Origin of the sequence: Duganella sp. CF458 (assembly GCF_900113115.1) — a bacterium.
In the GTDB taxonomy this organism is placed as follows: Bacteria; Pseudomonadota; Gammaproteobacteria; order Burkholderiales; family Burkholderiaceae_D; genus Rugamonas.
The window spans coordinates 284,447-339,987 of the sequence record NZ_FOOF01000004.1 but is presented as its reverse complement, the minus strand read 5'-3'; the positions used below and the strand labels follow the sequence as shown (position 1 = coordinate 339,987).

Below are 55,541 nucleotides of genomic sequence, written 5' to 3'. Positions count from 1 at the left end.
ACGAACGGGCTGCCGCCGGTGACGACTTTCTGCCATGGGTACAGCGACAGCAGTACGCCCAGCGCGCCGACATAAAAGATCAGGATGCGGTAGATGGCCTGGTTGGTCGCCTTGGGGATAGTCTCGGACGGGTTGCTCGCTTCCGCGGCGGTGATGCCTACCAGTTCCAGGCCGCCGTAGGAGAACATGATGACGGCCATCGCCATCACCAGTCCCGACACGCCGTTCGGGAAGAAGCCGCCATGCTGCCAGAGGTTGGCCACGGCCGCTTCCGGGCCGGCATTACCGGAGACCAGCAGGTAGCCGCCGTACACGATCATGCCCACCACCGCTACCACCTTGATGATCGCGAACCAGAACTCCATCTCGCCGTAAGCGCGCACATTGGCCAGGCTGATGGTGTTGATGACCAGGAAAAAGACGAGGGCGCTGACCCAGGTCGGCATGCCGGGCCACCAGTATTGAACGTAAATGCCGACTGCCGTCAGTTCGGCCATGCTGACCAGTACGTACAGCACCCAGTAATTCCAACCCGACATGAAGCCCGCCATATGGCCGCAGTATTTGTCGGCAAAATAGCTGAAGGAGCCTGCCACCGGTTCGTCGACCACCATTTCGCCCAACTGGCGCATGATGAGGAAGGCAATGAAGCCGGCCACCGCGTAGCCAAGCAGCACGGAAGGCCCGGCCAGCTTGATGGTGTCCGCAATGCCCATGAAAAGGCCCGTGCCGATGGCGCCGCCCAGCGCAATCAGCTGGATATGGCGGCTCTTCAGGCCCCGTTTCAGTTCTGTCATGTATGGCGTCCTGGTGTCGAAATGGTCAAAGGCCCTGATTCTACATCGTCGCAAGGCAACAATGTCTTTTTCGCACTGCCGCATTTTGAGAGGACGCTCCTTGACCTAAATCAAATATTTAGTGCGCGGTCTTGGATATGCTGCAAAGATGCTCACACTTAAATTCCTGGGTGCGACCGGCACCGTCACCGGCTCCAAATACCTGTTGCGCAATGACGACGAACAGGTATTGGTCGATTGCGGCCTGTTCCAGGGCTATAAGCAGCTTCGCCTGCGTAACTGGGAGACCTTCCCTGTGCCGCCGGATGCGATCCGCAGCGTGATGCTGACCCATGCCCACCTCGATCACAGCGGCTTCCTGCCGGTGCTGGTCAGCGCCGGGTTCCGCGGCAAGGTGTACTGCACGGAGGCGACGCGCGACTTGTGCCATATCCTGCTGCCAGATAGCGGCCGGCTGCTGGAGGAGGAAGCGTTGTATGCGAACCGCCACAACTTCTCCAAGCATCAGCCGGCCTTGCCCTTGTATTCGGAAGCGGATGCGCTGCGCGCGCTGGAACACCTGGAAGTGCTACCGGTCGGTCACGAATTTTCGCCCGCACCGGGGATGACGGCGCGCTTCCAGCTTGCCGGGCATATCCTCGGCGCCGCTTCGGTTTCGGTGCGCTGCGCTGGCCGCACGGTGATGTTTTCCGGCGACGTGGGGCGGCCGAACGACCCGATCATGCGACCGCCGACCGTCCTCGGCAAATGCGATTACCTGGTAGTGGAGTCGACCTATGGCGACCGGCGCCACGACGCCTCCCACCCGAGCGGCAAGCTGGCGGACGTCATCAGCAAGACCGCGGCACGTGGCGGGGTAACGGTGATTCCTTCGTTTGCCGTGGGCCGGGCGCAGGAACTGCTGTATGAAATCTGCAAGCTCAAGGAGGCCGGTGCGATCCCCGCCGCCTTGCCGGTTTACCTGAATAGCCCGATGGCAGTGGATGCGACGCGGCTCTACATCAAGCACCAGGGCCAGCACCGCCTGGATGAGCGCAGCTGCCATGCCCTGGGCCATGTGGCCCACATCGTCAACAGCGTGGAGGAATCGATGGCGCTGAACCGGCGCCAGGCACCGATGGTGATCATTGCCGCCAGCGGCATGGCCACCGGTGGCCGCGTGCTGCATCACCTGAAGGCCTTTGCCGGCGATTCGCGCAATACCATCCTGTTCGCCGGCTTCCAGGCATCCGGGACACGCGGGGCGCGCATGCTGGCTGGGGAGTCCTCGGTCAAGATCCACGGCGAGTACTACCCGGTGCGGGCACGCGTGGAGTTGATCGGCAACCTGTCGGCCCATGCGGATGCGGACGAAATCATGGGCTGGCTGTCGCATTCCTCCGCCACGCCGCGGCAGGTGTTCGTCACGCATGGTGAACCGGCGGCGGCCGATGCGTTGCGGCTTCGCATCGCGGAACAGCTGCAATGGCCGTGCCGGGTGCCCGATTACCTGGAAGAGGTGGTGCTCGGGTAAGGGCCGCCGTGGCGGCCTATTGAAACCTACAGGCTTTCCTGCACGGTACGGCCGTTCAGTGGTTGCACCGGGCGGGCGTTATGCTTGTAGACGTGGGCAAAACGCTTCAATTGCGCGTCCGACATGTCGACCGGCGTTTTCAGGACGAACCAGTTGACCTCTTCGCTGCATGGTGGCGTGGTCAGCGAACCGGCGAAGTTGTAATAGCCCTGGGTCGCCGGCAGCAGCTTGCCGATATCGATGTTCACGCCGGCTATTTCCTGGGCTTCGCCTTTTTCCTTCGGCAGGGCGTCCCACAGGGTCTGCACCAGCGGGTTCTCGGCGCCTTTCTGGAACAGCACCGCTACCACGGCCAGCTTGCCTTCCGCGTTCTTGTGCACCAGGTGCGCGACCATCGGGTAGCTGCGGCCATTGATCTTTTCCTCACTTGGCTTGTGGAAGTGGAATTGCAGCAGGTCGTAGCGTTTGCCGTCGATGGTGACGCTGCTGCCCGCGGCGTAGTTCACCTGGATGGTGTGGCCGTTGTCGAGGATCTTCAGCGGCGACGGGCTGTAGGCGAATTCCAGTGCGGGCAGCTTGGCCTTGCTGGTCTTGCGGATGTCGATCGGCGACTGGTTGTGGCCCAGCTTGCAGGTGCTGAAGTCCTGTTCCAGCCTGGCCCAGTTCTGCGGGCCGGTGGCGCCTTCATAGCTCCAATGGGCCGGCTTGTTTTCGGCGAGAGCGGCCGCTGGCAACAGGGCAGCGCAGAGCAGGAAGGAAAGAGTGCGTTTCACTGAGTGGTCCTTTCAGGGTTGTTAGCCGCCAGTTCCAGGCGGCGCAGGAATTTTTCGGGTGGCTGGTAGCCGATTATTCGCGCTTGACGTACTTCATTGCCGCCGGCGTCGAACATGACGATGCCGGGCGGGCCAAAAAGGCTGAAGCGTTTCATCAGGGCGCGGTCTTCGTCGCTGTTGGCTGTGACATCGGCCTGCAGCAGATGCATGTCTTGCAGGGCGGCTTGCACGCGGGTGTCGGTGAAGGTAAGGCGTTCCATCTCCTTGCATGAGACGCACCAATCGGCGTAAAAGTCCAGCATGACGGGTTTCTTCGCACTGGCCAGCGCCTGGTCAAGGTCGGCGACATTGCGTACGCGGGTGAAGCGGGGTTTGGCATCATGTGCCTGGCCCTCGCCCGCGGCGGCAATAGTAGCACCGTTCCCAACGCCGCGCAGGTGGGCCAGCGGCTGCAGCACGTCGCGACCCGAACTCGCTGCGCCGACCATCTCGAACAGGCCGCCAAGCAGCATGATCAGGCCGAGCGCCTTCGTTGCGTAGGCGCCCGCGCCAGCTCCTTGCCGGACAGCTTCGCCCACGCGCAGGAAGACTGCGCACAGGATGGCGAAGGCGCCCCACAGTGCCATGCTGGCGGTCACCGGCAGTACCGGGTTGACCATCCAGATCGCCACGGCGATCAGCAGCAGGCCGAAGACTTTCTTCACATGATTCATCCAGGCCCCGGCGCGCGGCAGCAGGCTGCCGGCGGAAAGGCCGGTCAGCAGCAGGGGCACGCTCATGCCGCAAGCCATGGCGAACAGGGCGCCGGCGCCGACCAGGGCATTACCGGTCTGGCTGATGTACAGCAGCGCGCCGGCCAACGGGCCCGCCACGCAGGGGCCAACGATCAATGCCGAGACGGCCCCCATGGTGAATACCGCGGCCAGCCGGCCGCCGGACAAGTTGCCGCTGGCGTTGCTGAGGCGGCTCTGCAGGGCGCTTGGCAACTGCAGTTGGTAGACGTCGAACATCGACAGTGCCAGTGCGACCAGCAGCGCACCGAAGGTCATCAAGACCCAAGGTTTCTGCAGCGCTCCCGCCAGGCCTTCACCAGCCAGCCCCGCTGCGACGCCCAGCGAGGTATAGACCAGGGCCATGCCGAGGCTGTAGGCCGCCGCCAGCAGCAGCCCGCGCTTGCGTGTCACCTGCGCCTCGCCCACGATGATGGAGGAGAGGATCGGCACCATCGGCAGCACGCAAGGCGTAAACGAGAGCAGCAGCCCGAACGCCAGGAACGCCGCGCCGATCCGCCAGGCACTGCCGCTTTGCAGGGTGCGCTGCGCCAGGGAGTTGTCATCGTCGGCCGCCAACGCTTGCGCGGCGCTGGCGCCAAGCGCGCTGGTCACCTCAGCGGACGACGTCTCCGGCAGCGCTTCCAGCACTCCCTGGCGCGCCGGATCGATGCGATAGCGGCGCTCAACCGGCGGATAGCACAAGCCGGCATCCGCGCACCCCTGGTAGCCGACGGTCAACGTAGCGCCAGGATGCCCTTGCCAGGGCAACTGCAAGGCCAAAGCGTTCGCGTAAGTCTCCATCTCCTTGCCAAAATTCTCGTCATACTTGCGCTTGCCGGGTGGCAGCAGGACCGGCAATACGGCGCCGTCGCTGCGCAGGGTGATGCGATCGCGATACAGGTGGTACTCCGGCGCGATGGTCCAGTGCAGGGCAAGCTGCCCATCCGCGCGCAACTCCGTACGCAAGTCAAACGCGCGTTCCGGCGCCAGGAAATCATCCGCCAGGGCGGGGCCACCCAGCGTGGAAGCCAACAGAACCGCCGCCAGCCATTGAATCAGGAATTTCATTATTTACCTCCGAAAAATTCGCCCATCCTGGTCGATGGCCAGGAAGGACAAGCCGGACTGCTCCAGGAAATCCAGTCCATCGCGCTCCAGCAACATGGCCGTGGTGCTGCAACTGCCGGCAGCAATGGCCATTGGCGACACCACGCTCACCGAGCGCCAGTACGACACCGGCAGGCCACTGCGCGGATCGAGGATGTGGCAGTAGCGCCGCCCATCCGCCTCGAAATACCTTTCATAATCGCCGCTGGTGGCCAGCGCGCCCCGGCTGAAAGGCACGCTGGCAACCGTGGCCTGGGTATCGCGCGGATGCTGGATGCCGATGCTCCATTGCTCCCCATCCGGCCGGGGCCCCAGGAAACGCATATCGCCGCCCAGGTTCACATAACCGTGCCGCACGCCTTGCGCGGCGAGGATATCGGCCGCGCGGTCGACCGCATACTCCTTGCCAAATCCGCCGAAATCGAGCTCCATGCCAGCCTGGGAAAGCATCACGCCAACGCCGTCGCGCCGCACATGCTGCCAGCCGACCAGCAGCAAGCAGCGCTCCAGCGATTGCCGCGAAGGGACGCTACCCAGGCGGAAGTCCCACACCTTGCGCAGCACGCCCGAGGTGATGTCGAAACGGCCGCCGCTGCTGCGATACACGGCGTCGGCATAATCGAGCAACGCCAGGGTTTCTTCATCGCAGGCGACGGCCGACACGCCGGCGGACGCATTGATGCGGCTCACGATACTGTCGTCGCGATAGCGCGAGTACTTGGCTTCGATCCGGCGCACTTCTTCCAGCGCCGGTTCGGCCAGCGCCCGCGCCTCCGCCCCGGAGGCGGCCGCCAGCCGGATTTCGCAGCGGCTGGCCATCGCCTGGAAGTCGATCGTGAAAATCGGGTTCACCACTGCCGTGTCACTCCAATTTGCAGGCTGACTGCGCTCATTGGCGCCAGCCCCGGACTGCCGCTGCCGAACAGGCGCCACGCCCCGCGCTGTTCGTAGCGCTCAACCTTGAAGTCGACAGCCCAATCCCGGTCGAGCTGCTTGGCCAGCTTTACGCCCAGCGTCACCGCGCCAAAGCCGGACAAGCGCTGGTCGGCGGAACTGGCTTGCGCGCCGCCGAACACGTAGCCGGGCGGGAATGGCGCGCCCAGCTGGTTGTCATACACCGGATCGAAATAGAAATCGGCCGCGCGCTGGGTGTACAGCCGCACGGCAGGCGTGACAGTCCAGCCATCGCCCAGGCCCTGTACCCATTCGGCCCCCACCGTATGCGCGCTGATGCCGTAGCTGTCGCGGTAATAGCGGTAGCTCAGCCTGCTGGTTGCCCCCTGTGCGACGAAACGGTGGTTCCACTGCAGCAGGGCGGTGTCCTGTCGCCGCGTATCGGGCCGGTTGTCGGCCAGCTTGTACGGGTCGGAGTAATAGCCATGCCCTTGGGTGTGGGTCAGCGTGAATTGGCCGATGTCGACCGGCGTCAGTACGCGCGTCACGCCGGCCAGCACGCTCACGGTCTGCCGCCCCGCATCCTGCACGATATGGTTGACCGGATTGATGCTGTCATCCGAACCGCCAAGGCCGAAGTTCCAGCTGGTGTTCTTATCCTCGCTGGCAAGCGATGCCTGTAGCGACAGCGCGCGCGACACATAGTCATGCTCGGTCGAAAAGGCCGCCGACACGCTGACGGTGCCGCGCGGCAGGTAGCGTGTGACGGTGACATCGCCGGCCTTGCGCAAGTCGTTCATGCGCGAAGCGCCCGAGATGGTCGTATGGTAGCGCGGCGAAGCGCCCGAAACGTCATCCACGGTGGCGCTGGCTGCCAGCGACCATTCGCCGGCGATCGGCGCCAGCACCGACACCGCCGGGGCATGCACGCGTACCCGGTCCAGTCCCGGCTGGTCTTCCTTGTAATACAGGTATTTCACACCGATGCTGCCCCGTTCCGGCGGCGTCTCGGCATGCACGGTGCCGACCCCGGGCAGCAGCATGGCCGCCGCCAGCAAGGCCCGACCGACCGGCACGCCGTTCTGTTGTCTGTTATCCATGGTGATCCTTGTCAGTTGCAGCCGCATCCGCCGCCGCCCACGGCGCTGCCGCCGGAAGCGGCTTCCTTGCTGGCGTAAATATGTTCATTGAAGCGTGTCTCCAGGCTGTCGCCTTGCAGCAGCATGTCGGAGCGCGCCAGTTCGCCTTTCTCCCAAGGCTGCACAGGCTTCAGTGCGCAGCCGGACAGGCCGGCCAGCAGCGCGCAAATGACCATTGGGCGCGCCTTCATTGCCGTACTCCCAGCGCGGTCTTGATGCGCGCTTCCAGAACGGTGCGGTCGGCGGGACGGAAGCCGCTGTGCTCATACAGCACTTTCCCGTCGGGCCCGATCAGCACGCTGCTGGGCATGCCTTTCACGCCGTAGTTGCGCGGTGCGGTGCCGTTCGGGTCGAAGGCGATCACGAAGCTGGCAGGCGTCGCGTTCAGGAAGCTGCGTGCGTCGTCCGTCTTGGCGTCGACATTGATGCCGACCACCTGCAGGCCCTGGCCGCCGTAGCGGGCCTGCATCTCATTCATCCATGGGAAGGACTGGCGGCACGGACCGCACCAGGATGCCCAGAAATCGATATAAACCAGCTTGCCCTGGTAGTGCTCCAGCTTGACCGTTCCGCCCGGGCCATTCAGCACAAAGCCTGGCGCGGCCTGGCCCGGTTCCAGCGCCATGGCCTGGCCGGCCACCGCCAGTGCGGCGGCCGCTGCCAGCACGCGCGCCTGGCGGCGGCGCCACAGCAGCACGCCGGCAGCCAGTGCCGCCAGCACCGCCAGCATCGGGTCATTGCCGCCGCCGATCGACGAGCAACCGCCCCCGCCATGGTTTTGCGTCGAGCCGGCAGGCGTGGCGTTGTTCGAACCCTGGCCGTTCAGGGCGATCTGCCAGCTTGCGCCGCTTGCCTGCAGGGTCGCGGTGCCGCTTGCGCTGCCGGCCGCGGTCGGGGCAAAACGCACCGGCAGTTCGCAGGAAGCGCCGGCTTGCAACGTCAGGGGGAAGGCGCCGCAGGCATTGGCTTCGCCGCTCGCGACGGCAAATGGGCCGCTGAAACTGACGCTGTTCAGCACCAGCGCGGCGGAACCGGTGTTCGACAAGGCAAAGCGCTTGACCAGGCCGGCGCCGCCGGCGGCAGTGCTGCCGTAGTCGAAAGCTTGCGGTGCCAGGCCAAGTGTTGGCGCAGGCGCCGGGACCGCGCTGGCGTTGCCGTTCAACCGAACGGAGAACTGGGCGCCGCCATCGGTCACCAGCAGCATGTCGGCAATGCGCAGGCCGGCTGCCGTCGGCTTGAAGGTGGCGTCGATGACGCAGCTGGCGCCGGGGCTCAGCGTGGCGTCGGTGGTACAAGTGCCGGCCAGCGCGAAGTCGCCGGTATGGCTGCCTCCAAGTACCAGCGAAGCGATCTTCAAGGGTCCGGTGCCGCTGTTGGAAAGCGTATTGCGCTGTACGGACGATTGTTGCCCCACCTGGGTGTCGGCGAAGCCGATCGGCCCGCTGTTGCTCAACGCGGGGCGCGCCACTGGCGAAGTAGTGCCCGAGCCGGTGACCGCCACCGACAGGTCGGCGGCGTTGGAGCGCACCAGTAAAGTGCCCGCCACGTCGCCTGTCGCTGCCGGAGCGAACGCCAGGGGAACGGTGCAGCTTGCGCCTACAGCCAGGCTGCTGCCGCAGGTGCCGCCACTGGCGATCGAGATGGCGGGTGCGCCGCCGACGGCAATGCTGCTGAAGGCTAACGCAACGTTGCCGTTGTTATTCAGCGTGACTTGTTGCGCGAGCGGTGCCGCGCCGATGGTCCAGAGGCCAAAGGCGACGGCGCTCGGCGTGGCGCCGATGGCTGGCGCAGGGGTAGCGGCGCTTCCTGAAATGCCGACCGTAACGTTTGCATTGCTGGCGTTCGAGGCGAGGTTCAGGCTGGCCGCGAAGGCACCGGCCGAAACCGGCAAGGCCTGCAATATCACAGTGCAGTTGGCGCCGACTGCCAGCGGCGTGCCCGTCGCGCACGTGCCTCCCAACGTAAGGTAGCCGGCTTGGGCGCCGCTGACGCCTATCGAAGCGAAGGTCATGGCTGCCTGGCCGCTGTTGGTCAGCGTCAGCGTGCGCTGGGATGGCGCATTGACCAGGAGCGCGCCGAAATCAAGCGCGGTGGCCGAGAGCGACAGCGTCGCTTGTGCCACGGCATTGCCGGTGCCGGACAGGGCGACGTTGCTGGAACCGCCGGTCGCGTTATGGTTGATGGTCAGCGATCCGCTGCGGCCGCCGCTTGCGCTTGGCCGGAATACCAGCTGCACGGTGCAGTTGGCGCCGGCCGCCAGCGATATACCCGAGGCGCAGCTACCGCCTGTGACCCGGAAGTCGCCGCCATTGCTGCCGCCAAGGGCGATGCTGGATAGATTGAGTGCCGCCGAGCCGGTGTTGGACAGCGTGGTGGCCAGTGCGCCGCTATCCTGGCCCACGGTGGCGCCGCCAAATGACAGGGTGGCCGGCGCCACGGATGCCGCCGGAGCCGCAGTCACGCTCGGATTGCCGATGAAGGCTGCCAGGTCGGCGATTTCCGCCGCGCTGAATTTTCCGTTATACAGGGATCCCATGCCGCCCTTGTTGGCGGCGAATGCGGAGCTGATCACTGATGGATTGTTGGCTGCCGCCAGGATGTTGCTGACGTTATTCGTTGGCGATGCGCTGTGGCAGGCGGCGCAGTTGGTGCCGCCGGAAGTGGGACCATTCAGGTAAAGGCTTTTGCCGTTCAGGGCGTCGGCGGCCTGCGCGTATTGCGCAGCCTGCACCAGGCTCAATGCCAGCCAAGCCCAAAGTCGGTGATATGTCATCTGCTGCTCCCGTGGTTGGTGAGTTGTTCAAGCACACATCGACAGGGCCCAGGCATTGCATGCACTGTGCAGCAAGGCGCACAGCCGCCAGTCGCGCCAGCGCTGGTAAGCCAGGCCAAACGCCAGGCCCGGCCCGAATACCAGGGCCGACGCCAGCGGCCCGGAGCCCAGGTGCAGCGCGCTGAAAGCCGCCGCACTGGCCAGCACCGCTAGCGCCCCGCTGCATCGCGGCAGCAGCCAGGCATGCAGCCCGGCGCGCACCACCCATTCCTCCAGCAACGGCGCCAGTACCAGCAGGCGCAGCACGGCGGCCAGGTCGGGCGAGAGCAGGGTGGGGCCGCAGACGGCAGTATTAGCGAACACAGGTACTGAACATTCTGTCAATGTTGTTACGGTCAATACCGGCGCACGCAAAAATGGTTCAAAATCGGGTGGGGAAATATTTTTGAAAATTCTTTGAACCTTTGTGCTGCGGCTGTGTATTCACAGGCGTAAAGAGGAGACAGTGCATGCGTTTTGGCAGGAGGGCGGGAGTGACAGGGGACACGGATGAAGGTGAGCTGGTTCGACTGGTGGGCGGCGGCGATCGCCTGGCCTTCCAGGCGCTGTACCGCGCCTACTTCCCGCGCCTGGCCCGTTTCCTCGACCGCATGACGCGCAACGTGCCGCTCCTGGAAGAAATCGTCAACGACACCATGCTGGTGGTGTGGCAGAAAGCCGCCAGCTATGACGGCAGCAGCAAGGTCTCGACATGGATCTTCGGCATCGCCTACCGGCAGGCCCTGAAAGCCTTGCGTGGCTTCGACGAGCCGCTGGAAGAGGCGCCGGATGTCGCCGGCGAGGAATGGCATGAGCCGGAGCACGCGCTGGCTGCGCTCCAGTTGCAGCGCGGAGTCGGCCGCGCCCTGGACGCCTTGCCCCTGGAGCAGCGCGCCGTGGTCGCCCTGACCTATTACCACGGCATGGCCTACCAGGAGATCGCTGACACCATAGGCTGCCCGGTCAATACGGTGAAGACGCGCATGTTCCATGCACGCCTGCGCTTGAAGGACATGTTGTCCGATCATTTGGAAGAAGTGAGATGAATATGCAAGACCCGTCGAACGTTGCGGAGCACCAGGACATGCAGGCACTGCTGCCCTGGTATGCCGCCGGCTCGCTGGCCGACAACGAGGCAGAACGCGTGCAGCGGCATTTGCGCGACTGCCCCGAGTGCCGCGCCGAGCTGGCCTGGCAGCGCCGCCTGATCGAAACGGCAGCCCCGTTGCCGGCCGCACTGGACCAGGAACGCGCGCTGGCGCGCCTGATGTCGCGGCTCGACGAGGCGCCGGTCTCCGCGGCCAAACCATCCCGCTTGGCTGCGGCCTTGCTGGACTGGTTGCGCGGTCCTGGCGACTGGAAGGGCTGGGCCATTGCGGCACAGGCGCTGGTGATCGTCGTGCTGGCCGCCAATTTGTTGCCGGCTGATGCGCCGCCCGAATACAAAGCGCTCGGCAGTGCGCCCACCCCGCTGGCTGTCACGCCCGATGTGCTGGTGGTGTTCAAGCCGGATGCCAGCGTGCAAGATGTGCAGCGCCTTCTGAAAGCATCCGGCGCGCGCCTGGTGGGCGGACCGACTGCCACCGGTGCCTGGCTGCTGGATGTCGAAGCGGCGCAGCGCCCGGTGGTGTTGGCGGCGCTGCGTGCCGATGCCGCAGTTGAACTGGCCGAGGCATTGGCAGCGGAGGACAGGCAGTGATCCGCTGGGCCGCAATGATGCTGTGCTTGCTGTTCGCCTTGGCCGGTCCGGCGTGCGCGCAAGCGGCGCCGCCCGCCGCCCCTTCCCACGACATCCTGCTCATGCTGCACCTGCCTGCGCCGCACTTCCGGGCCGACGGCTACAGCGGCGCCAGCTATCGCGACGATGCCGGCCGCCAGGCGCGCCAGCGCATCGCTGCCGCGCTGGCGCGCGAGCATGGCTTGCAGATGATGGAAGACTGGCCGATGCCGGCACTCAACGTGGACTGCTACCGCATGCGCCCGGCCGCCGGCCAGGACCCGGCCGCGGTGCTGGCCGCGCTCAATCGCGACAACCGCGTCGCGTGGGCGCAGGCGATCCAGGAGTTCAGCGCACAAGGCGGCACCGGCGCCCCAGGCGCCTCAGGCACGCCAGGCACGTCAGGCACGTCAGGCGATCCGCTGTACCGCGTGCAGCCGGCTGCGGCGCCTTGGCAACTGGAGCAGCTGCGCAAGTCCGCCACCGGCCGCAAGGTGCTGGTGGCCGTGGTCGACAGCGGTGTCGAAACCACGCATCCGGACCTGGCGGGGCAGGTCACGGTGCAGGAAAATTTCGTTGACGGCCAATCCTATGTGGCCGAAGCACATGGCACGGCGGTAGCCGGCGTCATCGCAGCGCGGGCCGATAACGGCATCGGCATCGCCGGTATCGCGCCGGAAGCGCGCCTGATGGCCTTGCGCGCTTGCTGGCAAGCGGACAGCGGCACGCGCTGCAACAGCTTCACCCTGGCCAAGGCCATCAACTACGCCTTGCTGCACAACGCCCAGGTCATCAATCTCAGCCTGTCCGGCCCGCCGGACCGCCTGCTGCAGCAACTTGTCGGCGTGGCGCAGGCGCGCGGCATTCGCGTCGTGGGGGCAATCGACCCGGCCCGCAGCGATGGCGGCTTTCCGGCCAACAGTCCCGGTGTATTTGCCGTCGCCGCCGACGATGCCCCGCGCCATGGCGGCCAGTGCCTGCTGGCACCGGGACGCGACGTGCCGACCACCATGCCTGGCGCCCGCTGGGGCATGGTTTCGGGCTCGTCCTATGCGGCCGCGCATGTCAGCGGCATGCTAGCCCTGATCGGCGAACTCAAGCCGCAGCTAAGCGGAGAGCGCCTGCATGAAGGCATCGTACGCAGCAGCGGCCCCGCACCGTTGACGGGGATAGATCTTTGCGCCACCATCATGCGCATTACCGGTAAATGTTCCTGCGCATGCCCCAACCCTTCCTCCGACAAGCTGGCACGCTCGCCCTGACCGGGTTGGCCTGCATCCTTGCAGCGAGTGCCCAGGCGCAGGTGAGCGGCAGTGCCGGCGTCGTATCGGACTATATGTATCGCGGCATCTCCCTCAGCTCCGGCAAGCCGGCGGCGCGGCTGTCGATCGATGTCGATGGCGCCCAAGGCTGGTTCGCGGGCGGCCAGGTAGTCAGCGGCCAATTGGCGCCGCAATCGCACCGGAATGCACAGTGGCTGGGGTACGCTGGTTATGCCGAACGCCTGCAATCGGGCTGGTCCTGGGAAGCGGGCCTGTCCGCGTATGCCTTCCATGCTGCGCCGGACTGGAATTTCCGTGAAGTGTTTGTCGGCATGGCCTTTGAAAACTACTCTGCGCGCCTGCATTATTCGCCCGACTATCTGGGCTTTCGCGAACGCACGCTGTATGCCGAATTGAATGGCGGGGCGGCACTGGCGGCCGGTTGGCGCTACTTCTGGCGTGGCGGCTACCTCGCCGCACCCGGTAATGCGGACAGCAGCCGCGCCGAAGGCCGCGTCGGCATCGGCACAGGCTTCGAAGGCTGGCAAATGCAGCTTTCCCTGGATGCGGTGCGCCGGCGCGGGCGGGTTGCCGGCACCGGCACCGGCTACGGCAGCAGCGCCAGTGAAACGTCCAGCAAGGTGCACAGCAAACTGGTTCTGGGCCTGGCGCGCAGCTTCTGATTGATCCAGGTCATTCCGGGCGCCGGCGCTATCGCTTAGGCTGGACCAAAGGAGTGATCATGGGATATGCACTACGTGCCAGGCGGCTTGGCATCGATACCTACCAGCAGCCGGTGGCCTATATGCGGCGCGATTGCAAGGTATGCCGCGCCGAAGGCTTTGAAGCGCAATCGCGCATCGAGCTGCAATGCGGTGCGCAAAACGTCGCCGCCACGCTGAACGTGGTCGATGGCGACCTGCTGGACGAGCACGATATCGGCCTGTCTGAGGCGGCCTGGGAAGCACTGGGGGCGGCACCGGGCGTGGCGATCAGCGTGCGTCATCCGGTGCCGCTGGCATCGTTCGCCGCCGTGCGCGGCAAGATCCATGGCCGGCCGCTGGACGATGCGGCGGCGCGGGCCATCGTTGCCGATATCGCCGGGGGCCGCTATCCGGACATCCATCTCTCCAGCTTCATTACAGCCTGCGCCGGTAATCGCCTCGACCTGGCGGAAACCATTGCCTTGACGCGTGCCATGGCGGCCGTCGGCCAAAGCATGCACTGGCCTTCGCAAGTGGTGGTCGACAAGCACTGCGTCGGCGGCCTGCCAGGCAACCGTACCACGCTGCTGGTGGTGCCGATCATTGCCGCCTGCGGCATGACCATGCCAAAAACTTCCTCGCGCGCCATCACTTCGCCGGCCGGCACGGCCGATACCATGGAAACCCTGGCACCGGTGGCGATCGGCATTGATGCCATGCGCCGGGTGGTGCAGCAGGAAGGGGCTTGCATCGTGTGGGGCGGCAGTGTGACGCTGAGCCCCGCGGACGATGTGTTGATTCGCGTCGAGCGCCCGCTGGAACTCGATGGCGATGGCTTGCTGGTTGCGTCGGTGCTGTCGAAGAAGCTGGCAGCGGGTGCCAGCCATGTACTGATCGACATTCCGGTCGGGCGCACCGCCAAGGTGCGTTCCGGGCAGGCCGCACAGCTGCTGGCTACGCGACTGGAAGCTGCCGGCCTTGCACTGGGGCTGGCGGTCAGGTGCGTCCTCAGCGACGGCAGCCAGCCGGTCGGTGTCGGCATCGGCCCCGCGCTGGAAGCGATGGATGTGTTGGCAGTGCTGCAAGGTGCGCCGCACTCGCCGCAGGACTTGCGCCAGCGCGCACTGGCCCTGGCCGCCGGGGTGCTGGAACTGGGTGGGCGTGCCGGCCCCGGCGACGGCATGGCGCTGGCCGCGCAGACCCTGGATTCCGGCGCCGCCTGGGCCAAGTTCCAGGCCATCTGCGCAGCCCAGGGTGGCCTGCGCCAGCCGCCGCTTGCGGCCTGCACCCATGTGCTGGAAGCGCGCCATGCCGGCCGCGTGGTCGCCATCGACAACCGCAAGCTGGCTACGTTGGCCAAGCTGGCCGGCGCACCGCGCGCCGCGGCAGCCGGGGTACGCTTCTTCGCGCCGCTGGACAGCAGGCTCGAAGTGGGCCAGCCTATCCTGGCGATCCATGCCGATACGCCGGGCGAACTGGCCTATGCGCTGGAATACGCCGAAGCCCAGGGCAACCTGGTCACTGTGGAAGACGCATGAGCGCTAGCGGCGCGGGGTGTCGTTGCGGGCCTGGATGGCGCGGTTCAGGCGTTCCATTGTTTCCGCCGATACGTCGCGGCTGCAAACAATGTGGCGCTTCAGACCGGGCGGCATGTCCGCAAAATCGATCAGCACCAGTGACTGCAATTCCGGGAACTTGAGGCGCAGGTAGTTCCAGTCTTCGCGGTCCACGAACAGGTAGTCGGCGCGGCCAACGGCAACCATGCGGAACATGGCCGCGGTTTCCACCGTGCGGCGCATGACGCGGTTCGTGCTGGCGGCAATCAGGGCGTCCAGTTCCGGTCCATAGGAAACGCCATCGATCACGCCCAGCGTCAGCGATTTATCGGCAAGCAGGGACTTCAGGTTCTGGTGGGACCTGATGCGCGCCGCCACCGCCGGCACTGCCAGTACGGCATGCGGCAAGTCCGCATGCACCGGAACCGAATACTGCGCCACTGATTCGCGCTCGGGCAGGCGGTACCAGCTGATGGAGCAGTAATTCGGCGTGCCGTGGCTGAAATTGGCCCAGATGCGCTTTTGCGGCTCATTGACGAATACTGCGGGCACGCCGGCAGCGGCAAATACCTGCCTGGCGCGATCCAGCATGAAGCCTTTCGCGACCTTGTTCTCATCAAAATAGTAGTAGGGCGGTTTCTCGCGCCAGGCCACAGTTAACGGCGCTTGCGCCAGCGCGCTTGCCGTGCTTCCCGCCGCAATCACTCCGATGAAATATTTCTGCCACATGCAGCCATTATAATAGGACGAAGCCCGCCGAAAGGAGTAGCACGATGTTCAGCCGTCCCCACGTAGCACCCAGCATGTTTGACGATCCTTCCGCAGCACTGGCCCAGGTCCGGGCAATCTACGACGACAGTATCCGCTTCCTGCGCGAATCGCTGCAGCGCTTTGTCGAAGGCGAAACGCCCGCCGAGCGCGTGCGCGCCTGCTACCCGTACGTGCGGGTGCAGACCGAAACCGTTGCGCGCGCCGATTCGCGCCTGTCGTACGGTTTTGTCGCCGGCCCCGGCGCCTTCGAGACCACGCTGACGCGCCCCGACCTGTTCGAGGGTTATTACACCGAACAATTCCGCCTGCTGCTGAAAAACCATGGCCAGCAGCAGATGCAGATCGAAGTGGGATTGAGCTCCCAGCCGATCCCGATCCACTTTTCCTTCGCCGAGCACGATCATATCGAGGGCAGCCTGAGCGCCGAGCGCCGCCAGCTGATGCGCGATGTATTCGACTTGCCCAACCTGGCCGCCATGGATGATGGCATTGCCAACGGCACGTTCGAGGCCGCGCCGGGCGAGGCGCAGCCGCTGTCGCTGTTCACCGCGCCGCGCGTCGATTATTCGCTGCAGCGCCTGCGCCACTACACCGGTACCTCGCCCGAGCATTTCCAGAACTTCGTGATGTTCACGAACTACCAGTTCTACATCGACGAATTCGTACGCCTGGGCCATGAGCTGATGGCCAGTCCGGACAACGACGGCTACGTGGCTTTCGTCGAACCGGGCAATATCGTCACGCGCCGCGTCGGCCACGCCATGCAACCGGGCGACGACCTGGGCGCCGCGCCGCCACGCCTGCCGCAGATGCCGGGCTACCACCTGGTACGCGCCGACGGCAGCGGCATCAGCATGGTCAATATCGGCGTCGGCCCGGCCAATGCCAAGACGGCCACCGACCATATCGCGGTGCTGCGCCCGCACGCCTGGCTGATGCTGGGCCATTGCGCCGGCTTGCGCAACACGCAGCAGTTGGGCGACTACGTGCTGGCCCACGGCTATGTGCGCGAAGACCATGTGCTTGACGAGGACTTGCCGCTGTGGGTGCCGATTCCGGCCCTGGCCGAAGTGCAGGTGGCGATCGAATCGGCGGTGGCCGAGGTCACGCAGTTGGGCGGCCATGACCTGAAGCGCGTGCTGCGTACCGGCACCGTGGCCAGCACCGATAACCGCAATTGGGAACTGCTGCCGCAGCGTACGCCGGAGCGCCGTTTCAGCCAGAGCCGCGCAGTGGCATTGGATATGGAGAGCGCCACCATCGCGGCCAACGGCTTCCGCTTCCGTGTCCCATATGGCACCCTGCTATGCGTCAGCGACAAGCCGATGCATGGCGAAATCAAGCTGCCCGGCATGGCCAACCAGTTCTACCGTGACCGCGTCGACCAGCACCTGCGTATCGGGATCCGCGCGCTGGAACTGCTGCGCGGCCTCGGCTCGGACAAGCTGCACAGCCGTAAGCTGCGCAGCTTCGCCGAGGTAGCCTTCCAGTAAGGCTTGGAAGAAGGCCTGACAGTGCGGCTTACTGCTGTCGCAGCCAGGCGTCGTAGCTGATGGCGCCGAGGCGCGGCCTGGCATCGGCGGCCGGCACCAGGCTGCCATGCTCCAGCACCGAGCCGAAGTAGGGCGCATGCGGATCGGTCGTGATCGGCCGCGTCTCGCCGGCCGCCGCCAGCGCACGGCGCACGATCTGTTCCAGCGGGTAAGCCTGCGGGCCTGCCAGTTCGGTGGTGCCGTTCAGCGGCGCGGCCAGCGCCACGTCGGCCAGGGCCTGCGCCACGTCGTCGGCGGCCACCGGCTGGATCAGGGCTGGCGACAGCCGGATGGTGCCGTCCACCGCCGATGACTGGCCGATGGCGGCCAGGAATTCCATGAACTGGGTGGCGCGCAGGATGGTGTAAGGGACGCCGTTCTGCTTGATCAATTCCTCCTGCGCCACCTTGGCGGCGAAATAACCGTTCTGCGGCAAGCGCTCGGTGCCGACGATCGACAGCGCCACGTGGTGGCGGACGCCGGCCTCTTGCTCCGCCTTGCCCAGGTTGCGGCTCGATTTCTGGAAGAACTCCAGCACGTCTGCCGGTGCGAACGATGGCGAGTTGGCCACGTCGACCACCACTTCGGTCCCCGCCAGCGCGGCGGCCAGGCCGTCGCCGGTCACCGCATTGACGCCGGTGCCAGGCGATGCCGCCAGCGCTTCATGGCCGTTCGCCTGCAACAGTTTGACCAGTTTGCCGCCAATCAGGCCGGTGCCTCCAATGACTACGATCTTCACGGTGTTCTCCTAAGGGTTGCTGTCACGTTGACAGTACATCTTAGGACGCCCACAATCGGCAGGAATGACGAATACCCCTTATTTCCTGCCAAATATGCATGGCCAGCGTCTGGTGCTGTTCCTGGCTTACGAAGACGTGGGCTTGTTGGACCTGAGCGGCCCGCAGACAGTGTTCTGGGCCGCCGATAAACGCATGCGCGAACGCGGCCTGCCGGGGTACGCGCTGCGGGTGGCCAGCCTGGCCGGCGGCATGGTGCGCAGTGCCGAAGGCATGGCGCTGGCGACCGAGCCGCTGTCGGCCTTCCTGCTGCGGGATATCGACACCATCATGGTTCCCGGTTCGCCGGACATGCCGCGCGTGCAGGCATTGTTGAGGGAACTGAGCGACTGGATCGCCGTTGCCGCCAGCCGCGCGCGGCGCACCGCATCGGTTTGCAGCGGCACCTTCCTGCTGGCGCAGGCCGGCCTGCTGAACGGCAGGCGCGCCGCTACCCATTGGGCCATGTGCGACCTGTTGCAGGAACGCTTCCCGGCGGTTGACATCGACCGGGACGCGCTGTTCGTGAAGCAGGAGGCGGTATGGACGTCGGCTGGCGTGACGGCCGGCATTGACCTGGCCCTGGCCCTGGTCGAAGGCGATTGCGGGCATGAGGTGGCGATGCAGGTGGCGCGTGAGCTGGTGGTCTTCCTCAAGCGCCCGGGCGGGCAAGCGCAATTCAGCGAGTTGCTGTTGGCGCAGGAAGCCGGCGGGGATACTTTCGAGCGGCTGCACCTGTGGATCATGGAAAACCTGTCCCTCTCGATGCCGATCGAGGTGCTGGCCGGCCAGGTGAACATGAGCCCGCGCAACTTCGCGCGGGTGTACAAGGAAAAAACCGGCCGTACGCCGGCCAAGGGTGTCGAGGCGCTGAGGCTCGAAGCCGCGCGGCGCATGCTGGAGGCTTCGCAACGCAGTGTCGAACAGGTGGCGCGCCTGTGCGGGTTCGGCAACGAGGAACGCCTGCGCACCAGCTTTCAGCGAACGCTGGGCGTTTCTCCCAGCGATTACCGCAAGAGGTTTGCGCCTTCCGAAATGCGGCGCACCAGGTAAAGGCCGATGATGTCGACGATGGCGTGGGCGATCATCACTGCCAGCAAGCCGATATGGTCGAACGCGAAGCCGAGCACCACGCCCATGCCGAACACGCCGCCGGCTTGCCATAGGGCGGCGCGGTCGAGGCGGCGGAAGTCGTAGGCGCCGATGTGCACCAGCAGGAACAGCAGGCTGGCGCCCCAGACGCCCACCAGCGGCTGCAGCGCGGCGCGGAACAGCAATTCTTCCGACATGCCGGCGGCAAGCGAAATCCATAATGGGTTCCAGCCGCTGAGGTCGAGCCGCGCATAGCTGGCGGCCGTGCGCCGCACCGCTTCGGAGTCGGGCTTGCGCAGGGTGGTCAGGGCCGAGATGCCGCCGGCGGCCAGTCCCAGTGCCATGCCGGCCAGCACTTGCTGCCACCATGGCAAGCCTGCCTGCAGCAGGCCCGCAAGCGGCACCTGCCGGATCAGGAGGATGGCAATGGCGATCGCCGCCAGTACGGCGCAGCTCACGAGCTGGGTGCGCAGGGGGATCTTCAGATCATGCTTTCGAATATGATTTTCCACTCGCTGCCTTCACGCGCCCAGTACTGGCGCTTGCGCTGGGTGGAACGGCTCTTGCCGATCTTCGACTCGAGGGTGAATGTGCTGACCAGCATGTCATCGCGGCTCGGGTAGCGGAAAATGGTCACTTCGCTGAGCGACACGCTGAGCCCACTCACGCTGGCCAGCGCACGCATGTCCTTTTCATACCAGGTCTTCAGGTCTTCGCCGTTGGCGGACTTGAATTTGCCGGAATAGTTTTTCAACAAGCGCTTGCTGTCGGCGCTGACCAGGTCCGCGCGCCAGGATTCGACCAGGCGGTTCGCGGTGAAGCGCTCGTTTTCCCACTTGGCCTTGCTGATGAATTGCTGGTGGTCGGCGATCACGACCGGGGTTTTGCCGATATCCACCGTGCCTTCCAGCTTGCGCAAGTCGTCATTGGTCAGCACCACGCATCCGTCGGAAGCCAGGGGCGCCCGGCTGTAGTTGTCGGCTGGCGTGCCATGCAGGAAGATGCCGCTGCCGCTGCGGCCATTCAGGCGGTCCCATTCGTTCGGGTAGTTGATGCGCAGCGCGCTGGCGCCGTAAAAGTCCGGCAGCTTGGCGCCGGAAACGCGGCCGGTGATGTAGTACACGCCGAGCGGGGTTTTCTGGTCGCCTTCACGGAACTTGTCGACGCCCAGCTTGCCTTGGCTGACATAGTAGTCGGTCACCAGTTTCAGTTCGCCGTTGTTGTTCTGGTAGACGTACAGGCGCGATTGCGTGGCATCGACCACCAGCACATGGCGCATGTCGGCGCGCAGCTGCAGCACCGAACGCGGCGCCAGTTCGGGACCAGGACGTGCCACCAGGGTTTGCAAACGCACGCGCGCTTCGTCGCGCAAGTCTTTCAGCTTGTCGGCCGGACCGCTGGCGCCGGCGCCGAGCTGGCCGACCGGCTTGGTGTGCATCAACAGCAGGTCGCCGCGGATCAGGTGTCCAACGCGGAAATTCGGGTAGGCCTGCACCAGCGCATCGGCCTTGGCCATCGCCCCTTGCAACTGGCCGGCGCGCAGGTCCTTGTAGATCCCGAGCAGCATGATCTCGGCGTCTGGTTTGGCGCGCGGGGATTCGGCAGGATGAATCGATTTGGCCATGCCGATGCCGGCCGGCGTCAGCAGGGCGCATGCCGCCAGCAGCGCGGTGGCCGCGCTGACGCCTGCTCGCTTCGACATCTCCATCACGCCCCCGACTGCTCTTGCTTGATCAGCCAATGCTTGCCTTGCTTCTCCAGCACCAGGGTCTTGCGTCCAGTGGTGCTGAGGCGGTCCGATACATACTTCTGGCGGAATTTCACGGTCGCGGTCTTGCCCTTGATCGTGACTTGCGGCGACTCGACGTTTACCTTGATATGGCCTTTGCCCTCGATGCGGGCGGTGCGGTCAGCTTCCCACGCCTTGCGGTTCTGGCCCTTCGGCGTCTGGAAATTGCTGCCGTAAGCGTTCAGGTAGCCTTTCATGTCTTGCGCGCTCCAGGCCTTGGCCCAGCTTTCGACCGCCTTGACGACATCCGCGCCATCGGCATCCTCCTGCTGGACCTGCTCAGCTTTCGGAGCGGCCTTTGCCAATTGTAGCGCCGGGGCCGGAAGCGGTGCCGCCGCCATGGTTGGCGCGCTGGCCGGGATCGGCTTGGCCTGGGCCACGACCGGTGCAGCAGCGGAAGCAGAAGCAGGTGCAGGAGCAACTGCAGCTGCAGAAGCGGCCTTGACCACTGGCGGCGGCAACTTGACCGGGGCTTGCACGGCGGCTGGCGCCGGCGCCGCAGCCAGGGCGGGTGCGGCGGCAATCGCAGCCAGCGGCGAAGCGGCCTCGCCACCCTTCGGCGTCAAGGTGCGCACCATCGCCAGTTTGGCTTTCTGCGGTGGCTGCTGGCTTGGATCCGCCAATTGCATGGCCTTGTCATAAGACTGGCTGGCCAGCTTGGCATACACATCGCCGAGGTTTTCATGGGCGGTGGCATAGGCCGGGTTGGTGCGGATCGCGCGTTCCAGCGCAACGCGGGCCTTGTCGTAATTGCCGGCCGCCGCATGCAGCACCGCCAGATTGTTATAAGGCTCCGGTAATTCCGGATAATCTTCCGTCAGCTTTTGGAAAACATTAATTGCATCGGCTGTTTTGCCCTGTTCGGACAAAATCATTCCTTTAATAAAACGCAATTGTGCATCCTTTGGCCGTTGTGATAATGCAACATCAACCTTGGCTAGGGCGGCCGGTAGTTGCCCGCCACGTATCATTTTATTGATTTCTGCGACCTCATCGGCCTTTGCGGAAAAGCACGCGATTAATAGCGCGGCCCCTAGTGCAAGGGCTGTACGAGAGGAAATTTGCGATGCCTGCATTTATTTATTTTGCCGACGGGAAATAAAGGACCATTTTATCAAAACTCAGGGGGCTGAATATACTTAGAAGATGGAACTAAGTATTACGCAAGAGGACGCGGGACATACGGCCGAGGGTTTGCCGCTGTTCATATTTGCGCTTTGTAACCGCCATGGCATGGAGGTGCGGATCAGTACCCTGGGTGGTGCAATTGCCAGGATCCAGGTTCCTGACCGGAATGGACGGCTCGCCAACGTCGTGCATGGCGCGGCGCCGGATTGCGGCATCCATCTGCAGCCGGCGCCCGGGCGAGCCTTGCATCGCTTGCCCTGGCACGCGGTGCCCCTGGTGGAAGACGCCAGCGTCGGCCTGCGCCTGGTCAGTCCCGGTCCGCAGGCCGTGGTGGCGACCTATGTCCTGGATGAAGCGAGCGGGTTGTCGCTGCACTGCCAGGCGCCGGCGGCGGCACCGGCCACGCTTTGCCTGCGGACTGTATTCAATATGGCGGGCGAGGGCGACGTGTTCGGCCAATTGCTGACGGTGGGCGCGGCGCGCATCGTGCCGGCCGGCGAACATGAGCAGGACGTGGCCGGCACGCGCTGGGATTTCCTCGCGCCACGGCCGCTGGCCGAATTGCCGGGGCAGGGGCGCTACTTGCAGGGCAAGGACCAGCGCGCCGGCCTGTCGCTGCAGCTGCTGGACCCGGCCAGCGGCCGCTTGCTGGCAGTCGCCACCGATGCCGCCAGCCTGCGCCTGGGGCTTGGCGATCCGGCCACCGGTTTGTGCTGCGAACCGGTCCTGGCGGCGGCAGGCGGCAGTATCAGCCTGCGCTTCAGTGCCCAGGGTTAGGCGGCCTGCGGGCTTAAGGTAAATACAATGTTAGTATTTGGGCTCCGCCATTATCGAACCCGCCCTCATGAGTATTGTGTTTTCCAGCCTGAACCACGCGCAGCGCGTGCCCCTCGCTGCCGAAATCCACTCGCGCCCTTTCCTGAAACTGGATGCGCCGACCCTGCTGACCCACTTCGCCATCATGGGCGAACAGGAGCAGCAAGAGTTGCTGGCAGGCCTGTGTGCTCATTTCGGGGTGGCGGCGCCGGCGGCGGGCGGAAAATACTTCAGCCATGATTTCGGCCGCTTCCGGCTGAAGTGGGAGCTGCACACCGAATTCGCCACCTTCACCTTCGCCGAGACCGTGGCCAGCATGCCGCTGCCGGAAGAAGCTTTCAGCAATATGCCTTCGCGCCACCTGCCGGAACAATGGCTGTTGCATTTGCAGGGTAGGGTGCTGGTGGCGGCACATGTGCTGCTTGGGCGGCCGGGCGGCATGCAGCATGCCTTTGCGGCGAGCCTGCAGCGCCTGTTCCAGGGAGCCCCGCTGGCGGGCAGCCAGGTGATGAACGGCGGGGAGATGTGGACCGACTTCGCCATCCACGCCGATGGCTTCAGCCGCTTCGTGATCTGCGACGCCGGTATGCACGAACAGCAGTCGGGCCGCCTGGTGCAGCGCGTGCTGGAAATCGAAACCTACCGCATGATGGCCTTGCTCGGCCTGCCGGCCGCGCAGGACGCCACGCCGGAGCTGAACCAGGTGGAGGCCGAACTGGCCACCCTGGCCGGCGCCCTGGTGGCGGCCGACGGCAAGGTCGACGACGGCTCCACCGAGCAGGCGCTGCTCGACCGCATTACCCACCTGGCGGCGCGCATCGAAAAGGTTTCGGCCGACACCAGCTACCGCTTCGCCGCATCCAAGGCCTATTTCGGCCTGGTCAACGCCCGCATCGACGAGTTGCGCGAGCTGCGCATCGAAGGCACGCCCACGGTGGAGGAGTTCATGGAGCGCCGGCTGGCGCCCGCCATGAAGACGTGCGAGGCCGTGGCCGCACGCCAGCAGGCCCTGGCCGGCCGCATCGCCAACAGCAACGATTTGCTGCGCACGCGTGTCGGCATCGTGCAGGAAGCGCAGAACCGCAAGATCCTGCAGTCGATGAATGCGCGCGCTGCACAGCAGCTGCGTTTGCAGCAGGCCGTGGAAGGCTTGTCGGTGGCGGCGATCTCTTATTATGTGGTGGGATTGATCGGCTATACGGCCAAGGGCGCCAAGGTGCTGGGCGTCGGCGTCAACCCCGAATTGCTGATGGGCGCCATGGTACCTGTGGTGGCGGCCGGCATGTGGATCGGCCTGCGTTGCATGCACCATCGCCTGCATCGCGCATGATGAGGTCCGCTTCCCGTGTTGCCGCGCTGGCGGCGGCGTTGGCCGCCTGCGCACCGGCCACGCGCCATGCTCCCCCTTCCACCGCATCTTCGGTCAGCGCACTGCGGTTCATCGGCGAGCAGCGGATAGCGCACCAGGCCATTTTCATGGACACCACGCTGGGCGGTTTCTCGGGGCTCGATTACGACCCAGCGCGCGGCCGCTGGGTGGTTGAGAGCGATGACCGCTGCACCCGCAATCCCGCGCGCTATTACGAGGCCGAATTCGATGTCGACGCCAGCGCGTTGCACGCAGTGCGTTTCACCGGCCTGCATTACTTCCTGAACGCCGACGGCAAGGACTTTGCCGCAACCGCCGCCGGCTGCACCCGCGCCGACGTGGAGTCGATCCGCATCGATCCGCTGGACGGCAGCATCTGGTATGCGAGCGAAGGCGACCGCCGCTACAACCTGGATCCTTTCATCCGCCATGCCACGCGCGACGGCGCGCTGCTGGCCGAATTGCCGTTGCCGGAAAATTTCAAGGTGCATCAGGACGAAGAGCGCGGCTCGCGCTACAACGCCACCTTCGAAGGGCTGGCTTTCGCGCCGGACGGCCGCAGCCTGTGGGCTTCGACCGAATGGCCGCTGTACCAAGATGGTCCTGTCGCGACCCCGCAGCAGGGTGCGCTGGTGCGCATGACCCAGTTCCGGCGCGACGGCCGGGTGCTGCGCCAGTTCGCCTATCCGCTCGATGCGATCCCCGCCGAACCGGGACCCGGCAAGGATGCCGAGAACGGCGTCTCCGAAATCCTCGCGCTGCCGGACGGGGAACTGCTGGTGCTGGAGCGCGCCACGGTGCAAAGCGCCGACGGCGTGCACACCAACTATGTCCGGCTGTACGCCGCCGATGCGCGCGCGGCGAGCGATGTGAAGTCGGTGCCGGCCCTGGCCGGTGCGCGCTTCACGCCGGCACGCAAACGCCTGGTGCAGGACTTCCGCAAGCTTGGCCTGCCGCGCGTCGACAACCTGGAAGCCATGGCATTCGGCCCGCGCCTGCCGAATGGCCACGCCACCCTGCTGTTCGCCAGCGACGACAATTTTGGCAAGGGCCAGGTGACGCAGTTCCTGCTGTTCGAAGTGCTGCCCTGAACATTATTCCAATACTATTCCAGTAAGTGGAATAGTGAATTGCTGCTGGCGGTGATTCTCATCGTCGCCAACATCGATCAGACTTTCACCATCACTTGAAAGGAGATCCGATGAAACTGTACTACCACCCAATTTCGGGCCACGCCCACCGCGCCCACCTGTTCCTGTCCCTGCTGGGCCTTGATGTCGAGCTGGTCGAAGTCGACCTGCTGAAGGCCGAACAGAAAACCGATGCTTTCCTCCAGCTGAATCCCTTTGGCCAGGTGCCGGTGCTGGAAGACGACGGTGTCGTGATCGCCGATTCCAACGCCATCCTGGTCTACCTGGCCAGGCGGTATGGCGACGCCAGCTGGCTGCCGCAGGATCCGGTCGGCGCCGCCACGGTGCAGCGTTGGCTGTCGGTCGCTGCGGGAGAAATTGCCAGCGGCCCGGCCACTGCCCGCATCATCAACCTGTTCAAGAAGCCGGTCGATCCCGCCGACGCCATCGTCCGCGCCCATCGCATCCTCGGCTTGGTGGACGGCAGCCTGGCCGGCCAGGCATGGATCGCTGCCGCCTGGCCGACCATTGCCGATATCGCGCTGTACAGCTATATCGCCCGCGCGCCGGAAGGCAATGTGGACCTGTCCTCCTACGCCAATGTGACGTCGTGGCTGGCCCGGCTTGAAGCCCTGCCGCGTTTCCAGCCCTTCATCAAGTCGGCGGTCGGGCTGGCGGCATGAACGCGCCCTGGCACGCCGGCGAAATCGCGCTGCAGGCCACGCTTGGCGCGGTGGAGCGCATGGACGAAATCGGCCGCAAGGTGATCCGCGACTACATGCCGGACCAGCACCGCGACTTTTTCGCCCAGCTGCCTTTCGCCGTGTTCGGCAGCGTCGACGCCGATGGACGGCCATGGGCCACGCTGCGTGCCGGGGAAGCGGGCTTCATGCATTCGCCCGATCCGCAGCGCCTGCAGCTCTGGCTGCCGGCGCAGCAGGACGATCCGGCCCAGGCCGGCCTGCGCGACGGCGCGCCAGTCGGCATGCTGGGCATCGAACTGCACACGCGCCGCCGCAACCGCCTGAACGGCAGGCTGCGCGCGCTGGACGGCGAGCGCTACGAGCTGGCGGTTGCCGAATCGTTCGGCAACTGCCCGAAGTATATCCATGAGCGCGACTATCGCTTCGAGCGGATGCCGGGCGAGCCATCGGGCTTGCCGCCGCGCCGGCTGTCCCGGCTCGATGCACTGGCGCGCGATCTGATAGCGCGTTCCGGCACTTTCTTTGTCGCGACCTATTCCGGCGACGGTCAGGACATGCGGGTGGACGTGTCGCATCGCGGCGGCCCGCCGGGTTTTGTCCAGGTCAGCAGCAGCGGCAGCCTGCTGGTGCCGGACTACGAAGGCAATCGCTTCTTTGCGACTCTCGGTAACATACTGCTGAATGGCAGGGCCGGGCTGGTCTTCCCGGACTTTGAGAGCGGCGGTTTGTTGCAGATGAGCGGGACTGCGCGGGTTGTCGTGGACGGCGCGGAACGGCACTGGGAATTCGAACCGCAGCAACTTGTGTGGCGGGAAGATGCATTGCCGCTCAGATGGGCGCTGCTAGCAAAATAGTTCTGCTACCATCGGTCGCATGGATAGGGCTTCTCTCGCTTCGCCGGGAAGGACCAGGCTGGATGCATTCAATGCGGTATACGAACACAGCCCCAACCTGGCTTTTATGATGGATGCCGAAGGCACGGTGCTTGCCGCGAACGCCCATGCGCGACGGTTGGCAGATGAGCTCGGCGCCGGGGGGAAGGCATTCGGCCTGTTCCGCAGCTGGGCTGCCGCCGAACTGCGCGACGATGCCATGCCCGAGGCCAGGCTGCGCGGCGTATGGCGCGGCGAACTGGCATTGTGCGAGGCCGATGGCGAGGGGGCGCCGGTGTCGCTGGCGCTGGAATACTACGCCGGCCATGGCGCCCAGCCCGAATGCTTCCGCTGCATCGTCACACCGCTGCCGGAAGCCGATTCCTATGGTTCGCGGCTGCGCTTCAAGCGCCTGTTCGACCACCATCCGCATGCGATGTGGGTGTATGACGTGGCGACGCTGCGCTTCCTGGTGGTCAACCGCGCAGCGGTGGCGATCTACGGCTTCAGCGAAGAAGAATTCCTCGAGATGACGATCGAGGATATCCGCCCCGACCACGAACTGGCACGCCTGCATGACGACCTGGCATCTTCACCGCAGGCGGTGGCGCAGCAGTCCGGGGCCTGGACCCACCGCTGCAAGGACGGCCGCCTGATCCAGGTCGAGATTTCTTCCCACCCCTTGTTGATGGCGGGGCACAAGGCGCGCTTTGTATTCGCCCACGATGTGACCAACCGCCTGCGCATCGAAAAAGCCTTGCACGCATCGCAGGAGATGACGCAACTGGTGGTCGACCACATCCCGCACCAGATCTTCTGGAAGGACATGGACCTGCACTATCGCGGCTGCAACGACGTGTTCCTGCGCGCGGCCGGCCTGTCGTCGCAGGAAGAAGTGGTGGGCAAGAGCGATTTCGACTTTCCATGGTCGCACAACGCGGAGCGTATCCGTGCCGACGACGCGAAGATTATGCGCAGCGGGGTGCCGCACCTGAACCGGGAAGACCACCTGCTGTTCGCCGACGGCAGCGTGCATTGGTTCCTGATCAACAAGCTGCCGCTGCACGACCAGGCCGGCAAGACCATCGGCCTGCTTGGCACCATCGAGGATGTATCCGAGCGCAAGCAGGTGGAACTGATGCTGCAGCTGCGTAACCGCGCGCTGGAGTCGAGCGTCAACGCCATCGCCATCACCGCCATCCGGGAAGGCAGCGATGCGATCGACTATGCCAACCGCGCGCTGGCCGAGCTGACCGGCCACGCGGCCGCCGAGCTGGCCGGCCGCAGCCTGGAACAGTTACTGGCCAGCGACGACGATGCCGCCGCCCGCACCGCCCTGCATGAAGCGGTGCATGGACAAAGCGACGTGCAGCTCATGCTGCGCGGGCGCCATCGCGACGGCCGCAACTGGTGGGCCCAGCTCCATGTCGCGCCGGTTGGCGGCAGCGAGGGGCAGCACACGCACCGGGTCTGCGTGCTGACCGACATGACGGCCACCATGGATTACCAGGCGCAGCTCGAACACCAGGCCAATCATGACGCGCTGACCGGCCTGCCCAACCGCAACCTGTGCGGCGACCGCCTGGCGCAGGCGATCAGTTATGCGCAGCGCTACGGCCACACGGTGTGGGTGGCCTTCCTTGACCTGGATAATTTCAAGCTGGTCAACGACAACCTGGGCCACGAGGCCGGCGATGAGTTGCTGCGCACCGTGGCGGGCCGTTTGCGTGCCAGCGTGCGCGACACCGACACCGTGGCGCGCATGGGCGGCGACGAGTTCGTGCTGGTGTTGCTGGATGGCCTCGATGCGACGCCGTCGCAAGCCATGCTGAGCAAGATCATCGCCAGCGTGTCGGCGCCGATGCAGTTGGCGGGGCAGGAGCATATGGTCACCTGCAGCATGGGCGTTTCGCTGTATCCGGCCGACAGTACCGAGCCGCAGCTGCTGATGCGCTATGCCGATATCGCGATGTACCGCGCCAAGGAGAGCGGCCGCAACCAGGTGCAGTTCTACGAGCCCGCCATGCATGCCCGCATCGTGGAGCGCGCCGCCATCGAAAATGAGTTGCGCGGCGCCCTGGCGCGCGGCGAGATGTTCCTGGTGTACCAGCCGAAGATGAACGTGGCCAGCGGCGAGATCTCCGGCGTCGAGGCCTTGCTGCGCTGGCGCCATCCGACCATGGGCCTGATTCCGCCGGGCCGCTTCATTGGCGTGGCGGAGGAAACAGGCCTGATCGTGGCGCTGGGGCGCTGGGTGATCCACACTGCCTGCGCCCAGAACAAGGCCTGGCAGGACGCCGGCATGCGGCCGCTGCGGGTGGCGGTCAATGTCTCGGCGCGCCAGTTCCGCGACAAGAACCTGGCCGACGAGGTGGTGGAAGCGCTGCGCAGCACCGGCCTGCAGGCGCAGTACCTCGAACTGGAACTGACCGAGAGCATGATGATGCAGAATGCCGACGAGGCGGTGGTCACGGTGCAGCGCCTGAAGAAAGTCGGGGTGGGCATCTCGATCGACGATTTCGGCACCGGCTATTCCAGCCTGGCCTACCTCAAGCTGTTCCCCATCGATTACCTGAAAATCGACCAATCCTTCGTGCGCGACATGCTGGGCGATCCCACGGTTGCCGCCATCGTGCGTTCGGTGATTTCGCTGGGCCACAGCCTGGACTTCCGCATCATCGCCGAAGGCGTGGAATCGGAAGGGCAGCTGGCCTACCTGCGGCGCTACAACTGCGACGAGGCCCAGGGTTACCACCTCAGCCGGCCGATCATGCCGGAAGCTTTCGCCGCCTTGCTGAAAGAGGAGCGCTCGCGCCAACCGGCGCTGCACCCGGGGCAACAGCGCAAAGGCACCTTGCTGCTGCTCGATGACGAACCGAACGTGCTGTCGTCGCTGATGCGCCTGCTGCGCCGCGACGGCTACCAGATCCTGGCGGCGCACAATGCGCAGGAAGCGTTTTCCATGCTGGCCACCCACGAGGTGCAGGTGGTGGTGAGCGACCAGCGCATGCCGGACATGAACGGCACCGAGTTCCTGAGCCGGGTGCGCAAGCTGTACCCGGGCACGGTGCGCATCATCCTGTCCGGCTACGCAGAACTGGAATCGGTGTTGAGCGCGATCAACCGCGGCGAGATCTACCGTTTTTACACCAAGCCCTGGGATGACCAGGCGTTGCGCGACAATATCCGCGAAGCCTTCCGCTACCATGCGATGATGCATGGCGGCGACGGCAATGCCCCGACCGGAACCTAGGTGCCCGACAGCGCGGCGAAGGCGTCCAGCAGGGCGCGGGCGCGGAACGGTTTCAGCACGATGCGGTTGATGCCGCGCTCGCGCAGGGCGGCCAGCAGTGTGTCGTCGCAGCGCGATGCCAGCACGGCCAGCGGAATGCGCGGGCGGCTGGCGCTGTGCCCCTGGCGCACCAGGTCCAGCAGGGATAAATCAAAGGCATCGCCGGCATCGATGGAAATCAGGGCGCCATGGAAAGGGTGCTGGGCCAGCATCTGGCGCGCCGCGGCGGCGCTGGACGCTTCCTGCACCTCGGCCAGCCCCATCGAGCGCGCCGTCAGGGCCGCGGTGCGGCGCAGGATGTTCTCCGGTTCCACCAGCAGCATCTGTTTGAGTTCAGGCATGGCTGGCCTCCAGTTCCTGCACCACCAGGCTGCGCAAGGTCGAGAGGATGGCCAGCTCGATCGGGTCGAGCCGGCGCGGCCGCGTATCGATGATGCACAGGGTGCCCAGGGCATAGCCGTTGGACAGGATCAGCGGTGCGCCGGCGTAGAAGCGGATGTGCGGCGCGCCGGTGACCAGCGGGTTGTCGGCGAAACGCTGGTCGAGCAGGGCGTCTTCCACCACCAGGATTTCGGCTCGCATGATGGCGTGGCCGCAGAACGAAATATCGCGGCCCGTTTCGCAAGTTGCCCCCAGGCCGATGGCGGCCTTGAACCACTGGCGGTCGGTATCGAGCAGGGAGATCAGGGCGATCGGAACCTCGAATTCCTCGGCCGCGAATGCCACGATCTTGTCGAAGCGTTCTTCGGGTGGGGTATCGAGCAGCAGCAGGGCATACAGAGCCGCCAGCCGCTCGGCTTCGTTCGAAGGTGTGGGCGCAGGGATCATGTGAACTACTGTAGCACGGTTAAACAATTTCGCTGCCGTTCCTTTTGGATTTCTGGCAAGATTTGAAGCAACAGAATAACCATGGGGTAGTCGATGGCGAAGTTATGGCTGAAACGTCTGGTCCTGGCCGTCCTGGCGCTGCTGCTGGTGACGGTGCTGGGCCTGTGGTTCTTCCTGCGCGGCAGCCTGGCCCAGATCGATGGCAGGCGTACTGTTGCCGGCCTGTCCGGCAACGTGACGGTGAGCCGCGACGACCGGGGCGTTCCTTCCATTTCCGGCGGCGACCGTAATGACGTGGCGTATGCGACGGGCTTCGTGCATGCCCAGGACCGCTTCTTCCAGATGGACCTGCTGCGCCGCATGCCGGCCGGCGAACTGTCCGAATTGTTTGGCGAGAAGGCGCTGGAGACGGACCGCATCAACCGGCTGCACCGCTTCCGCGCCCGTGCCACGCAAGCCATCGATGCCATGCCGGTGGCCGACCGCCAACTGCTGGAGCGCTATACCGCAGGCGTCAACGACGGCCTGAACGCGCTTGGCAACCGGCCGTTCGAATATGGCCTGGTCGGCGTCGCTCCGCGCGCGTGGGCGCTGGAAGATTCGTTCCTGGTGGCCTGGGCGATGTATATCGACCTGCAAGTGACAGGCATTGGCCGCGAACTGGCCCGCGGCTGGCTGAAGGAACATGCGAGCGCCGAGCAATTGGCCTTCCTGCTGCCGTCCAGCACCCAGTGGGATGCGCCGCTGGATGCCGCCAGTGCGCCGGCGCCGGATGCGCCGATCCCGGCCCGCGCGCCCGATTGGTGGGGCAAGGGCGTGGCCAAGGAGCCGGCCACCCTGGCCGCCGCCGCCTTCGTCGACGGGGTTGGCAGCAATAACTGGGCGGTGTCGGGCAAGCGCAGCAACAGCGGCGGCGCCATCGTGTCCGACGACATGCACCTGGGGATCAAGCTGGCGAACACCTGGTATCGCCTGTTGCTGCAGGTGCCGGCCCAGCATGGCAGCACGCGCCGCGTGGTCGGCGTCAGCATCCCCGGCGTGCCGGCCGTGGTGGCAGGCAGCAACGGCAACGTGGCGTGGGGCTTTACCAACAGCTATGGCGACTACGTCGACCTGGTGGAAGCGGGTTCGGCCAAGGATCGCCCCGGCCAGGTCAAGTTGCCCGGCGGTTGGGAAACGCCGCTCGAGCATGCCGAAAGCATCCGCGTCAAAGGCCAGCCGGCCGTCACGCTGAAAGTGCGCGAGACGTCGCTGGGTCCGATCATGCAGTCGGGCGGCCGCGACTATGCGGTGCACTGGGTGGCGCACGAGATGAAAGCCGTGAACCTGGCAATCCGCCATATGGAGGAGGTCGATAGCGTGGCCGAAGCGCTGGCGCTGGCGCCGAAGGTCGGCATGCCGGCACAGAACCTGGTGGCTGGCGACAGCGACGGCAACATCGGCTGGACCATCGTCGGCCCGCTGCCGCAACGTCCCGCAACGCCGGTCGATGCCAGTTATCCGTTGTCGGCCAATGGCAGCACGCGCGGCTGGCAAGGCTTGCTGCCGGCCGCCGCCTATCCTTCGCTGCGCAATCCGGCCGAGGGCCAGCTGGTCACCGCCAACAGCCGCCAGTTGCTGGGCGCCGATTCGGTCAAGCTGGGCGACGGCGGCTTCGACATGGGCGCGCGCGCCAGGCAGGCGCGCGACGCCCTGGCGGCCCTGGGCGAGAAGACCGACGAGAAGGGCGTCTACAGCGTGATGCTGGATGACCGGGCGCTGTTCATCTCCCAATGGCGTGACCGGGCCCTGGCCGTGCTCGATGCGGAAGCGGTGAAAGGCCGCCCCCAACGCGCGGAACTGGCGCGCCTGTTGAAGGACAACTGGAATGGCCATGCCAGCGTGGATTCGGTGGCGTATCGCGCCAGCCGTTCCTTCATGTGGTCCTTGTATGAACTGCTGTATGGCGGCGCCAATATCGAACTGGCCAAATTGAACAAGGATGCCAATATGCGTGCCGCCTCCAGCCGTTGGCCGGTGGTGCTGGGGCGCCTGCTCGATGAACAGCCGGGCGGCTGGCTGCCGCAGGGTTATGCGGACTGGCAGGCCTTGCAGTTGGCGGCACTGGACCGCACCATCGCGCACCTGACGGCAGGCGGCCAGCCGCTGGCATCGGCCACCTGGGGCGCGCGCAACACGGCCTCGATTGCGCACCCGATTGCGGGCGCGGTGCCGATGTTGAAGAAGTGGTTGAGCGTGCCGCCCGACCAGCTTCCGGGCGACAGCAATATGCCGCGCGTGGCCGGTCCGGCCTTCGGCCAGTCCGAGCGCATGACGGTCTCGCCCGGGCGCGAGGAGCAGGGCCTGTTCAATATGCCCGGTGGCCAGAGCGGCCACCCCTTGTCGCCGTTCTTCCTGGCGGGCCATGCCGACTGGGTGGCCGGCAAGGCCGCGCCGCTGCTGCCCGGCCCGGCGGCCCACACGCTGACGTTTACGAAGTAGTTACGAAGTAGCGACGTGCTGGCGCAGGAAGTCCAGCGTGCGCTGCCAGGCCAGCCTGGCGGCGGCTTCGTCGTAGCGCGGCGTGGTGTCATTGTTGAAGCCGTGCTCGACGCCAGGGTAGACGAAGTGGCTGAAATGCGCCCCGGCGGCCTTCAGCGCGGCCTCGTAGGCCGGCCAGCCGGCCAGGATGCGCGCATCGTTGCCTGCGTCGTGGACCAGCAACGGCGCCTTGATCTTCGGCACGTCGGCGGCAGGCGGCTGGGCGCCATAGAATGGCACGGCCGCAGCCAGCTCCGGCACCATGGTGGCAAGGTAGTTGGCCATGCCGCCGCCGTAGCAGAAGCCGACCACGCCAACCTTGCCATTGGCGCCGGCGTGCGACTTGAGGATGTGCACGGCGGCCAGGAAATCGGCACGGGTCTTGGCCTGGTCCAGCTTGGAGAACAGTTCGCGCGCCTTGTCTTCGTCGCCGGGGTAGCCGCCCAGCGGGAACAATGCATCCGGCGCAAAGGCCAGGAAGCCATCGAGCGCCAGGCGGCGCGTGATGTCCTCGATATGCGGATTCAGGCCGCGGTTCTCATGCACCACCAGCACCGCAGGCAGCTTGCCCTTGGCCGCGGCCGGCTGCACCAGGTAGCCGCGCAGCTTGCCATAACCCTGCGGCGACGGATACTCCACGTAGCCGGCCTTGAGGCGCTGGTCGTCGGCCGCCACCAGCGGCGCGGCAAAACTGGGTGCCAGGGTCGCCAGCAGGCTGGCGCCGGTGGCGCCGGCGACCGCATGACGCGTGGCGGAGGCGATGAAATCGCGGCGGCTCAACTGGCCGTGCACGTATTGGTCGAACAGCTCGAGTACTTCCGGTTCAAAGTCCTTGGCGGTCAGGCGTGTCATCGTGTCGGTCTCCAGGTAAATTAGCGCTGTCAAGTCTACTCCGGCCGGTGCATAATGACACTTCGATTCCGAGCCGGAACCAGCTATTGATGAGGCAAGCAATGATGAACGATTTTGCGGCCGCTTCCAAGGCCACCATGCAATTCCTTCGGCAGCGCCTGGGCTTCAAATTGTGGATGGTCACTCGTACTGACGGGAAAGACTGGATTGTGCTGTTCGCCGACGACCACGGCTACGACGTGAAGGCAGGACAGGTTTATAGTTGGGCGGAAACTTTGTGTTCGCGCATGGTGGAAGGGCAGGGCCCGCACATCGCGCCCGACGTGGCGAGCGAGCCAGCCTACGCCCAGGCCCCGATTACCGACAAAATCACGGTTGGCGCCTATGTGGGCGTGCCGCTGCGGCGTGCCGACGGCACCCTGTTCGGCACCTTGTGCGCCATCGATCCCGAGCCGCAGCCGGAACGCATCCGCGACGACAAGGACATGCTGGTGCTGATGGGCGAGCTGCTGGGCGGCTTGCTGGAAGCCGAGCTGGCCGGCACCGAAGCGGTGCGCAAGGCCGAGCGGATGGACGTGGACATCACGCGCGATGAGCTGACCGGGCTGTACAACCGGCGCGGCTGGGACATGCTGATGGTGCGCGAGGATGAGCGCTGCCGCCGCTATGGACATCCGGCCTGCGTGGTGTCGATCGACCTCGACGACCTGAGGTTCTATAACGATACCCAGGGCTATGCCTCCGGCGATGCGCTGTTGATCCGTTGCAGCAAGGCACTGAAGGAAGTCACGCGCGGTTCTGACGTGGTGGCACGCATGGGGGGTGACGAGTTCGCGATGCTGATGGTCGAGTGCGACTATTTCGACGCCCAGGCCATGCTGTTGCGGGTGCAGGAAACGCTGGCAGGCTACGATGTGCGGGCCTCGATCGGCATGGCGATGCGCAAGCCCGGCATCGACCTGGAGGAAGCCCTCGCCATTGCCGACGCCGAGATGTACCGCGCCAAACGTTCACGCAAGGTTCTGAACTAAGCCATCCTTGGCGGCGGGCGTGGCGCTCGCCGCTTTCCCCACCCCGAACAGCGGCTGCAGCAGCGGCACGCGGCGCACCACCTCGAATACCGCAAAGCTGATGGCAAGCGTCAGCACCACGATCAGGGCGCCCTCGGTGACCGGGGCCAGGTTGGCCGTGCGCAAGCCCATGGCCAGGCAGACAATCAGGGTCTGGTGCAGGATATAAACCGGGAACACGGCCTGCGTCAGGTAGCGGCGCTTGGCGCTGTCGAAGTTCAGATGGCGATGGCCGAAGCCGCAGATGGCAATGATGCCGCTCCATTGGCACAGGGCGTACACGGTACGGGCCAACGGCCGCCAGCCCTGGTAGGTGTCGCCCGTCGCATAATGGAAGATCAGGACGGCCCAGCTCGCAAGGAAGAAGCCCAGCGCGGCAAAGCGGACGTGCTCCAGCCGCTGCCAGAATGCGCCGCGCCGGGCCATGGCTGCGCCCAGCAGGAAAAAGGGCAGGCTCATGGCGTGGTTGTGCCAGTCGGCCGTCAGGTTATGCGTGTGCGGCCAGTGCGGCAGCAGCAGGATGCGGCCGGCGGCCAGGAAAACGACCGGCAAGACGAACAGCTTCCAGCCATGCAGCTGGCGCAGCAGCCAGCCACCCATGGCCTGCATGCGGCGGCTGCCGATGGCGGCCAGCAGCAGGGTGTAAATCCACAGGTAGGGCAGGAACCACAGGTGGTTCCAGGTCGGCAGGTCGAGGCAGCCATTGTGGTCGCAGAAGCCGTGGTAGGCGCGCACGTAGAGCTGCATGAAGTCGACATAGCTGCCCCGGTAGGCGACGTCCGACACCACTTCGAAGTAGGATTGGGGCGGCACGATGAAGAACATGCCGAAGACCAGGGGAAGCAGCAGGCGCTTGCTGCGCTCCCTGGCCAGGCCCTTGCCGCCCAGCTTGTCGAGCAGGAAGGCGGCAGCTGCGCCGCCGATCAGGAATAGCAGGCACATGCGCCAGGGTGAGGACAGCAGCATCAGCGGTTCGATGGCGTCGCTGGGGTGCGGCGCCTTGACGTGCCAGTCCCAGGTCACGTAGTACATGCCGGTGTGGTACAGCACGAGCAGGAAGAAAGCGCCGATGCGCAGCCAGTCGAGGAAATACAGGCGTTGGTTTTGCATGATGGTTTGGCAAGCAGGGTTGGACATGAACCCAGCTTAGGGAAACCGGTCTTGCCAAGCCAGCAATAGGTGGCGAACAGCGTTTGACGGGGGCGAACGTATTGATTGACGCAGATTTCAACCAGGCGGCCAGCGCCGTGCAATATGACTGTATTGAGTGCCCCGATTGGAGATATTGATGAGTGCGCTGGCGTCCCCCAAGGATTTCATCGAGTACGAGCCGCTGCTGTGGCGCGTGCTGAGCAAGCTGGTACGTGATGGCTATCACATCCAGCCCCACGATGCCCGCGACCTGATCCATGACTTCTTCCTGGAATGGGAGGCGCTTAACAGCCGCTTTGACGCGGCCAAGGGCGATTTCGCCCCCTATCTCGCCACCGCCTTCTACCGCTTTGGCCGCCGCCGGCAGATCAAGCTGCACCGGCTGCGTTCGCGTGCCGTCGACATCGAAGAATGCCTGGACCTGGCCGCCGCCGACCCCTTGCCGCTGGAGGCTGCGGAAATGAAACAGCAGATCGCCCAGCTCAAGGCCGCCATCGGGCAATTGCCCGAAGCCGAGCAGGCACTGCTGGCCGATTTCCTGTCGGAGTATGCGCCCGGCGAGCGCGAGCTCGCGGAGAAACACCATCTCACGCGCTATCGCTTGCGCGACCAGCTGGCGGCAACCGTCAGCCGGGTCGCGTTGCAATTGATCGAGGCACGGCCGCAATCGACCGATGCCGACATCGCTTACCGGGTTTGGGTCATGGACCAGACGCCACGCACCGTGGCCGCCGAACTCGGCATGTCAACCGAACAGGTGAACCAGGCCAAGGCACGCTTTGCGCAAGCACTGCTCAATTCGGTGCGCGGTGCCGCGCAGCCTGGCCGCCAGGGGAGAAAGATCATGCCTGAAATCGATATACTCAAGAAAGCGCTCAGCGCGTTTGATGACAGCGACGCACTGGAGTGCCTGCGCACGCACGCGCAGCAGATCCGCTTGGCACTGGAGCAGGAAGACTTGTTGCTCGATGCTGGAGAATGCGCCGCCCTGGCCGAACGCCCGGAGTGGCTTGCAAGCGTGTACGCCGCACTGAGTCACGGCGAACTGGAAAATGCTGAAAGCGACGAGCTCCAGCCTTCAGTGGCCAGTATGCTCTATGCCGAACAACAAGTGATAGCCGATGCCTGGGCCGCCTTGCTCGAGAAACTGGACGACATGCGGCCACCCTCCGGCCCGGCCCAGTGGGAGTTGGCGCTCATGGGCGCCGGCAAGCTGCCGCCTGATCTGCAAGCCCATCTACGCGAGTATCACGCGTCCTGCAGGAGTGGCGATCCTGCCAGCGAACGGCTGTTGAACTATGGCCTGACGCCCGGGATGCTATTCGAGGCCTTGCGTGCAATGGAATTGCTGTTCCATCGCGCCCTGCGCCGCGCCGGAGACGGGGCGGCCGTCCGCAAGAGCGCTGACACCGATATCGTCGTCAAACAAAAGGGCAAAAGTGTCGCGATCAGCCAGGCGCTACTGAACGAAAACGTTGCAGGGACGCTCGACCTGGAATTGGAACTGGCGCCGGCGCTTGCCCGCAGCCTTTTTTGCATGTTGCAGGCATCGCCCCTGCTGGTTGGCGGATATTGCTACCTGGGCGCGAACACGTTTTCCAGCATGCCGGAAACGGCGCAGCCGGACGGGTTTCTCAGGAAAGACATGCTGGTCCAACGTTGGTGCGCCAACCAACGCGACCTGGCACACGGTTCGGCGCTATTGCAACGCGAACTCGCGCGGGGGATGCATGCGAGCGAAGCCCATTGCTGAACGATGGTAGGTGGTCGTCACCCAATCGAGCCGGCCATCCGTGTCGAAGATGCGATGGAGCATCAGTGCATTCGGCCCGAGGTTGACGCTGTCCGGTTTGCGCAGCCTGACGCGCCATTTACGGGGGACGGCATCGAATTGTGTCGTTGAGCCTGCCCCGCATTCCCAGCACTCCCTGGCACCGGCATAATGGCGCCGCACTGCGGCCTTGTGCGTGTGGCCGCATAAGATCACGGCAATTTCATGTTGCTGCAGGAAGTGATCCAGGGCCTGCTTGGTGGCGTGGGCGATGGCCAGGCTGAATCCCGTCCAGGTGCGCGCATGGTGGATGACCAGCACGCGGACTTCACGTGCCTTGCGCGGTTCAAGCATGGCGTCAAGCAGCTGCAATTGCGAGCGGAAGCTGCCTCGTGCATAGGTGCGCTGGATCGAATTGGGGCGCACGTCGGCATCCGAATCAAGCTCAATCAAGGTCAGTTCATAGCCCCCGTTCCCTAGCGGCAGGCTGCGCGTGGCGGGCAGCGGGCGCATGAAATTGTGGTAGAAGTTGGAAGGCGTCGCGCCGATCGGCACCGGTATTCCGGCCCAGTGATCGTGATTCCCGGGAATGGCGATGACTTTTCCCGCGGCATGCAGGCCCACGTAATCGCCATTGGGCGGGAGGATGTCGATTTCGCTGTCGAAGTAGCGGCGCGCCAGTGCGAGTTCATGTGCATCGCCGTTGCGACTCAGGTCGCCGGTGACAAGGATCTGGAATTTTTCGTCGCTGGCACGCAAATTCTCGACGAACTCGGCAAGGGCCCGCAGGCCGCTGGCGTGATGCCCGAGGAGTCCATCGAAGATGGGAAAGTTATCCAGCCCGAATTGGACCGCCTGGCTGATGGCGGCATCGCCTGTTGTTGGATCAAGGCTCCCGATGTGCAGGTCCGAGATGTGCAGCAAGGTTGCAAGCAGTTTTTGTTTTGGCATGATGGTCTCCCTGGTTAGTCCGCTATGGACAGGCAGGCCTACCAAAAGTTCACACGATTTTCATGCGGGGGCGATTGCGGCTATCGGGATTGCCGATGCGTGAGCGCTTGCAGTATCGCTGGCTTGAAGTTGCGCCCGAGCGGTACCAGGGTGCCGTTGCGGAGGACCAGTTGGCCGTCCTGGTCAATCCTCTCGACCAGTGCGAGCCGAACGGCCGCACGACGGTGGCAGCGCATGAATTGATTGCCCAGGCTGTCCAGCAGATCGGTCAGGGTCTGGCGCAGCAGAGGGGCGCCTTGCGCGGTGTGCAGCGCCACGTAATTGTCGGCTGTCTCCAGCCATTGGATGGCGGCGACCGGCACCACGCGGGTGCCGCCGCGCTCGCTGACCAGCAGTTGCTGCAGTGGCAGGCCGATGGCGCCTGGGGTGCGCGGCGCGTGCGCTGCGCGGCTCGCCAGGCGCTCACGCAGGCGCTGCATGGCGCGCTGCAGGCGTGCCGCGTCAAAGGGTTTCAGCAAATAGTCGATGGCGTTGGCGTCGAAGGCCGGCACGGCGAATTCGTCGAAGGCCGTGGCGAAAACCACCAGCGGCGCTGGATGGGGCAGGGAGGCGGCCACCTCGAGGCCGCTGACCTCGGGCATTTGCACGTCGAGGAAGATGACGTCGGGCGCGAAGCTGGCGGCTTGCTCCAGCGCCTCCACGCCATCGCGCGCCTCCTCGATAGCGGTCACGTCCGGTTCCTGTGCCAGCATGCGGCGCAGCTTGTCGCGTGCCGGGCGTTCGTCGTCGACGATCAGGATACGCATGGCAGCCTCATTTCGGCGCGCACGCCGGCCGGGGCGAGCTGTGCCAACCGCAGTGTTGCCCGATCGCCGTGCAGGGCTTGCAGCCGTTCACGCAAGTTGCGCACGCCGATGCCGCCGGACGCGGCCTGTGCATCGGCTGCAGCCTGGTCGAGCCGTCCCGCGTCATCGCTGACGGCGAGCAGCAACAGGTCGCCGTCCCGTTGCGCGCTGATGGCAATCTTCGTCACGCCGCGCCGCCGCTCGACCGTGTGCTTGAACACGTTCTCCAGCAAAGGCTGCATGCTCATCACCGGCACCAGGCATTCGCCGCACGCCGCATCGATTTCCCAGTCGATCTGTACGCGTTCGGCGAAGCGCTCTTCCATCAAGCGCGCATAGCCGCGCAGCAGCCGCAATTCGGTCGACAACGGCGCCTGCTGCTGCCCGCTGACATCCAGCGTGGCGCGCAGCACGTCGGCCAGTTGCACCAGCGTGGCATCCGCGCGTTCGACGTCGGAGTGCATCAGTGATGAAATCGTGTTCAGTGCGTTGAACAGGAAATGCGGTTGCATCTGCTGCGTCAACTGATGCAACTGGGCGGTGCGCAAGCTGGCATTGGCTTGCTCCGCCGCGCGGTACGACAGCACGCCGAAGGTAATCAGCGTAAAGATAATCACGAAGACCGAGATCTTCACATTCTCGTACAGGAAAGTCTCGGCCCAGGGCTCATGCCGGTATTCCGCGCCCAGCAGGGCATACACGCCGTGCCGGATGCCGAAGGCCAGCGGCGTGAACAAAATCCACCAGACCGGCAGCCACAGGGCTTGCCACGCAAACCAGCGGGAAGGCGCCGCCAACAGGACGTCATGGCGGCGCGTGCACAGCCGCTGCAGGGCCAGCAGCAGGGACGCGACGGCCATCGACGAAGACTCCCACAGGATGGGCTGCCACAGTGGGCCATGATCGTCATGGCGCAGGAAATCCTGCACCGCGGTTGCCACCATCAAGGCCCAGAACAGCAGCCATGCGCCAACCAGCGAAAGCGTGGCGCGGCGGTTCATTTCTTCTGGTGGCGTGCTTCGACGAGGTCGATCTCGCGCACCAGCTTGCGTGCCGTTTCGTCGGAAATGTGGTGGTGGCGCGCCAGGTCGAAGATGGCCTGGCGCTCGGCTTCCATCGCCGCCATGCGCAGTTCGCGCTCGGCGCGGTCCAGCTTGCGGAAATGTTCCTTGTTCTGGTCTTCCGCCGACCACGCCAGGTTCAGGCGGTATTCATACAAGGCAATCACGCGGGCCGCGGCCTGCGGCAGCACGTCGGGATGGTGTGCGTCGGCCAACGCCAGTTCTGCCCGTTCGATGGCGGCGATGGCTGCCGATGCCGCCTGGCGCCGCGCCATGTCTTCCTGCTGGCGCTCGGCCGGCTCCTCCGGGAAATGCATGCCACCCAACAGGCGCGGCAAGCCGATGCTGGCCGCCAGCAGGGAAATCAGGATCACCGAGCTGGCCAGCAGGATGGTCAGGTCGCGCGCCGGGAACGGGTCGCCGTTCGGCAGGACCAGCGGCAAGGTCAACACGCCGGCCAGGGTGATCGCGCCGCGCGCGCCCGCCAGCGCAGTGGCCAGCAACAGGCGCCAGTGCGGCTTGCCGCCGGGCACCGAGCTGGCGCGGCGGCTGCGGCGATACAGGGTCACGCGCAGCGTTGCCCACACCCACGCAAAGCGCAGTGCGATCAGGCCGAAGCTGATGGCGAAGGCGTACAGGACCAGCCACCATGAATTGATGCGACCGCTTTGTTCCAGCGATTCGCTGGCGCCGCGCAGGATGTCGGGCAACTGCTCGCCGAGCAGCACGAACATCACGCCGTTCAAGGTGAATTGCACCGTGTCCCACACGGCGGTACGCTGGATGCGGGTGGCGGCCAATGCCTGGCCGCCCAGCTCCACATAGCTCATGGTGATGCCGGCCGACACCGCGGCCAGGATGCCGGAGGCATGCAGCCGTTCCGCGACCAGGTAGGCGCCGAAAGGAATCAGCAGGCTGACCAGGATGGGCGAACCGGCTGGTTCGCCGTAGCGCGACGTGAGCTGGCCCTGCAGCCATGCGATGGCCGCGGTCACTGCCACGCCGGTGGCAATGCCTGCTGCGGCCAGCCAGACAAACGTCAGCGACGCGTTGGCCAGCGAGAAGCTGCCTGTCAGCGCGGCCGCCACGGCAAAGCGGAAGCACACCAGGCCGCTGGCATCGTTCAGCAGGGCTTCGCCTTCCAGGATGTGCATCAGGCGCTTGGGGATCGGTGCGCGCGATGCGATGGAGCCGACCGCGACCGGGTCGGTGGGCGACAGGATGGCCGCCAGTGCAAAGGCCACCGGCAGCGGCATGGAGGGAATCATCCAATGAATCAGGTAGCCGGCGCCCAGCACGGTGAAGATCACCAGGCCCAGCGCCAGTTCCAGGATTACGACGCGGTCGCGGAACAGGCCCGTGTTCGGGATGCGCCAGCCATCGAGAAACAGCAGCGGCGGGATGAACAGCAGGAAGAACATTTCCGGGTCGAGCTGGATGCCATGGCCGGACCATGCGGCAATGCCGGCGCCAAGGCCGATCTGTACCAGTGGCAGGGGAATGCCGGCCGGCAGCATCCGCTTCATATAGGCGCTGGCGATCACCGCCAGCAGCATTGCCAAAACTATCTCGATAGAATCCATGAGGACATTATAGGGGCATGACAAACCAAAAAGAACTTGTCACTCCGGATAGCCGCTGTCATAATAGCGCCTCCCCTGCGGGAATAGCTCAGTTGGTAGAGCGCAACCTTGCCAAGGTTGAGGTCGAGAGTTCGAGACTCTTTTCCCGCTCCAGAATTCTTGAAAGGACGTCATCGTGCGTCCTTTTTTTGTTGTTTCTGCCCCTCATCGCTCCCGGACCTTAAAAAAAGGCCGGTATACTGCCGAAACATTCCGTACCAAAGGGAATGCCTCTTACAGCAGATTGGAGCAATCGATGAATTCCGTTCAACAAGAAGTTGACGAGCGCAGTAACCTCACAAACTCCAACAAGTTCGAGCTGCTGTTGTTCCGCCTCGGCGTCGATGGCACCAGCGGCAATTCCGAGCTATACGGCATCAACGTCTTCAAGATCCGCGAGATTGTCGCGATGCCGACCGTGACTGCCGTCGCGGGTTCGGAACCGCACATGCTGGGCGTGGTCAACCTGCGCGGCCAGATCATTCCGGTGATGGACTTGCCGGGCATCGTCGGCGTCAAGCCGAAGACTGGCCTGAACATCATGCTGGTGACGGAATTCGCGCGCACCACCCAGGCTTTCGCCGTCGAATCGGTGGACGAGATCGTGCGCCTTGACTGGAGCCAGGTGCTGAGCGCGGAGGGCAGCCACGGCGGCGGCATGGTGACCTCTATCGCACGCGTCGATGGCGACGTGCAGAACACCCGCCTGGCGCAGGTGCTGGACGTGGAAACCATACTGCGCAACCTGACTCCAAGCGACGGCAAGGACATCGATGAAACCGCGGTGGGCCGCCTGCCGTTGAAGCCCGGCACCTTTATCCTGGCCGCCGACGATTCCGTGGTGGCGCGCAACCTGATCGAGCGCGGCCTGGAAGCGATGCACGCGCCGTTCGTGATGATGAAGACCGGCAAAGAGGCTTGGGATAAGCTCAATCACATCGCCGAAGGCTGCAAGGCGGAAGGCATTCCGGTGGAAGACCGCGTGGCCCTGGTGCTGACCGACCTGGAGATGCCGGAGATGGATGGCTTCACGCTGACCCGTCTGGTCAAGCAGGATGCACGCTTCTCCAGGATCCCGGTGGTGATTCACTCTTCGCTGTCCGGCAAGACCAACGAAGACCACGTGAAGGGTGTCGGTGCCGACGCTTACGTGGCCAAGTTCGTTGCGGAGGAACTGGCGGAGACTATCCGCAAGGTGCTGATGAAGTGATTTCTTTCAGCTGCCGGCTGTGCAACTTCACATGGTCGGCAATGAAGCTGGAAATAAAGTAATAGCCATGATCGTAGCCCGCATGCCGGCGCAGCTCCAGGGGTTGCCCGGCGGCGCGGCAAGCATCCTCGAACACTCCCGGATATAACTGCTCCTCAAGGAACTTGTCGGCCAGGCCCTGGTCGATCAGGATGCCATTGGGGAATGGTGCTTCGTCCTGCACCGACATCAGCGCGCTGGCGTCGTGCTGCAGCCAGGCGTCCTTGTTCGCTCCCAGGTAGCCGGTGAAAGCCTTCTGTCCCCATGGGCAGCGCACCGGCGCCGCAATCGGCGCAAAGGCCGACACGCTGCGGAACAGGTCCGGCCTGCGCAAGGCCAGTGTCAACGCGCCATGCCCGCCCATCGAATGGCCGAAGATACCGATGCGCTGCGCATCGACCGGCAACTCATCGATCACCAGTTGGCGCAATTCGTGGACGTAGCTCTCCATGCGGTAATGCTGCGACCATGGCGCTTGCGTCGCATCGAGATAGAAGCCGGCGCCTTCGCCGAAATCCCAACTGGCCGTTTCGCCTTCAATGCCTGTGCCGCGCGGACTGGTGTCCGGCGCGATAAGGATCAGGCCCTCACGCGCCGCGTGCTGCTGCGCGCCCGCCTTGATGGCAAAGGTCTCTTCGGTGCACGTCAGTCCTGCCAGGTAGAACAGCGCTGGCAAAGGCCCTTGCGCAGCCTGCGGCGGAATAAAAATGGAGAAGCGCATTGGCAAGCCAATCGCTTTCGACTCATGCCGGTAGAAGCGTTGCACTCCTCCATGGCAAACGTGTTCGCTGATCATGTCCATGCGTGGCATTGTAACTAAGATTCGTGTGACACGTTTTTCGCAAATGCAATATAGTACGGCTCGGAGGTAAGTCTATGACCGATTTGTTAGTCATCTCTGACGAACTCGCATGGCCTTGCGCCATGCTGCTTGCATGGCTCGCAGGTGAGTTTGTTCATCGTTGGACCAATCTGCCGCGCATCAGTGTGTACGGCTTGGTGGGCTTCCTGCTAGCGCAGGCAATGCCCGAACTTCTTGTGCCGGACGGCAGCAGCCAGGTAACTCTGCTCGCCAATATTGCATTCGGCCTCATCCTGTTTGAATTCGGTTACCGTATCAACTTGCGCTGGCTGCGCGTCAATCCGTGGATTGCCGTCAGTGGCCTTGCAGAATCTGCGCTCACATTCGGCGCAGTGTTTTCAATCGCTTACTGGCAGGGCATGCCGCCTTTGACGGCGCTCCTGCTTGCTTCATTGGCGATGTCCACCTCACCGGCCGGCGTGCTGCGCGTGATCAATGAGGAGCGCAGCTCGGGCCAGGTCACTGAGCGCCTGCTGCACCTCGTTGCGATGAATTGCGTGCTTGCGCTGTTCGTGTTCAAGGTGGTGGTGGGCTTCTGGGTGTTCCAGACCTCAGGCAGCCTGACGCAAGCCGTTTCGCGCAGCGTGATCGAACTGCTCGCATCTGCCGTACTGGGTGCGGTGGCGGGCATGCTGGTGCCGGCGCTGCTGCGCGGCCTCGGCACGCTGGCACGCGATGGCACCGTGGCCTTTGCGATGGTGGTCGTGCTGCTGGTGTCTATCACCCAGGCGGCCGATTTGTCGCCCGTGCTGGCAACGCTGACGTTCGGCCTGATGGCGCGCCATCGCCGTGTGACATTCACCCGCACGCAGCGAAACTTCGGTGCAATCGGCGAGCTGTTGACGGTGCTGCTGTTCGTGTTTGCAGTGTCGACACTGGACTGGCAGCGCGTGGTGTTCGGTGCTTCGCTTGGGGCCTTGCTGTTGCTGGTGCGCTTTGCAACCAAGACCATTGCGGTGGCGCTGTTGTCGCACGTTGCGGGCATTTCGTGGCGCAAGGGGGCCTTGATCGGCGTGGCCCTGTCGCCGATGTCGGTGTTCGCCATCCTGCTGCTCGAGCAGACGCGCTACATGGGTATTGTGCTGGTCGATGAACTGGCCGCGCTGGCTGCCATGACGCTGTTCATGGAAGTGCTGGGGCCTGTCATCACGCAGCGCGCGCTGATCCGCGCGCGCGAAACGGCGAAAGAGGAGGGCTGATATGCCGTTGGAAGAATTCAAGTCGTCGCAACCGTTGACGATGGGCGTCGAGCTTGAGCTGCAATTGGTCAGTCTGTCCGACTTCGACCTGACCGCGTCGAGCCCGGACTTGCTGCACCTGCTGGCGCGCAAGCCGTTCCCCGGCCATGTAACGCCGGAGATCACCGAGAGCATGATCGAGATCAACAGCGATGTGCATACCAAGCACAGCGAGCTGGTGGCCCAGTTGCGCGAAACGCGCGATACCCTGGTGCGGGCGGCCGACACGCTGAATATCGGCATCTGCGGCGGCGGCACCCACCCGTTCCAGCGCTGGTCGGAACGCAAGATCTTCTCCAAGCCGCGCTTCAAGGAAGTGTCGGCGCTGTACGGTTACCTGGCCAAGCAGTTCACGATCTTCGGCCAGCACGTGCACATCGGCTGCGCCAGCGGCGACGATGCGCTGTATTTGCTGCATTCCTTGAGCCGCTATGTGCCGCACTTCATCGCACTATCGGCGTCTTCGCCTTATGTGCAGGGCAATGACACCCTGTTCAACTCGGCGCGCCTGAACAGCGTGTTCGCCTTCCCCATGAGCGGCCGCGCGCCGTTCATCCTGAAATGGGACGAATTCGAGCATAGCTTCTTCTCCAAGATGGAGCACACGGGCGTGATCAAGTCGATGAAGGACTTCTACTGGGACATCCGCCCCAAGCCCGAGTACGGCACCATCGAGCTGCGCGTCTGCGACACGCCGCTCACGGTGGAGCGCGCCGCCGCTTTGGCCTGCTACCTGCAAGCCCTGTGCTCTTACCTGCTGGAGCGCAAGGAGGAGCCGCCGGCCGAGGATGACTACCTGGTCTACAACTACAACCGCTTCCAGGCCTGCCGTTTCGGGCTGGATGGCACGGTAGTGCATCCGAAGACCTACGAAAGCCTGTCGCTGCGTGAAGATATCCTCACCACGCTGCGCCGCATGGACCTGCACGCCGAAGCACTCGGCGGCAGCGCCGCGCTGAACCACCTGATGCAGGTCACGCATATGGGTAGCGACGCGCATTACCTGCGGGCGGAATTCGATTCGTCCGGCAGTGTGGAGGGCGTGGTGGATGCTGCGATTGCGAGGTTCAGGGGCAATTGAGTGCATGGTGGCGGCGCCTGGGCGGCAGCCGCCAGCGCCGACAAGCGGAAATGCCGGCGGTTGGATATAATTGCCAATGTTTCAACATGCCGCGCCGTACCATGCCCGCTGTCCCTACCAAGCCCCGCGCCTTCAGGCGCGCAATTGCCGCCACCGTCTTTCTCCTGCTTGCCTTGTTGCTGGCCGCATCGTTGCTCGCCAAGATGCCGTTTGCCAGCGACCAGGTATTCGGCAAGCTGCGCTCCGGCCAGCTGTGGAGCGAAAAGGCGCGCTACGTGGACGACTGGTACGCGGTGGAAGCGATTGATGATGGCAGCTACATCATCGCCGAACCCAAGTCTTCGCAATACAATTCTTCCTACCTGCTGGTTGGCGGCGATCGCGCGTTGTTGATTGACGCGGGTTCCGGCGAACGCCCCCCGAATATCCGATCGATCCGGGCGCTGGCAGAAAGCCTGACTGCCAAGCCGCTCATGCTCGCGCTTTCGCACTTCCATTTCGACCATATCGGGGACCTGGATGCCTTTGAGGGGGCGCTGGTGCTGGCGACAGCGGAACTGCAATCCCGGGCGCAGGGCGGCAGGCTGCAAATCGCTGCCACGGAATCGCTCACCGGTCCACGCTCCTTGCGCATCCAGCGCTGGCTGGGCGACGGCGAGAAGATCGACCTTGGCGGCCGCGCCATCGAAATCCGCTCCACGCCTGGCCATGCGCAGGAGTCGGCAACGTACATCGACCGTGAGCGTCAATTGGTGTTTGCCGGAGACTTCCTCTACCAGCACCTGGGTGGACTGGTCGTTTTCCTGCCGGGCAGCGACACGCGCGTCTATGCCGACGAAATCGGCGAGCTGCTGGCCACGACGAGCAAGGCCTATCGGTATTTCGGCGCCCATGGCAAGCCGGAGTTTGATCACGATTGGGCCGGGCGTGTCCAGTCTGCGATGGGCGAGCTGGCCAGTGGGGTTGCCAAGCCTGTGCTGGCCGAGAGCTACCTCGCTCCGGGCCTGCCGCTGCACATGCACCGGCAAGACCAGCTATTGATCTACCAGCCGCCGTTTATTGCGGCGCAAATGCTATATTCCTGGCGCTCCCTGGCCATGCTGGGGGCCGCATTGGCACTGATATCGGGCATGTTCTGGTGCCTGTTCAGGGCATTGGGACGACGCGGGTCCGCAGTATAATCAGGCACGTCCTTTAATTCGAATAGCTCATGAGCGATAACAGTGTCCTGGGGATCTACACCTTCGAAGGCATTTTCGAAGGCAAGGCGGTTTATGAATACGCGCACCCGCAAGAGCATGCGTTGCACAAGTGCATGCTGTTCCTGCTGCAGGAAGGCGCGGATGCCCTGTGGGATTCTGCGATCATCGAGGCCAGCAAGTTCGGCTTCGAGGAAGTGGCGATGGACGCCTTCAGCATCTTGCAAACCGAAATGCTGGAGCAGAAGCCATTCGTTGACCTGCACCCCCATATCGAAGAATCGCTGACACTGGGCAGCTCGCTCGTTTTCTACGAAAAACCCTGACAGATGGATGTCGCTGCTGATTTTGCGCGGCGCGGGTTTGCAGTCATTCCAGGCGTGGCAGACGCCGGGCAATGCGCGCGGTATGCCGCGCAAATCCGTGCCCTTGGCAAGGCCGGATCCCGGACGTTGCTGTCGCAGGCTTGGTGCGCCGAACTTGCGGACTCCCTTCTTTGTTCCCCCTGGTTGCAAGCTGTGCTGCCGGTAGGCCATGTAGCGGTCCAATGTACTTCCTTCGAGAAGTCGGGTTCCGTGAACTGGCTGGTGCCGGTGCACCAGGACTTGAGTATTCCGGTGCACGAGCGCGTTGAAGATCCCGTCTTGCGCGGGTGGTCGTGCAAGGAAGATGGCTGGTATGCGCAGCCGCCGTCGGGCTTGTTGGAGCAGATGGTTGCGGTGCGTCTGCATCTCGATCCTTGCTGTGCGGAGGACGGACCGGTGCATGTTGTGCCGGGATCGCACCAGCAAGGCGCGATCTCGCCGCACGATGCCGTCGCGATGCGCCAGGACGAGCAAGCCTGCCTGGCGCAGGTGGGCGACGTGCTGATCATGCGTCCACTCCTCTTACATCGTTCCTCAAAAGCAACAGGCGCCAGCCGCCGCCGGGTGTTGCACTTCCTCTTTGGCCCTGCTGAGCTACCACATGGATTAGAATGGCCACAGCGGGGGAGGGTGGCAATATGAAATTGATTATCGCAATGCTTGGCCTGGTGTTCAGCCAGGCCGCGCCGGCAGGGGCAAGCTCATTGCCGGCATCTGACGAAGCCGCCGCATTCAAGGCCGCGGGCTTCAAGCAACATGGCAAGACATGGAAGTCATGCTCCGACTCAGGCGCGAGCTACGTGCCGGGCGCCATCGAGCAAGTCAAAGACCTGAATGGCGATGGACAGCCGGAAGCCATCATCACGGAGAGTGGTACGGCATGCTATGGCGACACCGGTGTCGGCTATGCCTTGGTCAGCAAGCAATCCGACGGCAAATGGAAGCTGATTACCCAGGGCGCCGGCATCCTGACCGTGTTGCACACCAAAGGCAAGGACGGCTGGCCCGATCTTGAAATCGGCGGCCCTGGCTTCTGCTTCCCCATCGAGCGCTGGAATGGCAGCGCGTACAAGCAGCACCAACTGCAATACGACGGGAAACCCTGCAAGCGCTAGAAGCGCGTTTCGCGGGCGGCGCGCAGGAAGCTGTCCAGGATGCCGGTGCAATCGAGCAGTTCGACGCCGCCGGCGCGGTGAAATTCGGGATGCCACTGCAAACCCATGACGAAGGGCGCCCGCGTGTAGCGGATCGCTTCGATCATATTGTCCGGATAGGACACGGCTTCCACCTGCATGTCCTTGCCAAGCGACTTCACCGCCTGATGGTGGATCGAGTTCACCAGCGCGCGCTGCGGGCCCCGCACCATGGAGGGCAGGGACGAGCCGGGCGGGAAGGTGACTTCGTGACGATGCCGGTCGTAGTCGTCCGACACGTGGGCATGGGCATCGGGGACGTCGGTCGCGATATCCTGGTACAGGCTGCCGCCGAAGGCGACATTCAACAGCTGGCAACCGCGGCAAATTCCCAGCACCGGCTTGCCGGCTTCGACGAATTCATGCAGCAGCTCCAATTCGTACATATCGCGTGCCCGGTCGCCGCTCCATTCGGGCTTGGTCGGCGCTTCGGCATAGCTTTGCGGCGATACGTCGGCGCCGCCCTGCAACACCAGACCGTCCAGGTGCTTTGCATAGTCGCGCAGGCGGATATTGGACGGGTGCAGCAGGCCGGATGTATTGACCGTCGGGACCATGAACACCAGCACGTCGCGCGACATCACCCATTGCGCGACCGATTCTTCGAGATATTGCAGGTTCTTGCTGCGCAGCCCTGTGGCGCCGGGTTCGGGATGATAGATGCGCGCTGATACCCCTATGTGCAATGGGCGCTGGACGATATGCCGTGTGGCGGCGGCGGCCCAGCGCTTGTAGCGCGCAACGATCACGCGCCCCCACAGCGAGAAGATGGTTTCGCCCGGATCAAGGTAGCGTGGCGCGTCGCCGGCGCGGCGCCGTTGTCCACGGTCGCTTTCGCGGCGATCCTGTTGGCGGGGATCGTGTTCGGTCATCCGTTGGCTGCCTCCTCAATGCCAGTGTCGCACACGCGGCAATTCGAAGTCGCACTACATGCCGGTCAGCAGCTCAAGGACCTCCTCTTCCGACACCTGCGGGAAGCTGCGGTAATGACGGCTGACCGACATGAAATTCATCGGCGCGGCAAGGAAGAAGATGCCGTCGGCCAAGGGCGCAATCACTTCCAGCGAATCCGGCGCAGCCACCGGCACGGCGGCAATCAATTGCCTTGGCTTGCGGGCGCGGGTGGAACGCAGGGCCGCCGCCATGGTGGACCCGGTGGCCAGCCCATCGTCGACAATCACCACAATGCGGCCCTCGGGGTCGGCCGGCGGCCGCCGGCTGCCGTAGGAAGCACGGCGACGCCGCATCAATTCAAGCTGCTCGAGGGTTTGCAGCTCGACCCATTCCATGCTGGTGCGGGTGCGGTTGAAATAGGAGGCCAATTCGCGGTTGCCGTGCTCGTCGACGGCCCCGACGGCCAGTTCCGGGTCAATGGCAGAGGGAATTTTTCGCACCAGCACCACATCGAGCTCGCCTTGCAGGCGGTCGGCAATGATGCTCCCCATCGGCACGGCGCCGCGGGGAATGGCAAGGATCAGGGGATGACTGCCGCGCAGGTGCAGCAGCTTTTCAGCCAGCAGCTCGGCGGCTTGCTTGCGGTCTTGAAGCGGGAGTTCGATGTCGTCCATGCTAGCCTCCGCCACGCTGCACATACGACAGCATAGCGCGGGAATGCCCGGACGTTAAGCTTTGATATCCAGCAGTGTACCGATTCGTTCGTCAGCCGCCTGGATCACTTTGGCAGACAGGTCGAAATTGGCCTTGTAGACCAGGGAATTGGTGATCGAGCTGGCCGGATCGGTGCCCGACGGTACGCCGCCGGCATTGGCGGCAGCCGACAGGTCGCGCGCGGCGGTGGAAATGGTGACACTGGTCCCGCCCGGCGTTTGCTGGAAGCTGGCTTGCTGCGGCTGGAAGTTCTGTGTCGCCAAATTGGCGACGTTGTGCCCTTCCACGTCCAATGCACGCTGGTTTGCTTGAAGGCCGGACAGGCCGGCCTGGAGTGCGGAGATCGTCATGGCGCCAGTTTACATGATTCCACATGGAAATTATCACGGTTGCCCAAAAAATGAGCACGCCATGCAACACGTGGTATGATGATGACCGCAATGATTGATGCGGGAGGCTGGCCATGAAGATCACCAAGGAAAAAGCGGCGGAAAACCGGCAGGTGCTGGTGGAGACGGCTGCCCGGCTGTTCCAGGAAAAGGGGATCGACGGGGTCGGCGTGGCGGAAATCAGCAAGGCTGCCGGCCTGACGCATGGCGCCCTGTACGCGCATTTTCCTTCGAAGGACGCACTGGCGGCGGCAGCCATGCAGTTCAGTACCCGTGCCGCGTATGGCAAGGTGACCGAGCATCCGGTCACGCTGCCGCAGTTGCTCGATTATTACCTGGCGCCGGAGCAGCGTGACAATCTGGCGGAAGGCTGTCCTTTGGCCGCGGCTGCGAGCGAGGTGGCGCGGCAGGATGGTTCGGTGGGTGCCGGCTACACCAGCGGTTTCCGCCAGATGGTCGAGTACATCAGCGCCCGGTTGCCGGCCGGGGAAGGCCAGCGGGAAAAAGCCGTTGCCATCATGGCAGCGCTGGTGGGCGGCATCTCAGTGTCGCGAAATGTCTACAAAACCGACCCCAAATTGGCCGATGAAGTACTGGAATCCGTGCGTTCCCTGCTCTTGAAGCTGAGCTAATTGCTACGTTTGTCGTTTTGGGATTGCTTTCCTGAACGGTGCGCATAAGAATCTGGGTTATTGCCCATACGCATTGTTCCGGAGAGCATCATCAATTCCTTCGCTGCACGTGTCGCCGCCATACTGCTGGCCTGTGCAAGCCTGCCAACCGCGCAGGCCGGGGAAGCTGCGCTCGATGCGCGCCTGAATGAGCAGATCATCATGGTTCCCGCCGGCCGCGCGCAGAGCGTGCAGTTGGAGACCACCGTTTTCCGTCCACCCGGCCCCGGCCCGTTCCCGCTGCTGATCGTCAACCACGGCAAGGCGCCGGGCAACCCCAAGCTGCAGTCGCGCGACCGCTTCATCTACCTGGCCACGGCCTTCGTGCGCCGCGGCTATGCAGTGATGGTGCCGATGCGCACCGGTTTCGCCAATTCGACCGGCAAATTCGTCGAATACGGCTGCAATATGACGGCCAATGGCTACGAGCAGGCGGGCGACATCGCCGACGTGGTGCGTTTCGCCCGCAGCCAGTCCTGGGTCGACAATGAGCATATCGTTCTTGCCGGCCAGTCCTTCGGCGGCCTGGCCAGCATGGCCGCGGCAACGCAGGACTTGCCGGGTGTGCGCGGCATCATGAATTTCGCCGGCGGCCTGAAAGTGCACGGCGACCTGTGCAACTGGCAGGGCGCCCTGGTCAAGGCCTTCGGCGAGTACGGCCGCCGCAACAAGCTGCCAAGCATGTGGATGTACGGGGCCAATGACAGCTACTTCGGTCCTGAACTGGTGGCGCGCATGCATGGCGCCTTCACCGCAGCCGGCGGCAAGGCCGACCTGGTGGCGTACGGCGCGTTCAAGAAAGACGCGCATGGTTTGCTGGGCAACCGCGACGGCGCTGCAGTCTGGCTGCCTGAAGTCGAGCGCTTCCTGGCCGGGGTTGGCATGCCGACGCGCGAAGTCTATGCGGTGGCCGAGCCGCCGGCGCAAAAAGCCACCCGCTACGCCGCGCTGGAGGATGTCAATGCCGTGCCTTACGTGCCGCAGCGCGGCCGCGAACAGTATCGGGAATTCCTGAACAAGGCTACGCCGCGCGCCTTTGCGATTTCGGCAACCGGTTCCTGGGGCTGGGCGGAAGAGGGCGAGAACACCAACGAGAAGGCGCTGGCGGCCTGTCAGGCGGCGAGCAAGGAGCCGTGCCGCCTGTACTCGGTCGATCACGATATCGTGTGGTCGGAACACGCCACGGCCGGCCGCAACTGATCACGCCAGCGTGAATCCTGCGACCACGGTAAGCACGGCACTCAGGTAGCCTAAGGGGCGCTGTCCCCAGCGCATGCGGTAGGCCATCACGGCGCTGGGCCGGTGCAGGTTGATGAAAGCGTAGCTGGCCAACAGGTTTTGCAGCGCAACCCAGGCATGCATCATGATCGCGGCGCCCAGCAGGGCGATGCCGCCACCACGCGCGATCGCGTTATGTTCAACGGCCGCAGCGATCACCGCACCTTGTGCAATCCCCAGCATCATCCCGAGCATGGCAACCCGCATCAGGCGTGGGTGGAAATAATGGCGCTGCCATTGCGGTACCAGGCTGAGCGCATGAAAGACGAGGATGATCGTCAGGCTCAACTGGTACAGGTCCATCATGGACGCCAGTGAGTGAAAATTTTCCACGGTCAACCTCCCGTGCTGTGGCATCCTTATAACGACAATAACATGTTCCGCCACAGGGCTACGCATGATACCCTGAGGTAAGCAACGCCATTTTGCGAGGTGAATCAGGGCATGATTCCTATTGCAGTGCAGGGCGCCAGCCGGGAGCGGAAACGCCAGCAACCCAAGGGCCGGCAAGTCGACGCTGCTGCGTTGCAGCAGGTGCAGGCTTTGCTGGGCGAGCTGCCGCGCAGGCGGGATTCGCTGATCGAGTTTCTGCATGTGATCCAGGATGCATATGGCTGCCTGTCGGCGGCGCACCTCGCGGCCTTGGCCTCCGAACTGCGGCTGGCTCAGGTCGAGGTCTTTGAAGTGGCCTCCTTCTACCATCATTTCGATATTGTTCGCGAGGGCGAGCATGCGCCTCCCGCGCTGACGGTGCGCGTGTGCGATGGCCTGCCGTGCGAAATGGCTGGCGCTGGCGAGCTGCTGGCGCGCTTGCCGGCGATGCTGGGGCGCGAGGTAAGGGTGGTGCCGACGCCTTGCATCGGGCGCTGCGAACAGGCGCCGGCTGCGCTGGTCGGGCAGCGTGCGGTAGGGCTGGCCAGTGGCGAGAATGTGGCGGCGGCCGTTGCGGCTGCGGCGGGCGCCATAGCGGCGCAGCCAGTCGACGAAGATGCCCTGGCCCCGGTGGCGGACGGCGGGTTTACGATTCTGGAAGAATGCCTGTCCGGTGCGCGCTCCGTCGATGCGGTGCTTGCGGCGCTGGAGGATTCGGGCTTGCGCGGGTTGGGTGGGGCTGGCTTTCCAGCGGGCCGCAAATGGCGCATTGTGCGCGGCGCACCGGGGCCGCGCCTAATGGCTGTCAATATCGACGAAGGGGAACCTGGCACCTTCAAAGACCGCGTCTATCTCGAACGCAATCCCAAGCAATTCATCGAAGGCATGCTGATCGCCGCCTGGGCAGTCGGCATCGACGAGATCTACATCTACCTGCGCGACGAATATCACGACTGCCGCAAGCTGCTGCTGCAGGAGCTGGCCCGCCTGGGCGCGCAAACGCCGCGCATTCACCTGCGGCGCGGCGCCGGCGCCTATATCTGCGG

53 protein-coding genes and 1 tRNA gene (2 of these 54 running past the window's edge) are annotated in these 55,541 nt (G+C 64.5%); 28 read left to right on the top strand and 26 right to left on the bottom strand.

The window, feature by feature from the left end:
* Positions 1-797, bottom strand: the 5' portion of a protein-coding gene (locus BM269_RS08500) for an amino acid permease (RefSeq protein WP_090436572.1). It extends 550 nt beyond the left edge of the window; 797 of the gene's 1,347 nt are visible here — the first part of the coding sequence; its start codon is at positions 795-797; its stop codon lies beyond the left edge, outside the window.
* A gap of 148 nt (positions 798-945) precedes the next feature.
* Here BM269_RS08500 and BM269_RS08495 point away from each other — a divergent pair, with 148 nt between their 5' ends.
* Entirely contained in the window at positions 946-2,310 is a 1,365-nt protein-coding gene (locus BM269_RS08495; RefSeq protein WP_090436571.1) for an MBL fold metallo-hydrolase RNA specificity domain-containing protein, read from the top strand.
* A gap of 26 nt (positions 2,311-2,336) precedes the next feature.
* Here the strand turns inward: BM269_RS08495 and BM269_RS08490 are convergent, their stop codons facing one another.
* From BM269_RS08490 to mrtJ, 7 genes are read right to left on the bottom strand one after another with little or no spacing between them, the layout of a single operon-like run.
* Entirely contained in the window at positions 2,337-3,083 is a 747-nt protein-coding gene (locus BM269_RS08490) for a carbonic anhydrase (protein ID WP_229204554.1), read from the bottom strand.
* Complete coding sequence (gene dsbD / locus BM269_RS08485; protein WP_090436570.1) at positions 3,080-4,924, bottom strand: protein-disulfide reductase DsbD; 1,845 nt, start codon at positions 4,922-4,924, stop codon at positions 3,080-3,082. Before dsbD ends, BM269_RS08490 begins: the two co-directional genes overlap by 4 nt.
* A gap of 3 nt (positions 4,925-4,927) precedes the next feature.
* Positions 4,928-5,818: an FAD:protein FMN transferase gene (locus tag BM269_RS08480; RefSeq protein WP_229204553.1), complete on the bottom strand. Its 891-nt coding sequence runs from the start codon at positions 5,816-5,818 to the stop codon at positions 4,928-4,930.
* Positions 5,812-6,957, bottom strand: a complete 1,146-nt coding sequence (locus BM269_RS08475; RefSeq protein WP_090436633.1) for a DUF3570 domain-containing protein — start codon at positions 6,955-6,957, stop codon at positions 5,812-5,814. The genes BM269_RS08480 and BM269_RS08475 overlap by 7 nt, the downstream gene beginning before the upstream one ends.
* An 11-nt stretch (positions 6,958-6,968) precedes the next feature.
* Positions 6,969-7,187 carry a DUF4266 domain-containing protein gene (locus BM269_RS08470; RefSeq protein WP_090436569.1) on the bottom strand — a complete coding sequence of 73 codons (219 nt, stop codon included), beginning with the start codon at positions 7,185-7,187 and terminating at the stop codon, positions 6,969-6,971.
* Complete coding sequence (locus BM269_RS08465; protein WP_090436568.1) at positions 7,184-9,769, bottom strand: choice-of-anchor D domain-containing protein; 2,586 nt, start codon at positions 9,767-9,769, stop codon at positions 7,184-7,186. Before BM269_RS08465 ends, BM269_RS08470 begins: the two co-directional genes overlap by 4 nt.
* A gap of 27 nt (positions 9,770-9,796) precedes the next feature.
* A complete protein-coding gene (gene mrtJ / locus BM269_RS08460; RefSeq protein ID WP_229204552.1) occupies positions 9,797-10,132 on the bottom strand; it encodes a JDVT-CTERM system glutamic-type intramembrane protease MrtJ in 336 nt (111 codons plus the stop codon).
* A gap of 170 nt (positions 10,133-10,302) precedes the next feature.
* On the opposite strand from mrtJ, the gene BM269_RS08455 reads away from it, so the two are divergent.
* From BM269_RS08455 to BM269_RS08435, 5 genes are read left to right on the top strand one after another with little or no spacing between them, the layout of a single operon-like run.
* Positions 10,303-10,854, top strand: a complete 552-nt coding sequence (locus BM269_RS08455) for an RNA polymerase sigma factor (RefSeq protein WP_229204551.1) — start codon at positions 10,303-10,305, stop codon at positions 10,852-10,854.
* The gene (locus BM269_RS08450) at positions 10,851-11,507 is read left to right on the top strand and encodes a zf-HC2 domain-containing protein (RefSeq protein WP_090436566.1); all 657 of its coding nucleotides are present in this window, start codon (positions 10,851-10,853) and stop codon (positions 11,505-11,507) included. The genes BM269_RS08455 and BM269_RS08450 overlap by 4 nt, the downstream gene beginning before the upstream one ends.
* Positions 11,504-12,787 carry a S8 family peptidase gene (locus BM269_RS08445; RefSeq protein ID WP_229204550.1) on the top strand — a complete coding sequence of 428 codons (1,284 nt, stop codon included), beginning with the start codon at positions 11,504-11,506 and terminating at the stop codon, positions 12,785-12,787. The genes BM269_RS08450 and BM269_RS08445 overlap by 4 nt, the downstream gene beginning before the upstream one ends.
* Positions 12,745-13,470: a TorF family putative porin gene (locus tag BM269_RS08440; RefSeq protein WP_170860319.1), complete on the top strand. Its 726-nt coding sequence runs from the start codon at positions 12,745-12,747 to the stop codon at positions 13,468-13,470. Before BM269_RS08445 ends, BM269_RS08440 begins: the two co-directional genes overlap by 43 nt.
* A gap of 59 nt (positions 13,471-13,529) precedes the next feature.
* Positions 13,530-15,029, top strand: coding sequence for a thymidine phosphorylase family protein (locus tag BM269_RS08435; RefSeq protein WP_090436564.1), 1,500 nt, complete (start codon positions 13,530-13,532; stop codon positions 15,027-15,029).
* A 3-nt stretch (positions 15,030-15,032) separates the two neighbouring features.
* Here the strand turns inward: BM269_RS08435 and BM269_RS08430 are convergent, their stop codons facing one another.
* Positions 15,033-15,776: a substrate-binding periplasmic protein gene (locus BM269_RS08430; protein WP_090436563.1), complete on the bottom strand. Its 744-nt coding sequence runs from the start codon at positions 15,774-15,776 to the stop codon at positions 15,033-15,035.
* A gap of 44 nt (positions 15,777-15,820) precedes the next feature.
* Here BM269_RS08430 and BM269_RS08425 point away from each other — a divergent pair, with 44 nt between their 5' ends.
* Entirely contained in the window at positions 15,821-17,311 is a 1,491-nt protein-coding gene (locus tag BM269_RS08425; RefSeq protein WP_090436562.1) for an AMP nucleosidase, read from the top strand.
* A gap of 28 nt (positions 17,312-17,339) precedes the next feature.
* Here the strand turns inward: BM269_RS08425 and BM269_RS08420 are convergent, their stop codons facing one another.
* A complete protein-coding gene (locus BM269_RS08420; RefSeq protein WP_090436561.1) occupies positions 17,340-18,089 on the bottom strand; it encodes an SDR family oxidoreductase in 750 nt (249 codons plus the stop codon).
* A gap of 64 nt (positions 18,090-18,153) precedes the next feature.
* Here BM269_RS08420 and BM269_RS08415 point away from each other — a divergent pair, with 64 nt between their 5' ends.
* Positions 18,154-19,179, top strand: a complete 1,026-nt coding sequence (locus tag BM269_RS08415; protein ID WP_090436560.1) for a GlxA family transcriptional regulator — start codon at positions 18,154-18,156, stop codon at positions 19,177-19,179.
* Here BM269_RS08415 and BM269_RS08410 read toward each other — a convergent pair.
* The 3 genes from BM269_RS08410 to BM269_RS08400 are packed head-to-tail and all read right to left on the bottom strand — an operon-like array spanning position 19,134 to position 21,978.
* Positions 19,134-19,730: a CPBP family intramembrane glutamic endopeptidase gene (locus BM269_RS08410; RefSeq protein WP_139232690.1), complete on the bottom strand. Its 597-nt coding sequence runs from the start codon at positions 19,728-19,730 to the stop codon at positions 19,134-19,136. The two genes, BM269_RS08415 and BM269_RS08410, sit on opposite strands and share 46 nt — an antisense overlap.
* On the bottom strand, positions 19,700-20,920 hold the full coding sequence (locus BM269_RS08405; RefSeq protein WP_229204549.1) for a L,D-transpeptidase family protein: 1,221 nt from the start codon (positions 20,918-20,920) through the stop codon (positions 19,700-19,702). The genes BM269_RS08410 and BM269_RS08405 overlap by 31 nt, the downstream gene beginning before the upstream one ends.
* Before the next feature lie 5 nt (positions 20,921-20,925).
* The gene (locus BM269_RS08400; protein WP_229204548.1) at positions 20,926-21,978 is read right to left on the bottom strand and encodes a nuclear transport factor 2 family protein; all 1,053 of its coding nucleotides are present in this window, start codon (positions 21,976-21,978) and stop codon (positions 20,926-20,928) included.
* Positions 21,979-22,246: 268 nt separating this feature from the next.
* Between BM269_RS08400 and BM269_RS08395 the strand changes: the two genes are divergently transcribed.
* The 6 genes from BM269_RS08395 to BM269_RS08370 all read left to right on the top strand — a co-directional run bounded on the left by BM269_RS08395 (position 22,247) and on the right by BM269_RS08370 (position 30,279).
* Entirely contained in the window at positions 22,247-22,912 is a 666-nt protein-coding gene (locus BM269_RS08395) for an aldose epimerase family protein (protein WP_139232689.1), read from the top strand.
* Between the two features lie 67 nt (positions 22,913-22,979).
* Positions 22,980-24,281, top strand: coding sequence for a DUF3422 family protein (locus tag BM269_RS08390; RefSeq protein ID WP_090436630.1), 1,302 nt, complete (start codon positions 22,980-22,982; stop codon positions 24,279-24,281).
* Complete coding sequence (locus BM269_RS08385) at positions 24,278-25,411, top strand: esterase-like activity of phytase family protein (RefSeq protein ID WP_090436555.1); 1,134 nt, start codon at positions 24,278-24,280, stop codon at positions 25,409-25,411. The genes BM269_RS08390 and BM269_RS08385 overlap by 4 nt, the downstream gene beginning before the upstream one ends.
* A gap of 110 nt (positions 25,412-25,521) precedes the next feature.
* A complete protein-coding gene (locus BM269_RS08380; RefSeq protein ID WP_090436554.1) occupies positions 25,522-26,133 on the top strand; it encodes a glutathione S-transferase family protein in 612 nt (203 codons plus the stop codon).
* Positions 26,130-27,008, top strand: a complete 879-nt coding sequence (locus tag BM269_RS08375) for a pyridoxamine 5'-phosphate oxidase family protein (protein ID WP_090436553.1) — start codon at positions 26,130-26,132, stop codon at positions 27,006-27,008. Before BM269_RS08380 ends, BM269_RS08375 begins: the two co-directional genes overlap by 4 nt.
* Positions 27,009-27,114: 106 nt before the next feature.
* On the top strand, positions 27,115-30,279 hold the full coding sequence (locus BM269_RS08370) for an EAL domain-containing protein (protein ID WP_229204547.1): 3,165 nt from the start codon (positions 27,115-27,117) through the stop codon (positions 30,277-30,279).
* Here BM269_RS08370 and BM269_RS08365 read toward each other — a convergent pair.
* Both BM269_RS08365 and BM269_RS08360 read right to left on the bottom strand, forming a co-directional pair.
* On the bottom strand, positions 30,276-30,659 hold the full coding sequence (locus BM269_RS08365) for a response regulator (protein ID WP_090436551.1): 384 nt from the start codon (positions 30,657-30,659) through the stop codon (positions 30,276-30,278). The two genes, BM269_RS08370 and BM269_RS08365, sit on opposite strands and share 4 nt — an antisense overlap.
* Positions 30,652-31,146, bottom strand: a complete 495-nt coding sequence (locus tag BM269_RS08360; RefSeq protein WP_090436550.1) for a GAF domain-containing protein — start codon at positions 31,144-31,146, stop codon at positions 30,652-30,654. Before BM269_RS08360 ends, BM269_RS08365 begins: the two co-directional genes overlap by 8 nt.
* A gap of 93 nt (positions 31,147-31,239) precedes the next feature.
* Here BM269_RS08360 and BM269_RS08355 point away from each other — a divergent pair, with 93 nt between their 5' ends.
* Complete coding sequence (locus tag BM269_RS08355) at positions 31,240-33,627, top strand: penicillin acylase family protein (RefSeq protein WP_090436549.1); 2,388 nt, start codon at positions 31,240-31,242, stop codon at positions 33,625-33,627.
* On the opposite strand, the gene BM269_RS08350 is transcribed toward BM269_RS08355, so the two are convergent.
* Entirely contained in the window at positions 33,628-34,518 is an 891-nt protein-coding gene (locus BM269_RS08350; protein WP_090436548.1) for a dienelactone hydrolase family protein, read from the bottom strand.
* 101 nt (positions 34,519-34,619) lie between these two features.
* Here BM269_RS08350 and BM269_RS08345 point away from each other — a divergent pair, with 101 nt between their 5' ends.
* Positions 34,620-35,549, top strand: a complete 930-nt coding sequence (locus BM269_RS08345; RefSeq protein ID WP_211482671.1) for a sensor domain-containing diguanylate cyclase — start codon at positions 34,620-34,622, stop codon at positions 35,547-35,549.
* On the opposite strand, the gene BM269_RS08340 is transcribed toward BM269_RS08345, so the two are convergent.
* Complete coding sequence (locus BM269_RS08340) at positions 35,529-36,698, bottom strand: acyltransferase family protein (protein WP_090436629.1); 1,170 nt, start codon at positions 36,696-36,698, stop codon at positions 35,529-35,531. The genes BM269_RS08345 and BM269_RS08340 overlap by 21 nt on opposite strands.
* 178 nt (positions 36,699-36,876) lie before the next feature.
* On the opposite strand from BM269_RS08340, the gene BM269_RS08335 reads away from it, so the two are divergent.
* A complete protein-coding gene (locus BM269_RS08335; protein WP_090436546.1) occupies positions 36,877-38,493 on the top strand; it encodes a sigma-70 family RNA polymerase sigma factor in 1,617 nt (538 codons plus the stop codon).
* Here the strand turns inward: BM269_RS08335 and BM269_RS08330 are convergent.
* The 4 genes from BM269_RS08330 to BM269_RS08315 form a co-directional block, all read right to left on the bottom strand.
* Entirely contained in the window at positions 38,440-39,462 is a 1,023-nt protein-coding gene (locus BM269_RS08330) for a metallophosphoesterase family protein (RefSeq protein ID WP_090436545.1), read from the bottom strand. The genes BM269_RS08335 and BM269_RS08330 overlap by 54 nt on opposite strands.
* 80 nt (positions 39,463-39,542) lie before the next feature.
* A complete protein-coding gene (locus tag BM269_RS08325; RefSeq protein WP_090436544.1) occupies positions 39,543-40,268 on the bottom strand; it encodes a LytR/AlgR family response regulator transcription factor in 726 nt (241 codons plus the stop codon).
* Positions 40,256-41,308: a sensor histidine kinase gene (locus BM269_RS08320; RefSeq protein WP_090436543.1), complete on the bottom strand. Its 1,053-nt coding sequence runs from the start codon at positions 41,306-41,308 to the stop codon at positions 40,256-40,258. Before BM269_RS08320 ends, BM269_RS08325 begins: the two co-directional genes overlap by 13 nt.
* Complete coding sequence (locus tag BM269_RS08315; RefSeq protein WP_090436542.1) at positions 41,305-42,951, bottom strand: Na+/H+ antiporter; 1,647 nt, start codon at positions 42,949-42,951, stop codon at positions 41,305-41,307. Before BM269_RS08315 ends, BM269_RS08320 begins: the two co-directional genes overlap by 4 nt.
* Before the next feature lie 77 nt (positions 42,952-43,028).
* Here BM269_RS08315 and BM269_RS08310 point away from each other — a divergent pair.
* Together BM269_RS08310 and BM269_RS08305 are read left to right on the top strand one after the other, a co-directional pair.
* Positions 43,029-43,104 (top strand) — tRNA-Gly (locus tag BM269_RS08310).
* Positions 43,105-43,246: 142 nt separating this feature from the next.
* A complete protein-coding gene (locus BM269_RS08305; RefSeq protein WP_090436541.1) occupies positions 43,247-44,200 on the top strand; it encodes a chemotaxis protein in 954 nt (317 codons plus the stop codon).
* Here the strand turns inward: BM269_RS08305 and fghA are convergent.
* The gene (gene fghA / locus BM269_RS08300; protein WP_090436628.1) at positions 44,175-45,041 is read right to left on the bottom strand and encodes an S-formylglutathione hydrolase; all 867 of its coding nucleotides are present in this window, start codon (positions 45,039-45,041) and stop codon (positions 44,175-44,177) included. The genes BM269_RS08305 and fghA overlap by 26 nt on opposite strands.
* A 74-nt stretch (positions 45,042-45,115) precedes the next feature.
* Between fghA and BM269_RS08295 the strand changes: the two genes are divergently transcribed.
* The 6 genes from BM269_RS08295 (at position 45,116) to BM269_RS08270 (ending at position 50,099) form a co-directional block, all read left to right on the top strand.
* Entirely contained in the window at positions 45,116-46,300 is a 1,185-nt protein-coding gene (locus tag BM269_RS08295; RefSeq protein WP_090436540.1) for a cation:proton antiporter, read from the top strand.
* 1 nt (position 46,301) lies between these two features.
* Positions 46,302-47,420 (top strand): YbdK family carboxylate-amine ligase, encoded by a 1,119-nt coding sequence (locus BM269_RS08290; protein ID WP_090436539.1) that lies wholly within the window; start codon positions 46,302-46,304, stop codon positions 47,418-47,420.
* An 86-nt stretch (positions 47,421-47,506) separates the two neighbouring features.
* A complete protein-coding gene (locus BM269_RS08285; RefSeq protein WP_170860318.1) occupies positions 47,507-48,601 on the top strand; it encodes an MBL fold metallo-hydrolase in 1,095 nt (364 codons plus the stop codon).
* 29 nt (positions 48,602-48,630) lie between these two features.
* Positions 48,631-48,945, top strand: a complete 315-nt coding sequence (locus BM269_RS08280; protein WP_090436537.1) for a hypothetical protein — start codon at positions 48,631-48,633, stop codon at positions 48,943-48,945.
* Between the two features lie 3 nt (positions 48,946-48,948).
* Positions 48,949-49,626: a phytanoyl-CoA dioxygenase family protein gene (locus tag BM269_RS08275; RefSeq protein WP_090436536.1), complete on the top strand. Its 678-nt coding sequence runs from the start codon at positions 48,949-48,951 to the stop codon at positions 49,624-49,626.
* Positions 49,623-50,099: an SRPBCC family protein gene (locus BM269_RS08270; protein ID WP_090436535.1), complete on the top strand. Its 477-nt coding sequence runs from the start codon at positions 49,623-49,625 to the stop codon at positions 50,097-50,099. Before BM269_RS08275 ends, BM269_RS08270 begins: the two co-directional genes overlap by 4 nt.
* Here BM269_RS08270 and BM269_RS08265 read toward each other — a convergent pair.
* The 3 genes from BM269_RS08265 to BM269_RS08255 are packed head-to-tail and all read right to left on the bottom strand — an operon-like array spanning position 50,096 to position 52,135.
* Positions 50,096-51,049 (bottom strand): gamma-glutamyl-gamma-aminobutyrate hydrolase family protein, encoded by a 954-nt coding sequence (locus BM269_RS08265; RefSeq protein WP_090436534.1) that lies wholly within the window; start codon positions 51,047-51,049, stop codon positions 50,096-50,098. The two genes, BM269_RS08270 and BM269_RS08265, sit on opposite strands and share 4 nt — an antisense overlap.
* A gap of 54 nt (positions 51,050-51,103) precedes the next feature.
* On the bottom strand, positions 51,104-51,745 hold the full coding sequence (locus BM269_RS08260; RefSeq protein WP_090436533.1) for a phosphoribosyltransferase: 642 nt from the start codon (positions 51,743-51,745) through the stop codon (positions 51,104-51,106).
* Positions 51,746-51,799: 54 nt separating this feature from the next.
* On the bottom strand, positions 51,800-52,135 hold the full coding sequence (locus BM269_RS08255) for a flagellar basal body rod C-terminal domain-containing protein (RefSeq protein ID WP_090436532.1): 336 nt from the start codon (positions 52,133-52,135) through the stop codon (positions 51,800-51,802).
* A 113-nt stretch (positions 52,136-52,248) separates the two neighbouring features.
* On the opposite strand from BM269_RS08255, the gene BM269_RS08250 reads away from it, so the two are divergent.
* Together BM269_RS08250 and BM269_RS08245 are read left to right on the top strand one after the other, a co-directional pair.
* Positions 52,249-52,806: a TetR/AcrR family transcriptional regulator gene (locus BM269_RS08250; protein WP_090436531.1), complete on the top strand. Its 558-nt coding sequence runs from the start codon at positions 52,249-52,251 to the stop codon at positions 52,804-52,806.
* 201 nt (positions 52,807-53,007) lie between these two features.
* The gene (locus tag BM269_RS08245) at positions 53,008-54,045 is read left to right on the top strand and encodes a dienelactone hydrolase family protein (RefSeq protein ID WP_090436627.1); all 1,038 of its coding nucleotides are present in this window, start codon (positions 53,008-53,010) and stop codon (positions 54,043-54,045) included.
* On the opposite strand, the gene BM269_RS08240 is transcribed toward BM269_RS08245, so the two are convergent.
* A complete protein-coding gene (locus BM269_RS08240; protein ID WP_139232688.1) occupies positions 54,046-54,456 on the bottom strand; it encodes a hypothetical protein in 411 nt (136 codons plus the stop codon). It lies immediately after the preceding gene.
* Between the two features lie 99 nt (positions 54,457-54,555).
* Here BM269_RS08240 and BM269_RS08235 point away from each other — a divergent pair, with 99 nt between their 5' ends.
* Positions 54,556-55,541 carry the 5' portion of an NAD(P)H-dependent oxidoreductase subunit E gene (locus BM269_RS08235; protein WP_090436529.1) on the top strand. Its footprint extends 703 nt past the window's final position, so the window shows 986 of its 1,689 coding nt (coding positions 1-986); the start codon lies at positions 54,556-54,558; the stop codon falls past the right edge of the window.

Excerpts from the sequence above, each read along its gene's own strand:
- BM269_RS08450 (WP_090436566.1), top strand. The coding sequence starts at position 10,851 with ATGAATATGCAAGACCCGTCGAACGTTGCGGAGCACCAGGACATGCAG.
- BM269_RS08330 (WP_090436545.1), bottom strand. The coding sequence starts at position 39,462 with ATGCCAAAACAAAAACTGCTTGCAACCTTGCTGCACATCTCGGACCTG.
- BM269_RS08260 (WP_090436533.1), bottom strand. The coding sequence starts at position 51,745 with ATGGACGACATCGAACTCCCGCTTCAAGACCGCAAGCAAGCCGCCGAG.
- BM269_RS08370 (WP_229204547.1), top strand. The coding sequence starts at position 27,115 with ATGATGGATGCCGAAGGCACGGTGCTTGCCGCGAACGCCCATGCGCGA.
- BM269_RS08335 (WP_090436546.1), top strand. The coding sequence starts at position 36,877 with ATGAGTGCGCTGGCGTCCCCCAAGGATTTCATCGAGTACGAGCCGCTG.
- BM269_RS08295 (WP_090436540.1), top strand. The coding sequence starts at position 45,116 with ATGACCGATTTGTTAGTCATCTCTGACGAACTCGCATGGCCTTGCGCC.
- BM269_RS08360 (WP_090436550.1), bottom strand. The coding sequence starts at position 31,146 with ATGATCCCTGCGCCCACACCTTCGAACGAAGCCGAGCGGCTGGCGGCT.
- BM269_RS08320 (WP_090436543.1), bottom strand. The coding sequence starts at position 41,308 with ATGAACCGCCGCGCCACGCTTTCGCTGGTTGGCGCATGGCTGCTGTTC.
- BM269_RS08385 (WP_090436555.1), top strand. The coding sequence starts at position 24,278 with ATGATGAGGTCCGCTTCCCGTGTTGCCGCGCTGGCGGCGGCGTTGGCC.
- BM269_RS08400 (WP_229204548.1), bottom strand. The coding sequence starts at position 21,978 with ATGATACGTGGCGGGCAACTACCGGCCGCCCTAGCCAAGGTTGATGTT.
- BM269_RS08285 (WP_170860318.1), top strand. The coding sequence starts at position 47,507 with ATGCCGCGCCGTACCATGCCCGCTGTCCCTACCAAGCCCCGCGCCTTC.
- BM269_RS08440 (WP_170860319.1), top strand. The coding sequence starts at position 12,745 with ATGCCCCAACCCTTCCTCCGACAAGCTGGCACGCTCGCCCTGACCGGG.
- BM269_RS08425 (WP_090436562.1), top strand. The coding sequence starts at position 15,821 with ATGTTCAGCCGTCCCCACGTAGCACCCAGCATGTTTGACGATCCTTCC.
- BM269_RS08275 (WP_090436536.1), top strand. The coding sequence starts at position 48,949 with ATGGATGTCGCTGCTGATTTTGCGCGGCGCGGGTTTGCAGTCATTCCA.
- BM269_RS08345 (WP_211482671.1), top strand. The coding sequence starts at position 34,620 with ATGATGAACGATTTTGCGGCCGCTTCCAAGGCCACCATGCAATTCCTT.
- BM269_RS08405 (WP_229204549.1), bottom strand. The coding sequence starts at position 20,920 with ATGTCGAAGCGAGCAGGCGTCAGCGCGGCCACCGCGCTGCTGGCGGCA.
- BM269_RS08415 (WP_090436560.1), top strand. The coding sequence starts at position 18,154 with ATGACGAATACCCCTTATTTCCTGCCAAATATGCATGGCCAGCGTCTG.
- BM269_RS08470 (WP_090436569.1), bottom strand. The coding sequence starts at position 7,187 with ATGAAGGCGCGCCCAATGGTCATTTGCGCGCTGCTGGCCGGCCTGTCC.
- BM269_RS08270 (WP_090436535.1), top strand. The coding sequence starts at position 49,623 with ATGAAATTGATTATCGCAATGCTTGGCCTGGTGTTCAGCCAGGCCGCG.
- BM269_RS08245 (WP_090436627.1), top strand. The coding sequence starts at position 53,008 with ATGGTTCCCGCCGGCCGCGCGCAGAGCGTGCAGTTGGAGACCACCGTT.
- BM269_RS08380 (WP_090436554.1), top strand. The coding sequence starts at position 25,522 with ATGAAACTGTACTACCACCCAATTTCGGGCCACGCCCACCGCGCCCAC.
- BM269_RS08255 (WP_090436532.1), bottom strand. The coding sequence starts at position 52,135 with ATGACGATCTCCGCACTCCAGGCCGGCCTGTCCGGCCTTCAAGCAAAC.
- BM269_RS08495 (WP_090436571.1), top strand. The coding sequence starts at position 946 with ATGCTCACACTTAAATTCCTGGGTGCGACCGGCACCGTCACCGGCTCC.
- BM269_RS08355 (WP_090436549.1), top strand. The coding sequence starts at position 31,240 with ATGGCGAAGTTATGGCTGAAACGTCTGGTCCTGGCCGTCCTGGCGCTG.
- BM269_RS08435 (WP_090436564.1), top strand. The coding sequence starts at position 13,530 with ATGGGATATGCACTACGTGCCAGGCGGCTTGGCATCGATACCTACCAG.
- BM269_RS08280 (WP_090436537.1), top strand. The coding sequence starts at position 48,631 with ATGAGCGATAACAGTGTCCTGGGGATCTACACCTTCGAAGGCATTTTC.
- dsbD (WP_090436570.1), bottom strand. The coding sequence starts at position 4,924 with ATGAAATTCCTGATTCAATGGCTGGCGGCGGTTCTGTTGGCTTCCACG.
- BM269_RS08325 (WP_090436544.1), bottom strand. The coding sequence starts at position 40,268 with ATGCGTATCCTGATCGTCGACGACGAACGCCCGGCACGCGACAAGCTG.
- BM269_RS08265 (WP_090436534.1), bottom strand. The coding sequence starts at position 51,049 with ATGACCGAACACGATCCCCGCCAACAGGATCGCCGCGAAAGCGACCGT.
- BM269_RS08290 (WP_090436539.1), top strand. The coding sequence starts at position 46,302 with ATGCCGTTGGAAGAATTCAAGTCGTCGCAACCGTTGACGATGGGCGTC.
- BM269_RS08465 (WP_090436568.1), bottom strand. The coding sequence starts at position 9,769 with ATGACATATCACCGACTTTGGGCTTGGCTGGCATTGAGCCTGGTGCAG.
- BM269_RS08350 (WP_090436548.1), bottom strand. The coding sequence starts at position 34,518 with ATGACACGCCTGACCGCCAAGGACTTTGAACCGGAAGTACTCGAGCTG.
- BM269_RS08365 (WP_090436551.1), bottom strand. The coding sequence starts at position 30,659 with ATGCCTGAACTCAAACAGATGCTGCTGGTGGAACCGGAGAACATCCTG.
- fghA (WP_090436628.1), bottom strand. The coding sequence starts at position 45,041 with ATGGACATGATCAGCGAACACGTTTGCCATGGAGGAGTGCAACGCTTC.
- BM269_RS08305 (WP_090436541.1), top strand. The coding sequence starts at position 43,247 with ATGAATTCCGTTCAACAAGAAGTTGACGAGCGCAGTAACCTCACAAAC.
- BM269_RS08430 (WP_090436563.1), bottom strand. The coding sequence starts at position 15,776 with ATGTGGCAGAAATATTTCATCGGAGTGATTGCGGCGGGAAGCACGGCA.
- BM269_RS08475 (WP_090436633.1), bottom strand. The coding sequence starts at position 6,957 with ATGGATAACAGACAACAGAACGGCGTGCCGGTCGGTCGGGCCTTGCTG.
- BM269_RS08250 (WP_090436531.1), top strand. The coding sequence starts at position 52,249 with ATGAAGATCACCAAGGAAAAAGCGGCGGAAAACCGGCAGGTGCTGGTG.
- BM269_RS08375 (WP_090436553.1), top strand. The coding sequence starts at position 26,130 with ATGAACGCGCCCTGGCACGCCGGCGAAATCGCGCTGCAGGCCACGCTT.
- BM269_RS08340 (WP_090436629.1), bottom strand. The coding sequence starts at position 36,698 with ATGCAAAACCAACGCCTGTATTTCCTCGACTGGCTGCGCATCGGCGCT.
- BM269_RS08315 (WP_090436542.1), bottom strand. The coding sequence starts at position 42,951 with ATGGATTCTATCGAGATAGTTTTGGCAATGCTGCTGGCGGTGATCGCC.
- BM269_RS08390 (WP_090436630.1), top strand. The coding sequence starts at position 22,980 with ATGAGTATTGTGTTTTCCAGCCTGAACCACGCGCAGCGCGTGCCCCTC.